This window comes from Saccharothrix sp. NPDC042600, assembly GCF_040647305.1.
Taxonomy (GTDB): Bacteria; Actinomycetota; Actinomycetes; order Mycobacteriales; family Pseudonocardiaceae; genus Actinosynnema; species Actinosynnema mutabilis.
In genome coordinates, this window is record NZ_JBEZBW010000049.1 from 1 (window position 1) to 55,702 (window position 55,702).

General features: G+C 72.2%; 56 protein-coding genes and 1 pseudogene (1 of these 57 cut by a window edge). 19 read left to right on the plus strand and 38 right to left on the minus strand.

Going from position 1 to position 55,702, the window contains the following annotated elements; translation table 11 throughout:
• Positions 1-105: 105 nt before the first annotated feature.
• From AB0A74_RS25810 to pqqA, 8 genes are all read right to left on the minus strand, one after another.
• A complete protein-coding gene (locus AB0A74_RS25810) occupies positions 106-1,737 on the minus strand; it encodes a DUF885 domain-containing protein (RefSeq protein ID WP_358253265.1) in 1,632 nt (543 codons plus the stop codon).
• 57 nt (positions 1,738-1,794) lie between these two features.
• Positions 1,795-2,442, minus strand: coding sequence for a response regulator transcription factor (locus AB0A74_RS25815; RefSeq protein ID WP_343932597.1), 648 nt, complete (start codon positions 2,440-2,442; stop codon positions 1,795-1,797).
• Complete coding sequence (locus AB0A74_RS25820) at positions 2,394-3,674, minus strand: sensor domain-containing protein (protein ID WP_358253266.1); 1,281 nt, start codon at positions 3,672-3,674, stop codon at positions 2,394-2,396. The genes AB0A74_RS25815 and AB0A74_RS25820 overlap by 49 nt, the downstream gene beginning before the upstream one ends.
• A gap of 88 nt (positions 3,675-3,762) precedes the next feature.
• Positions 3,763-4,638 (minus strand): pyrroloquinoline quinone biosynthesis protein PqqB, encoded by an 876-nt coding sequence (gene pqqB / locus AB0A74_RS25825; protein ID WP_358253268.1) that lies wholly within the window; start codon positions 4,636-4,638, stop codon positions 3,763-3,765.
• Positions 4,635-5,690, minus strand: coding sequence for a pyrroloquinoline quinone biosynthesis protein PqqE (gene pqqE / locus AB0A74_RS25830; protein WP_358253269.1), 1,056 nt, complete (start codon positions 5,688-5,690; stop codon positions 4,635-4,637). Before pqqE ends, pqqB begins: the two co-directional genes overlap by 4 nt.
• Positions 5,683-5,952 (minus strand): pyrroloquinoline quinone biosynthesis peptide chaperone PqqD, encoded by a 270-nt coding sequence (pqqD, locus tag AB0A74_RS25835; RefSeq protein WP_358253271.1) that lies wholly within the window; start codon positions 5,950-5,952, stop codon positions 5,683-5,685. The genes pqqE and pqqD overlap by 8 nt, the downstream gene beginning before the upstream one ends.
• Positions 5,949-6,644: a pyrroloquinoline-quinone synthase PqqC gene (pqqC, locus tag AB0A74_RS25840; protein ID WP_358253273.1), complete on the minus strand. Its 696-nt coding sequence runs from the start codon at positions 6,642-6,644 to the stop codon at positions 5,949-5,951. Before pqqC ends, pqqD begins: the two co-directional genes overlap by 4 nt.
• Positions 6,645-6,719: 75 nt before the next feature.
• Complete coding sequence (gene pqqA, locus AB0A74_RS25845; protein WP_309115668.1) at positions 6,720-6,812, minus strand: pyrroloquinoline quinone precursor peptide PqqA; 93 nt, start codon at positions 6,810-6,812, stop codon at positions 6,720-6,722.
• 212 nt (positions 6,813-7,024) lie between these two features.
• Here pqqA and AB0A74_RS25850 point away from each other — a divergent pair, with 212 nt between their 5' ends.
• The gene (locus AB0A74_RS25850) at positions 7,025-8,038 is read left to right on the plus strand and encodes a PQQ-dependent sugar dehydrogenase (RefSeq protein ID WP_358253275.1); all 1,014 of its coding nucleotides are present in this window, start codon (positions 7,025-7,027) and stop codon (positions 8,036-8,038) included.
• 4 nt (positions 8,039-8,042) lie between these two features.
• Here AB0A74_RS25850 and AB0A74_RS25855 read toward each other — a convergent pair whose 3' ends face one another.
• From AB0A74_RS25855 to AB0A74_RS25865, 3 genes are read right to left on the minus strand one after another with little or no spacing between them, the layout of a single operon-like run.
• Positions 8,043-9,197 (minus strand): polysaccharide deacetylase, encoded by a 1,155-nt coding sequence (locus AB0A74_RS25855; protein ID WP_358253277.1) that lies wholly within the window; start codon positions 9,195-9,197, stop codon positions 8,043-8,045.
• A 36-nt stretch (positions 9,198-9,233) separates the two neighbouring features.
• Positions 9,234-9,920: a class F sortase gene (locus AB0A74_RS25860; RefSeq protein ID WP_358253279.1), complete on the minus strand. Its 687-nt coding sequence runs from the start codon at positions 9,918-9,920 to the stop codon at positions 9,234-9,236.
• 28 nt (positions 9,921-9,948) lie between these two features.
• Positions 9,949-11,358, minus strand: coding sequence for a hypothetical protein (locus tag AB0A74_RS25865; protein ID WP_358253281.1), 1,410 nt, complete (start codon positions 11,356-11,358; stop codon positions 9,949-9,951).
• 237 nt (positions 11,359-11,595) lie between these two features.
• On the opposite strand from AB0A74_RS25865, the gene AB0A74_RS25870 reads away from it, so the two are divergent.
• Positions 11,596-12,396 (plus strand): Bax inhibitor-1/YccA family protein, encoded by an 801-nt coding sequence (locus AB0A74_RS25870; RefSeq protein ID WP_358253283.1) that lies wholly within the window; start codon positions 11,596-11,598, stop codon positions 12,394-12,396.
• Positions 12,397-13,172: 776 nt separating this feature from the next.
• On the opposite strand, the gene AB0A74_RS25875 is transcribed toward AB0A74_RS25870, so the two are convergent.
• The 3 genes from AB0A74_RS25875 to AB0A74_RS25885 all read right to left on the minus strand — a co-directional run bounded on the left by AB0A74_RS25875 (position 13,173) and on the right by AB0A74_RS25885 (position 15,500).
• Positions 13,173-13,391 carry a hypothetical protein gene (locus AB0A74_RS25875; protein WP_358253284.1) on the minus strand — a complete coding sequence of 73 codons (219 nt, stop codon included), beginning with the start codon at positions 13,389-13,391 and terminating at the stop codon, positions 13,173-13,175.
• A gap of 53 nt (positions 13,392-13,444) precedes the next feature.
• Positions 13,445-14,665 carry an acetyl-CoA C-acetyltransferase gene (locus tag AB0A74_RS25880; protein ID WP_358253286.1) on the minus strand — a complete coding sequence of 407 codons (1,221 nt, stop codon included), beginning with the start codon at positions 14,663-14,665 and terminating at the stop codon, positions 13,445-13,447.
• Positions 14,666-14,729: 64 nt separating this feature from the next.
• Positions 14,730-15,500: an SGNH/GDSL hydrolase family protein gene (locus AB0A74_RS25885; protein ID WP_358253288.1), complete on the minus strand. Its 771-nt coding sequence runs from the start codon at positions 15,498-15,500 to the stop codon at positions 14,730-14,732.
• A 128-nt stretch (positions 15,501-15,628) separates the two neighbouring features.
• Here AB0A74_RS25885 and AB0A74_RS25890 point away from each other — a divergent pair, with 128 nt between their 5' ends.
• The 3 genes from AB0A74_RS25890 (at position 15,629) to AB0A74_RS25900 (ending at position 19,458) form a co-directional block, all read left to right on the plus strand.
• On the plus strand, positions 15,629-16,999 hold the full coding sequence (locus AB0A74_RS25890; protein ID WP_358253290.1) for a cystathionine beta-synthase: 1,371 nt from the start codon (positions 15,629-15,631) through the stop codon (positions 16,997-16,999).
• Positions 17,000-17,104: 105 nt separating this feature from the next.
• The gene (locus AB0A74_RS25895) at positions 17,105-18,220 is read left to right on the plus strand and encodes an RDD family protein (RefSeq protein ID WP_358253291.1); all 1,116 of its coding nucleotides are present in this window, start codon (positions 17,105-17,107) and stop codon (positions 18,218-18,220) included.
• An 80-nt stretch (positions 18,221-18,300) separates the two neighbouring features.
• Entirely contained in the window at positions 18,301-19,458 is a 1,158-nt protein-coding gene (locus AB0A74_RS25900; protein ID WP_358253293.1) for a cystathionine gamma-synthase, read from the plus strand.
• 129 nt (positions 19,459-19,587) lie between these two features.
• On the opposite strand, the gene AB0A74_RS25905 is transcribed toward AB0A74_RS25900, so the two are convergent.
• Positions 19,588-19,857 (minus strand): DUF2277 domain-containing protein, encoded by a 270-nt coding sequence (locus AB0A74_RS25905; RefSeq protein ID WP_358253295.1) that lies wholly within the window; start codon positions 19,855-19,857, stop codon positions 19,588-19,590.
• Between the two features lie 50 nt (positions 19,858-19,907).
• Between AB0A74_RS25905 and AB0A74_RS25910 the strand changes: the two genes are divergently transcribed.
• A complete protein-coding gene (locus AB0A74_RS25910) occupies positions 19,908-20,738 on the plus strand; it encodes a hypothetical protein (protein WP_358253297.1) in 831 nt (276 codons plus the stop codon).
• A gap of 136 nt (positions 20,739-20,874) precedes the next feature.
• On the opposite strand, the gene AB0A74_RS25915 is transcribed toward AB0A74_RS25910, so the two are convergent.
• Entirely contained in the window at positions 20,875-21,105 is a 231-nt protein-coding gene (locus AB0A74_RS25915; protein WP_358253299.1) for a hypothetical protein, read from the minus strand.
• A 138-nt stretch (positions 21,106-21,243) separates the two neighbouring features.
• Positions 21,244-22,425: a 4-hydroxyphenylpyruvate dioxygenase gene (gene hppD, locus AB0A74_RS25920; RefSeq protein WP_358253301.1), complete on the minus strand. Its 1,182-nt coding sequence runs from the start codon at positions 22,423-22,425 to the stop codon at positions 21,244-21,246.
• A gap of 75 nt (positions 22,426-22,500) precedes the next feature.
• Here hppD and AB0A74_RS25925 point away from each other — a divergent pair, with 75 nt between their 5' ends.
• A complete protein-coding gene (locus AB0A74_RS25925) occupies positions 22,501-22,995 on the plus strand; it encodes an Lrp/AsnC family transcriptional regulator (RefSeq protein ID WP_343932575.1) in 495 nt (164 codons plus the stop codon).
• Between the two features lie 166 nt (positions 22,996-23,161).
• Here the strand turns inward: AB0A74_RS25925 and greA are convergent, their stop codons facing one another.
• Positions 23,162-23,656, minus strand: a complete 495-nt coding sequence (gene greA / locus AB0A74_RS25930; protein ID WP_309115651.1) for a transcription elongation factor GreA — start codon at positions 23,654-23,656, stop codon at positions 23,162-23,164.
• A 185-nt stretch (positions 23,657-23,841) separates the two neighbouring features.
• A complete protein-coding gene (locus tag AB0A74_RS25935; RefSeq protein ID WP_358253303.1) occupies positions 23,842-24,252 on the minus strand; it encodes a DUF4307 domain-containing protein in 411 nt (136 codons plus the stop codon).
• A gap of 112 nt (positions 24,253-24,364) precedes the next feature.
• On the opposite strand from AB0A74_RS25935, the gene mca reads away from it, so the two are divergent.
• Both mca and AB0A74_RS25945 read left to right on the plus strand, forming a co-directional pair.
• On the plus strand, positions 24,365-25,249 hold the full coding sequence (gene mca, locus AB0A74_RS25940) for a mycothiol conjugate amidase Mca (protein ID WP_358253305.1): 885 nt from the start codon (positions 24,365-24,367) through the stop codon (positions 25,247-25,249).
• Positions 25,250-25,278: 29 nt separating this feature from the next.
• Entirely contained in the window at positions 25,279-25,503 is a 225-nt protein-coding gene (locus tag AB0A74_RS25945; protein WP_358253357.1) for a hypothetical protein, read from the plus strand.
• Between the two features lie 51 nt (positions 25,504-25,554).
• On the opposite strand, the pseudogene AB0A74_RS25950 reads toward AB0A74_RS25945, so the two are convergent.
• Positions 25,555-26,286: pseudogene (locus AB0A74_RS25950) on the minus strand (metallophosphoesterase); the annotation flags it as partial.
• 66 nt (positions 26,287-26,352) lie between these two features.
• Here AB0A74_RS25950 and AB0A74_RS25955 point away from each other — a divergent pair.
• Positions 26,353-28,320 carry a thioredoxin domain-containing protein gene (locus AB0A74_RS25955; RefSeq protein WP_358253307.1) on the plus strand — a complete coding sequence of 656 codons (1,968 nt, stop codon included), beginning with the start codon at positions 26,353-26,355 and terminating at the stop codon, positions 28,318-28,320.
• Positions 28,321-28,409: 89 nt separating this feature from the next.
• A complete protein-coding gene (locus AB0A74_RS25960; protein ID WP_358253309.1) occupies positions 28,410-28,961 on the plus strand; it encodes a hypothetical protein in 552 nt (183 codons plus the stop codon).
• Positions 28,962-29,060: 99 nt separating this feature from the next.
• Here AB0A74_RS25960 and AB0A74_RS25965 read toward each other — a convergent pair whose 3' ends face one another.
• Positions 29,061-29,738 (minus strand): hemolysin III family protein, encoded by a 678-nt coding sequence (locus tag AB0A74_RS25965; RefSeq protein WP_343932571.1) that lies wholly within the window; start codon positions 29,736-29,738, stop codon positions 29,061-29,063.
• Positions 29,739-29,820: 82 nt separating this feature from the next.
• Between AB0A74_RS25965 and AB0A74_RS25970 the strand changes: the two genes are divergently transcribed.
• A complete protein-coding gene (locus AB0A74_RS25970; protein WP_358253311.1) occupies positions 29,821-30,600 on the plus strand; it encodes an isoprenyl transferase in 780 nt (259 codons plus the stop codon).
• 49 nt (positions 30,601-30,649) lie between these two features.
• Here AB0A74_RS25970 and AB0A74_RS25975 read toward each other — a convergent pair whose 3' ends face one another.
• The 4 genes from AB0A74_RS25975 to AB0A74_RS25990 all read right to left on the minus strand — a co-directional run bounded on the left by AB0A74_RS25975 (position 30,650) and on the right by AB0A74_RS25990 (position 32,420).
• Positions 30,650-30,961 carry a hypothetical protein gene (locus AB0A74_RS25975; RefSeq protein WP_358253313.1) on the minus strand — a complete coding sequence of 104 codons (312 nt, stop codon included), beginning with the start codon at positions 30,959-30,961 and terminating at the stop codon, positions 30,650-30,652.
• A 184-nt stretch (positions 30,962-31,145) separates the two neighbouring features.
• Positions 31,146-31,430, minus strand: a complete 285-nt coding sequence (locus AB0A74_RS25980) for a hypothetical protein (RefSeq protein WP_358253315.1) — start codon at positions 31,428-31,430, stop codon at positions 31,146-31,148.
• A gap of 218 nt (positions 31,431-31,648) precedes the next feature.
• Positions 31,649-32,002 carry a hypothetical protein gene (locus AB0A74_RS25985; protein ID WP_358253316.1) on the minus strand — a complete coding sequence of 118 codons (354 nt, stop codon included), beginning with the start codon at positions 32,000-32,002 and terminating at the stop codon, positions 31,649-31,651.
• A 163-nt stretch (positions 32,003-32,165) separates the two neighbouring features.
• Complete coding sequence (locus AB0A74_RS25990; RefSeq protein ID WP_358253318.1) at positions 32,166-32,420, minus strand: hypothetical protein; 255 nt, start codon at positions 32,418-32,420, stop codon at positions 32,166-32,168.
• Positions 32,421-32,650: 230 nt separating this feature from the next.
• Here AB0A74_RS25990 and AB0A74_RS25995 point away from each other — a divergent pair, with 230 nt between their 5' ends.
• Both AB0A74_RS25995 and AB0A74_RS26000 read left to right on the plus strand, forming a co-directional pair.
• Positions 32,651-33,889: a DUF885 domain-containing protein gene (locus tag AB0A74_RS25995; protein WP_358253319.1), complete on the plus strand. Its 1,239-nt coding sequence runs from the start codon at positions 32,651-32,653 to the stop codon at positions 33,887-33,889.
• A gap of 449 nt (positions 33,890-34,338) precedes the next feature.
• Entirely contained in the window at positions 34,339-35,628 is a 1,290-nt protein-coding gene (locus AB0A74_RS26000) for a PhoH family protein (protein WP_358253321.1), read from the plus strand.
• A 263-nt stretch (positions 35,629-35,891) separates the two neighbouring features.
• Here the strand turns inward: AB0A74_RS26000 and AB0A74_RS26005 are convergent, their stop codons facing one another.
• The 5 genes from AB0A74_RS26005 to AB0A74_RS26025 form a co-directional block, all read right to left on the minus strand.
• A complete protein-coding gene (locus AB0A74_RS26005; protein ID WP_358253322.1) occupies positions 35,892-36,665 on the minus strand; it encodes an ABC transporter permease in 774 nt (257 codons plus the stop codon).
• Positions 36,662-37,621 (minus strand): ABC transporter ATP-binding protein, encoded by a 960-nt coding sequence (locus AB0A74_RS26010; protein WP_358253324.1) that lies wholly within the window; start codon positions 37,619-37,621, stop codon positions 36,662-36,664. The genes AB0A74_RS26005 and AB0A74_RS26010 overlap by 4 nt, the downstream gene beginning before the upstream one ends.
• A gap of 55 nt (positions 37,622-37,676) precedes the next feature.
• A complete protein-coding gene (locus AB0A74_RS26015) occupies positions 37,677-39,116 on the minus strand; it encodes a GuaB1 family IMP dehydrogenase-related protein (protein WP_358253326.1) in 1,440 nt (479 codons plus the stop codon).
• A 255-nt stretch (positions 39,117-39,371) separates the two neighbouring features.
• The gene (locus AB0A74_RS26020; RefSeq protein WP_358253327.1) at positions 39,372-40,889 is read right to left on the minus strand and encodes an ATP-dependent DNA ligase; all 1,518 of its coding nucleotides are present in this window, start codon (positions 40,887-40,889) and stop codon (positions 39,372-39,374) included.
• Between the two features lie 47 nt (positions 40,890-40,936).
• A complete protein-coding gene (locus tag AB0A74_RS26025) occupies positions 40,937-42,310 on the minus strand; it encodes a PLP-dependent aminotransferase family protein (RefSeq protein WP_358253329.1) in 1,374 nt (457 codons plus the stop codon).
• 47 nt (positions 42,311-42,357) lie between these two features.
• Between AB0A74_RS26025 and AB0A74_RS26030 the strand changes: the two genes are divergently transcribed.
• Complete coding sequence (locus AB0A74_RS26030) at positions 42,358-43,353, plus strand: DMT family transporter (RefSeq protein ID WP_358253331.1); 996 nt, start codon at positions 42,358-42,360, stop codon at positions 43,351-43,353.
• Between the two features lie 63 nt (positions 43,354-43,416).
• On the opposite strand, the gene AB0A74_RS26035 is transcribed toward AB0A74_RS26030, so the two are convergent.
• Positions 43,417-44,808, minus strand: coding sequence for a class II fumarate hydratase (locus AB0A74_RS26035; RefSeq protein WP_358253332.1), 1,392 nt, complete (start codon positions 44,806-44,808; stop codon positions 43,417-43,419).
• Positions 44,809-44,887: 79 nt separating this feature from the next.
• On the opposite strand from AB0A74_RS26035, the gene AB0A74_RS26040 reads away from it, so the two are divergent.
• Positions 44,888-45,859: an NAD(P)/FAD-dependent oxidoreductase gene (locus tag AB0A74_RS26040; RefSeq protein WP_358253334.1), complete on the plus strand. Its 972-nt coding sequence runs from the start codon at positions 44,888-44,890 to the stop codon at positions 45,857-45,859.
• On the opposite strand, the gene AB0A74_RS26045 is transcribed toward AB0A74_RS26040, so the two are convergent.
• The 6 genes from AB0A74_RS26045 to AB0A74_RS26070 all read right to left on the minus strand — a co-directional run bounded on the left by AB0A74_RS26045 (position 45,860) and on the right by AB0A74_RS26070 (position 52,540).
• Positions 45,860-46,291, minus strand: coding sequence for a L,D-transpeptidase (locus AB0A74_RS26045; protein ID WP_358253336.1), 432 nt, complete (start codon positions 46,289-46,291; stop codon positions 45,860-45,862). It abuts the gene before it with no gap.
• 55 nt (positions 46,292-46,346) lie between these two features.
• Entirely contained in the window at positions 46,347-46,922 is a 576-nt protein-coding gene (locus AB0A74_RS26050) for a L,D-transpeptidase (protein ID WP_358253337.1), read from the minus strand.
• A gap of 137 nt (positions 46,923-47,059) precedes the next feature.
• The gene (locus tag AB0A74_RS26055; protein WP_358253359.1) at positions 47,060-47,827 is read right to left on the minus strand and encodes a serine protease; all 768 of its coding nucleotides are present in this window, start codon (positions 47,825-47,827) and stop codon (positions 47,060-47,062) included.
• A 152-nt stretch (positions 47,828-47,979) separates the two neighbouring features.
• Positions 47,980-48,384 carry a VOC family protein gene (locus AB0A74_RS26060; protein WP_358253339.1) on the minus strand — a complete coding sequence of 135 codons (405 nt, stop codon included), beginning with the start codon at positions 48,382-48,384 and terminating at the stop codon, positions 47,980-47,982.
• Complete coding sequence (locus tag AB0A74_RS26065) at positions 48,381-51,401, minus strand: SMC family ATPase (RefSeq protein ID WP_358253341.1); 3,021 nt, start codon at positions 51,399-51,401, stop codon at positions 48,381-48,383. The genes AB0A74_RS26060 and AB0A74_RS26065 overlap by 4 nt, the downstream gene beginning before the upstream one ends.
• Positions 51,398-52,540, minus strand: a complete 1,143-nt coding sequence (locus AB0A74_RS26070) for an exonuclease SbcCD subunit D (RefSeq protein WP_358253343.1) — start codon at positions 52,538-52,540, stop codon at positions 51,398-51,400. The genes AB0A74_RS26065 and AB0A74_RS26070 overlap by 4 nt, the downstream gene beginning before the upstream one ends.
• 99 nt (positions 52,541-52,639) lie before the next feature.
• Between AB0A74_RS26070 and AB0A74_RS26075 the strand changes: the two genes are divergently transcribed.
• Together AB0A74_RS26075 and AB0A74_RS26080 are read left to right on the plus strand one after the other, a co-directional pair.
• The gene (locus AB0A74_RS26075) at positions 52,640-53,575 is read left to right on the plus strand and encodes a DNA recombination protein RmuC (protein WP_309116825.1); all 936 of its coding nucleotides are present in this window, start codon (positions 52,640-52,642) and stop codon (positions 53,573-53,575) included.
• 39 nt (positions 53,576-53,614) lie between these two features.
• Positions 53,615-54,343, plus strand: a complete 729-nt coding sequence (locus AB0A74_RS26080; protein WP_358253345.1) for a DUF6542 domain-containing protein — start codon at positions 53,615-53,617, stop codon at positions 54,341-54,343.
• A gap of 318 nt (positions 54,344-54,661) precedes the next feature.
• Here AB0A74_RS26080 and AB0A74_RS26085 read toward each other — a convergent pair whose 3' ends face one another.
• Entirely contained in the window at positions 54,662-55,606 is a 945-nt protein-coding gene (locus AB0A74_RS26085) for a 4-hydroxy-3-methylbut-2-enyl diphosphate reductase (protein WP_358253347.1), read from the minus strand.
• Between the two features lie 64 nt (positions 55,607-55,670).
• Here AB0A74_RS26085 and AB0A74_RS26090 point away from each other — a divergent pair, with 64 nt between their 5' ends.
• On the plus strand, positions 55,671-55,702 hold the 5' end (the start) of the coding sequence (locus tag AB0A74_RS26090) for a lipid droplet-associated protein (RefSeq protein ID WP_358253349.1). The gene runs 517 nt beyond the window's last position; 32 of the gene's 549 nt are visible here — the first part of the coding sequence; its start codon is at positions 55,671-55,673; the stop codon falls past the right edge of the window.

The window sequence follows — 55,702 nt, forward strand, 5'->3', positions numbered from 1 at the left end:
GCCCGCCGTGCCCGGCCCGGGTCCGCCCGGCCGGCGCCCGCCGAGCCTGGCCCGGGTCCGCCCGGCCGGCCGCCAACCGCGACCGGCCGAGCGGGCCCACCGGGCTCAGAGCTGCGCCGTCACCCAACCCCGCACGACCTCGTCCAGCACGGCCAACGGCAGCGGCCCGCCGCCCAGCACCAGGTCGTGGAACGCGCGGATGTCGAAGCGGTCGCCCAGGGACTCCTCCGCCGCCGCCCGGATCCGCTGGATCTCCAACCGCCCCACCATGTACGACAGCGCCTGCCCCGGCGCCGCGATGTACCGGTCCACCTCCGACTCGATCTCCACGGCCGCCAGCGGCGTGTTCTCGGTCAGGTACGCCACCGCCTGCTCCCGGCTCCACCCGTGCGCGTGCAGCCCCGTGTCCACGACCAGCCGGCCGGCGCGCATCGAGTCCATCGCCAGCATCCCCAGTCGCGCCACGTCGTCCGAGTACAAGCCCATCTCGTCGGCCAGCCGCTCGCAGTACAGGCCCCAGCCCTCCAGGTAGCCGGTCACCGTCGCGACCCGGCGCAGCATCGGCAGGTCGGTCAGCTCCTGCGCCAGCACGATCTTGAAGTGGTGCCCCGGCACGGCCTCGTGGAAGGCGATGGCCTCCGCCTGGTACCGGAACCGCTCCTGCACCCGGTAGGTGTTGGCGTAGTACGTCCCCGGCCGACCGCCGTCCATCGACGGCGGCGCGTAGAAGGCCGTCGGCGCGCCCGGCGCGTCCACCTCGGGCACCGGCTCGACCAGGCACCGCTTCGACGGGATGCGGCCGAACCACGCCGGCGCCGCCTCCTCCGCCCGGACCACGGCCGCGCGCGCCGCCTCGATCAGCTCCTCCTCCGAACCCCACCGCAGGGCCGGGTCGGTGCGCATCCGCTCGAACACCTCGGCCACGTCCCGCGTCCCGAACACCCGCGACCCGACCTCGGCGTACTCCCGCGCCAGCGCCGCCATCAGCTCCAAGCCGGTCTGGTGCAGCTCCTTCGGCGTGCGCTGCGTGCTGGTCTGCACCCGCGCCAACCCCGCGTACACGGCCTCGCCGTCGGGCAGCCAGCACAGGCCCACCTTGTCCAGCGGGCGACCCTCCAACCCCGCGACCACGTCCCGGTACGCCGCGAACGCGGGCCGCACCTCGGCCTCGATCAGCTCGTCGCGCGCGGCGTTGAACTCGGCGCTGCCGCTCACCCGCGCGAACGCGTCCTCCGGCGCGGTCAGGTAGCGGTCCAGGTAGTCCACCGCCGCGTCCCGCAGGTGCGCGACCGGGGTGCGCCCGGCCGCCGCGCCGGCCACGTGCCGCTCGCCGACCACCCGCAGGAACGCCGGGACCGCCGCCAGCCGCCGCAGGTAGTCCTGCTCCTGCTCGGGCGTCTTCACCACGGACATCGGCATGACGTTGAGGACCTCGCCCGCCGCCGAGAAGAACGACGGGCTGATCGTGTACTCGACCGACCGCGCGTCGAGCAGGTCCACCGTCGCCTCGGCCTGCTGCACGACGACCGCCCGGGTCACCGGGTCGTCGTCGCCGGGCAGGGCCCGCGCGCGGGCGGCGATGTCCGCGGCCTTGGCCCGTGCGGACCCCTCGGCCGCGGGCGTGTGGTCGGTGAGCAGGTGGTCGTAACCGGGCAGTCCGAACACGGTCGCGCCCAAGGGAGACAGGCGGGACATCAGGTCGAGCAGTTCTTCGGCGAGAGTGGCTGTCGTGTCCACGGTGAGCCCCCCGGGCGTCGGTTGGGAATGCAACTTGGTACTTAGCCTAAATAACGACTAGAGCCGGTCCAAATAGGCGAGCACGGCCAGCACCCGCCGGTTGTCGTCCTCGGACAACGGCAGCCCCAGCTTGCCGAAGATGTTGGCGATGTGTTTGCCGACGGCTTTCTCCGTGACGAACAGCCGCGCGGCGATCGCCGCGTTGGACCGGCCTTCCGCCATCAGCCCCAGCACTTCCCGTTCGCGCGGGGTGAGCGTGGCCAGCGGGCGGTCGCGGTCGCCGCGGGTGAGCAACTGGGAGATGACCTCCGGGTCCATCGCGGTGCCGCCGGCCGCCACGCGCCGGATCGCGTCCACGAACTGCCGGACGTCCGACACCCGGTCCTTGAGCAGGTAGCCGACGCCACCCGCCCGGTCGGACAGCAGTTCGCGCGCGTAGAGCTGCTCGACGTACTGGGACAGCACGAGCACCGGCAGCCCCGGCACCCGCTTGCGCGCCTCGATCGCCGCGCGCAGCCCCTCGTCGGTGAACGTCGGCGGCAGGCGCACGTCGACCACCGCCACGTCCGGGCGGTGGTCGACGAGGGCCTTGAGCAGGGCGGGACCGGAGTCGACCGCCTCCACGACGTCGAAGTCGTAGGCCTGGAGCAGTCGGATCAGGCCGTCCCTGAGGAGGACGAGGTCTTCTCCGAGGACAACGCGCACGGCAGCTCCATGGTGACGATCGTGGGCCCGCCCATCGGGCTCGCGATGCCGAGTGTGCCGTCAAACGCGCCCAGCCTGCGCTCGATTCCGCGCAGTCCGCCGCCGTCGGTCGCCTCCGCGCCGCCGTGCCCGTTGTCGCCGATCATCAGCGCGAGCCGGCCGCCCTCGTGCCGGACCCGCACCCACGCGCTGGTCGCGCCGCTGTGCTTGGCCACGTTGGTCAGCGTCTCGGCGACCGCGAAGTACGCCGCCGACTCCACCGGCGCCTCGGGCCGGCCGGGCAGCACGACGTCCACCTCCACCGGCAACGGGTGCGCCAGGGCCAGCGCCTTCAACGCGCCCTCCAGGCCGCGGTCGGCCAGCACCGGCGGGTGGATGCCGCGCACCAGGTCCCGCAGCTCCGCCAGCGCCTGCGAGGACGACTGGCGCGCCTCGGCCAGCAGGTCCCGCGCGGCCCGCGGGTCGCGCTGGAGCAGCTCCTCGGCCATGCCCAGGCTCATGCCCAGCGCCACCAGCCGCGCCTGCGCCCCGTCGTGCAGGTCCCGCTCGATCCGGCGCAGCTCGGCGGCCTGCGCGTCCACCGTGTCCGCGCGCGAGTCGGCCAGCTCCCGCACCCGGTGGGTCAGCGCCTCGGTGGCGCTGGGCGCGAGCATCCACCGCACGAACAGGGCGTGCACCCGCACGATCCGCTCGGTGCCCCACCACGCGAGGAGCAGGTAGAGCGCGCCCAGCAACGGGGCGAGGAACCAGCCGCCGGGGTCGTTCGGGCTCAACCCGTTGGGCTCCAGGTCGGTGCCGCCCGCGAGCCAGATGAACGGGGTGAGCAGCCCCAGGACGCCGCCCAGCCACAGCGCCGCCGGCAGGACGCCGCAGAGCACGCCCATGACCGCGTTGAGCGGCAGGAAACCCATGTCCCGCCACGTCGCGGGGTCGGTGGCGATCGTGCGGACCCGCGTCATCGGCCCCCGGTTGGCGGGCTTGCGGTAGGGCAGCGCGATCGGCTCGCCCAGCACCTTCCCGGCCCACCAGCGGTGCACGGTGGTGTACTTGCGCGCCAGCGCCGTGAACAGCAGCAGCATCGGCACGCCGACCGTCACCAGGATCAGCGGGTAGGTGTAGAGCTGGAGCGGGATCAGCGGGAGGCCGATCAGGCACAGCGGCACCCGCGCCAGGGCGAGCCCGGCGGTCCGAAGCCGCGAGGCCACTCCGCGCACGAGGTCGTGGTCCGTCATGCCGTCGATTCTGGCTTGCGCGCGGGCCGAAAGCGGTGGGTTTAACCCCCCGATCGACCCGCGCCCCAGCCCGCCGGGGCCGGTCGGCTCAGACCTCGATCACCGCCCCGTCCGGCAGCACCTCCACGCCCGCCTCGCGCAGCTTCGCGTGTTCCGCCGACTCCGGGTCGAGCACCGGGTTGGTGTTGTTCAAGTGCGTGTAGACCCGCCGCACGTGCGGGTGCCTGCGCAGCTCCGGCAGGGTGTGCGTGATCGGCAGGTGGCCCATCGCCGACTGGCCCCCCGCCCGGCCCGTCGCCGCGCCCATCTCCGACGGCGCGTAGAACGTCCCGTCCAGCAGCGCCACGTCCGCCTCCGCCACCAGGTCGTCGAACCCCAGCGGCCAGCCGGCCAGGCACGGCGCGTACAGGACGATGCCGCCGGTCCGCGGGTCGTGCAGCCGGTAGGCCACCACCCAGTGACCCTCCACAGTGGACTCGGCCGCGTACCTCGGCCGCTTGCCGCTCACCGGGAACGCCGTCACCTCCAGCCCGCCGTCGAGCACGAAGGTCTGCTCCGGCTCGACCTGCCGCCACCGCCACTCGGCGTACCGGTCCAGCACCGCTCGCGTCTCGCCCAGCGCGTGCAGCACGGTCGCGGGCGCGTGGACGCGCAGGCCCGCCGCGCCGCGCAGCGTCAGCAGGCCCAGGGTGTGGTCGAGTTCCGCGTCGGTGAGCAGGACGCCGCGCAGCGGGGTGTCGCGCGGGCCGGGGCCGGGGTGCAGGCACGGTGTCGCCGCGAGCTGGACCCGCAGGTCCGGCGACGCGTTGAGCAGCCACCACGACACCCCGTCGCCGCTGACCGCCAGGCCGTCCTGGGTGCGCGGCGACAGCTCACCGCGCCGCACCCCCGCGCACGGGCCGCACGCGCAGTTCCACTGCGGCACACCGCCACCCGCGGCCGTGCCGAGCAGGACCACCTTCACCGGGCCACCTCCCGGGCCACCAGGGCGTCCACCGCGGGCCGCCGCAGGACCTCCTCCACCACCCCGCGGTGCGGCGAGAGCGAGCACACCGGGTCGGTGTTCGCGGCGTTCCCGGTCAACTGGAAAGCCTGGCACCGGCATCCGCCGAAGTCCACCTCCCGCCGCGGGCAGCCGCGGCACGGCTCACCCATCCAGTCGAACCCGCGAAAGGCGTTGAACGACACCGAATCCCACCAGATGTCCCGCAACGACGACACTCGCACGTTCTCGATGCCCAACCCCTCGATCACCGTCGCCGCCGGGCACGGCAGGACGTCCCCGTTCGGCGCCACGGTCAGCTGCCGCGCGCCCCACCCGTGCATGCACGGCTTGGGGTGCGCCTCGTGGTAGTCCGCGATCACGTACACGATCTCCATGCCGGACCGGTCCTTCGCCGCGCGCACGACCGAATCCGCTTGTCTCAATTGGCTTTCCGTCGGCAGCAGCGCCGCCTGGTTGCGCAACGCCCAGCCGTAGTACTGCGTGTTGGCCAGCTCCAACCGGTCCGCGCCCATCTCCTCGGCCAGGGCGATGATGTCGGCCACGTGGTCGAGGTTAAGCCGGTGCAGCACCACGTTCACCGTCAGCGGCAGCCCGGCGTCCCGCACTGCCCGCGCGGCCGTGAGCTTGGGCGCGAAGCCCTTCACGCCCGCGATGCGGTCCGCGTTGGCCGGGTCGGCGTCCTGGACGGAGAGCTGCACGTGGTCCACGACCAGCTCCGCCAGCCGTGCCGCGGTCAGGCCCAGCCCGCTGGTCACCAGGTTGACGTAGGCCCCCAGCCCGCTCGCGTGCGCGGCCAGCTCGGGTAAGTCCCGGCGCGCCAACGGTTCCCCGCCGGACAGGTGGAACTGGAGCACGCCCAGCTCCCGCGCCTGGTCGAAGACGTCCCGCCACTCGGCGGTGGACAGCTCCGCCTCGCGCCGCACCAGCTCCAGCGGGTTGGAGCAGTAGCCGCAGCGCAGCGGGCAGCGGTGGGTCAGCTCGGCGAGCAGCCCGAACGGCGGTTCAGCCATCGGTCACCACCACCCTGCGCGCGGCCAGGCGCGTGACCAGCTCGGCCACGTCGTCCACGCGCACGCCGTCGAAGTCCTCGGCCAGCTTCTCCGCCATCTGCGCGATGGTGGTGCGGCCGTCGCACATGCCCACGACCGCGGCGGCGGTCTCGTTGAGCACCAGCACGCCCTCCGGGAACAGCACGACGTGGCTGTCCCGGGTCTGGTCGTAAGCCGTCTTCACGCCCTTGCCCAACCTCGGCGTGGTGTAGAGGTCGCTCATGGTCTCGTCCCCGAGTAGTAGTCGACGGTGTCGAGGATCGCCCGCAGCACGTCGCACTTGAAGGCCAAGGCGGCCACCGCCGCCTCCTGCCGCTCGCGGGTCGCGCAGTTGCGCACGACCAGGTCCAAAGTGGACCGACCTTCTCCCGAGATCACCTTGAGCCGCGCGGTGAAGTAGGCGAAACCCTCTTCGGCGATCCAGGGGTACCGCGCCCGCATGTCCGCCAACCGCCGGGCCATCAGGCCGCGGGAGAACATCTCGGTCAGCCCCGACGCCACCGCCTCCACCCACGGTTTGGTGCGGGCGAAGGTGACGTAGGCGTCCACGGCGAACCGCACGCCCGGCAGCACGTGCCGCTCGTCGAGCACCTCGTCCCGGGACAGCCCCAACGCCTCGGCCATGCGCAGCCAGTCCTCCGCGCCGCCCTCGCCGGGCTTGGTGCCGTCGTGCCAGACGATCCGCTCGCGCCACTGCCGCCGCACGTCCGGGTCCGGGCAGTTGGCGAGGATCGCGGCGTCCTTGCGCGGGATGCAGCGCTGGTAGTACCACCGGTTCGCCGCCCACGACCGCAGCTCGTCCTTGGTGAGGGAGCCCGCGTGCAGGCGCAGGTGGAAGGGGTGGGTGTCCCAGTAGCGGGTGGACAGCCCGCGCAGCCGCGCGGTGAACTCCTCGGCCGACCACGGCTCGGTCATGCGCGCTCCCAAGGGGTTTCGCGAACACGGCGGCGTGACTCCGGTGGCGGCACCCGGAGCCACGGTGGCGGGTGGTCAGCTCCTGGCCGCGTACGCGGTGACTTCCATCGGGGTGTCGACGTCGACGAAGTCGGGCTTGACCCACGTGCGCTTCGGTTCGGTCTGCATGGCGCGTCTCCTCGCACTCGTCGTGAGGACGCGGCGGCGGAGTCCCACGGTAGAGCGTCCGGAGCGCCTCGCGCTAGATCGTAAGGAGCGTTGCCCAACCGGCAAGTGGATCAGTCCTCCGATGAATGTTGCCGGTCTCGACCGGGTGTGGTTGCATCGGGGGAACCGCCGAGTTCCGCCGCCGAGCCAGTGCGGACTACGGAGGAGCGCACATGCGTGCTCGTCTAGGTGCGGTGCTGTCCATCGCCGCTCTCGTCGCCGCGGTCGGCCCCGCGCACGCCGAGCCGACGGCCGCCGCCGTGCGGACCGTCGCGACCGGCCAGGCCGTCCCGTGGGACATCGAGTTCCTGCCCGACGGCAGCGGCATCTTCACCGAACGCGACACCAAGAGGATCAAGAAGATCACCGGGACGACGGTGACCACCGTGCACACGGTCGCCGAAGCCGTCCCCGGCGGCGAGGGCGGCCTGATGGGCCTGGCCGTGTCGCCGACGTTCGCCACCGACAACACCGTCTACGTCTACTACACCGCCGCGTCGGACAACCGGATCGCCCGCGTGCGCCTGGGCGGCGCGGTCGAACCGATCGTCACCGGCATCCCCAAGGCGCGCATCCACAACGGCGGCGGCCTGGAGTTCGGCCCCGACGGCCACCTGTGGGCCACCACCGGCGACGCGGGCGTCACCGGCAACGCCCAGAACGTGAACTCGTTGGGCGGCAAGGTCCTGCGGTTCACCACGACCGGCGCCGCCGCGCCCGGCAACCCGTTCAACAGCCGCGTCTACACGCTCGGCCACCGCAACCCGCAGGGCATCACGTGGGCGGGCGGCCGGGCGTACGCGACCGAGTTCGGCCAGAACCGCACCGACGAGCTGAACTGGATCCAGGCCGGCAAGAACTACGGGTGGCCCACGTGCGAGGGCGCCTGCGGGGACAGCCGGTTCGTGGACCCGGTGAAGACCTGGTCCACCTCCCAGGCCGGCCCCACCGGCATCGGCTTCTACAAGGACGCCCTCTACCTGGGCGCGGTGACCGGCCGGCGGGTGTGGAAGATCCCGGTCGCGGGCACCACCCTCGGCACGCCGGTCGCGCTGTTCACCGGCTACGGCCGCATCCGGGCGGTCGCCCCCGCCCCGGACGGCACGCTCTGGCTGGGCACCTCCAACCGAGACGGCCGTGGGACCCCTGCCACCACGGACGACCGAATCCTCAGCACGGACGGGTGATCACCTAGTTGCGTGCGGGAGGCATCCGACGGAGTTGGTCCAGCACGACCGGGTCCTGCAGCTGCATCCACTGGACGACCTCGGTGTAGGTGGCGCACACCGTCTCCTCCCGCACGCACACCTCCTCCATGAACTTCTCCACCGCGGCGCTGAACGCCCCGCCCGCCCAGTCGTTGAAGTGGTTGCCCACCACCATCGGCGCCCGGTTCCCGTTGAACGCCGCCTGGTACACCGACCGGTACGTGTCCAGCACCACCTGGGTGAACTCGCCCGGCGGGCCCGGGTCGTCCTTCGCCCCGTTCAGCGCGTACCAGAGGTTGAAGTCCATCATCACGACCTGCCGGCCCAGCGCCGGCACGCGCACCTCCGGCATCGGGAACTCCCACATCCCGTTCCGCACCGACGGCCACACCACGCCCAGGCTCACGTGGCTCGTGTCGTAGACCAGCCCGTGGCCCCGCATCGCCGGGAACGCCTGCCCCCAGTCACCCTCCAGGCACGGCGTCCGGCCGCCCTTCACCGCCGCCGGGTCCAGCTTGAAGCCCTGCGCGCGGGCCTTCTCGACCACGGCGAAGAACTGGTCCAGCTCCCGGTTCCACTCGTCGGTGGTCCACTTCCCGACGCTCGGCTCGTCACCCTGGCAGTAGTGGCCGTTGTAGTGGGTGCCGATCTCGTGCCCGGCGTCGATGGCGTCGTTGAGGTACCTGATCCGCGCGGCCACGTCCTCGCGCGTGCCGCCGAAACCGATGGAGGAGTACCCCGGGCGGTGGCCGGGACCGGTGTAGGAGGCGCCCTCCGCGTCCGGGATCAGGTACACACCTGACAGCAAGCCGGTGACGTGGGCGTTGACCCGGCGCGCCAGCGGCATGACCCGGTCCCAGTGGGCCTTGGACGCGGCGCCGTCGAAGGAGAACAGCACGAACTGCGGGGGCTTCTCGCCCGGCTGCACCTTCCGCATCCACTTCGGCGGCGTGGCGGGCGCGGGCACGGTCGGCGTCGGGCCGGTCGACGTCGCCTGCTGGCGCGGGGCGATCGGCAGCGGCGAGGCCAGGACGCCCGGGTCGCTGCCCGGCTCCTCCTCGCGCGCGCCCAGCACGGCCAGCACGGTCAAGGTCAGCGCGAGCGCCACCGCGGTCGTGACGAAACCCCTGCGTTTCACACCCTCAAGACGACTCTGGGTATCCGGTGGTTGCTCCTACGTGACCGGCTTCGCCACGACGACCTGGTTCTCCTCGTACCCCTGCGCGCCGCCGACCCACCGTCCGCCGCAGGTCACGAGCACCAGCCGGTGCCCGCCGCGCGGCCCGAACAGCTCGACGGCACGCGTCGGCAGTTCGTCTTTCCGCACGGTGTGCACCTCGCTGACGGCGTACTTGTAAACGTTGCCCGCCGTGTCCACGACCGTGACCTCCCGGCCCGGCGCGGACCGCCACAGCTCGTCGAACGGCCCGGTGACGCCCTTCCAGTTCACGTGCCCGGCCAGCACGGTCGCGCCCTCGGCGGCCCCGAGGTCCACGCCCCACCAGGTCGCCTCGCCGACGCCCTCGGGCACGGGCAGTTCGCCGTTCGCCGTGACCTCCTCGCGCACGAGCGTCGCCAACCCGCCCTCGGGCAGCCGGACCGTGCCGGGGGCCTGCGCCGGGGGAGCGGGCGGCGGCTCGGCCGGGGGCGGCGTCGTCGGCGACGCGGGCGGGTTGGCCCCGCCGGGCAACCCCGCGAGGTCCACGCCGCGCCCGCCGTTCAGGCTGTCGCCGAGCGGGTGCGGCACGACCGGGTCACCCGGTACGGCGACACCCGCCACGACCTCGGGCGCGGGGGTGGACACCAGCGCGAGACCGGCGAGCAGGCACGCCACCACCGCGCCGGTCAGGAACGCCCTCACGCGACCGGACCTCTCACGACCGGGCCCGTCACGACCGGGCGGCCACCAGGCGTCGCCGCACGATCCAGCCGAGCAGCCCGCCGGCGATCAGCACGCCGCCGCCGAACGCGACCAGCGCGCCGGTGTTCAACTCGGTGGTGAACGCGGCCTTGGCCGTCACGCCGCCGCCCTCGGACCCGGCGTGGATGGTGATCGGCACGACGGGCCGGTCCGGCTTGTTCGCCAACGCGAGCGCAAGCGTTTGCCCCGCTTCGACCTTCCCACAGGCCTTGGGGGGCGCGTTCGGGTCGAAGAACTCCTGGTAGCCCTTGGCCGCGGCCACCTCGACCACGCAGACCTCCTGCGGGGTGCGCAGGTCGGGCACGGTCGCGGTGCCGTCCTCGCCCGTCTGGAGGACCAGCGGCTTGCCGTCCGGGCCGGTCACGCCCGCGTCGTCCTGCTTGAGCGCGGGGGACGTGCCGTCGGCGGCGGTGATCCGCACGGCGGTGCCCGCGATCGCCTTGCCGGTCTCGGCGTCGGTCTTGGCGACCTTCACCGCGCCGGGCGCGGTCTTGGCCTTGGTCGAGGCCTGCGCGGTCAGCTTCTTCTCGCCGCCGGTGGTGACGATGCGCTGCATGTTCTCCCGGCCGGCCGGGATGTGGACCTTCGGCTTGTCCGCCGGGCTGTCCAGCTTGACCACCACGGACGGGTTGGGGCCGGTCGGCACGACGTTCACGGTCAGGGGACCACCGTCGAGCGCGGTCTTCAACTCGGCGGTCGCCAGCCCGTTCTCCAACGTGGCGTCGACCACCTCGACCGTCACCGGGACGCCGCCGACCATCGCGCCGTCGGGCTTGGACACGTCGACCTTCCAGGCGTCGGGCGTGCCGATCACCTGCTCCTCGGCGGGCGCGGTGACCTGGGCCGTCCACGGGCCGCGGTTGGTCTCGGCGTCCTTGCGCATCCGGTCCGCGGTCTCGCGGGCGCTCTGCGGCAGGTTGTCGTAGTGGAAGGCCTCGTTGTAGGCGATGGTGCGGTAGTCGCTGGTCGGGCTGAGCGACAGGCCGCCGTGCTCGAACGAGGTCCACGAGTGCAGGAGGTGCGCCAGCGCCGCCGACTCGTCCGGCGAGTTGGTGGTCGAGTAGCGCAGGAGCAGGTAGGAGATGTTGGCCGCGACCTCCGGGGCGAGCGGGACGCCCGCCTTGGTCTTCAGCTCGTCACCCTCCTGGTACTCCACGCTGCTGTCCGGCGCGAGGTAGGAGTAGGAGACGCACCACACCTGCTTGCCCTGCCAGATGTAGGAGCCGAGCCAGTCGGTGGTGCCGGGCTTGCCCGCGTACCCCTGGGCCGGTGTGTGGTGGCCGATACCCTCCTGGACCTGCGCGCCCGACGTTCCGGGCACGGCGAGCAAGGCCACACCGGCCGCGAGCACCGCGCCGGTGAGTCGTCTCCACCCCATGTCTGAACCTGGCCCCTTCGGGTGCGTCGTCCGGCGTACTTGTGCCGGAGTGAGCCTTACGTCTCGTTGGTTTGACGGACAAGCCGCCAGCGGGGTGGGACGGCGACTACGCTCCGCAGCGTGGGCTGTGGATTCGAGATCGACAGCCCGGGTAAAGTCGCTTTTACCGACGGGAACCGATCGACTCGTGTGGTCGTTGAACCCCGTGACGGCGTCGAAACGCCACAGGAGGACGAGGTGCGTACCACCAGCAACCCCGCGTTCCGCAACCTGCCGACCGGCGGCGGTTACGGGAGCTACGCAGGCTTCGGCCAGCAACAGCAGTACGGCACCGAGCCGTACGGCTACCAGGCGCCGCCGACCACCGGCGAGCGCCCCATCACGATCGACGACGTGGTCACCAAGACCGCGATCACCCTGGCCACCACCCTGGTCGTCGGCCTGGTCGCGGCCTGGCTGGTGCTGACCAAGGTCGTCGGCCCCTACGCCCTGGTCATCCCGGGCCTGCTCGTGGGCCTCGTGGTGTCCCTGGTCATCATCTTCAAGCGCACCCCGAGCGCGCCGCTGGTCATGACCTACGCGGTGGCGGAGGGTGTGTTCCTCGGCGCCCTCACCGGCGTGTTCGAGGCGTTCTTCCCCGGCATCGCGTGGCAGGCGATCCTCGGCACGTTCGGCGTGTTCGGCGCGATGCTCGTGGTCTACAAGACCGGTGCGATCCGCGTCACCCCGCGCCTGACCAAGTGGATCATCGGCGCGACGGTCGGCGTGGTCGTGCTCATGCTCGGCAACCTGCTCCTCGGCCTGTTCGGCGTCAACTCGGGCCTGCGCGACGGCGGCACCCTGGCGATCGTCTTCAGCCTCGTGGTGATCGGCATCGCGGCGTTCAACTTCCTCCTCGACTTCGAGGCGGCGAACGAGATGATCCGCTCGGGCGTGCCGGCGAAGTGGGCCTGGTGGGCGGCGTTCGGCCTGATGACCACCCTGGTGTGGCTCTACCTGGAAATCCTCCGCCTGCTGTCCTACCTGCAGCGCGACTGACATCCAGTAGCAGAACGACGAAGGGCGCCCGGCTCCAGCCGGGCGCCCTTCGCCTTTCAAGGAAAGCAACACCCCCAGCCGCATGCTCAGCCGCGCGCAGCGCCGGCTCTTCGCCGCGCTCCGCGCGGCAGTGCATTCATGCACAAACCGAGGGCTTCGTGTCCCCCACCGTATGGCCTGCCCGAAGGGCTACCACACTTTGCCGGGGTCGGGCCAAAAAGTTTTGCGAGGAACGAGCAAAAGTTTTTCGACCGACCCCGGGAAAGTGTGGTTGGCTCCGCCAGGCCATGCGGTGGGGGACACGACGCCCGTCACCCCCATTGGCGGCCTCCAGGCCGCCCTTGTCTTGAGAGCGCGCCAGCGCGTCCGCTTGAGAGCGAAGCGTTCACCAGCGCGCAGCGCTCACGAGCGCGCAGCGCTCACCAGCGCGAAGCGCGTCTGAGCTTGCGAGCGCGGAGCGCGTTGCGTGAAGCGCACGAAAAGCGTAAAAGAGCCTCGCCGGCGGGCAGGCCGCCAAAGATGACACAAAAGCAAAAGAAAAAGCGGGGGCTTCTTGCTCGTGTCATCTCCGTATGGCCTGGCGGAGCCAACCACAGATTTCCGGGGTTGCCGCTAAAATTTTGCTCGTTCCTCACAAAATTTCGGCCGCAACCCCGAAAATCTGTGGTAGCCCTTCGGGCAGGCCATACGGAGATGACACAAGCAAGAAGCCCGAGTTGGGTCGTGCCGTGCGGCAGCCCCAAGAAGGCGCTGCGCGCCCTCTCTTGGCGTTGGTTTTAGTCGCGCCAGGTGGAGGCTCGGCGGTCCTCGGTGGGCATCTCCGAGCCGACCTTGATCAAGCAGGACATGCAGAGGGCGCCCTGTGTGTCCCGGATGAGCTTGTCCGGTGGCACCGAGTGCGTGCAGGCGGCTTCGAAGTAGGCCTCCGATGCCTGCACCGGTGAAAAGGCGTGGCACAGCGAGTCGTACCCGCTGTGCCACCACACGTACGTCATGGCCCCGACCTCCTACCAACAGGGACGGGTCGGGGCCGGAAGTGTGACGCGTGTCAGCTCAGGCGCTCGATGACCATCGCCATGCCCTGGCCGCCGCCGACGCACATGGTCTCCAGGCCGAACTGCTTGTCGTGGAACTGCAGCGAGTTGATCAGGGTCGTCGTGATCCGCGCGCCGGTCATGCCGAACGGGTGGCCGACCGCGATCGCGCCGCCGTTGACGTTCAGCTTGTCCAGGTCGATGCCCAGCTCCCGGTAGGACGGGATGACCTGCGCGGCGAACGCCTCGTTGATCTCCACCAGGTCGATGTCCCCGATCGACAGCCCGGCCAGTGCCAGGGCGCGCTTGGACGCCTCGACCGGGCCCAGGCCCATGATCTCGGGGGACAGGCCCGAGACACCCGTGGAGACGACCCGCGCCAGCGGCGTGATGCCCAGCTCACGGGCCTTCGTGTCGCTCATGATCACCAGCGCCGCCGCGCCGTCGTTCAACGGGCAGCAGTTGCCGGCCGTCACGCGGCCGTCGGGGCGGAAGACCGGCTTGAGGCCCGCGACACCCTCGTAGGTGACACCCGGTCGGGGACCGTCGTCGGTGGACACGACCGTGCCGTCCGGCAGGGTGATCGGGGTGATCTCGCGCGCCCAGAAGCCGTTGGCGATGGCCTTCTCCGCCAGGTTCTGCGACCGGACGCCGAAGTGGTCCATCTCCTCGCGGGACACGCCCTTGGCCAGGGCCAGGTTCTCGGCCGTCTGGCCCATCGAGATGTAGATGTCGGGCAGCTCGCCGCGGGTGCGCGGGTCCACCCACTCCGCCGCGCCGTTCTCCGCCACCGACTTCGTCCGGGCCTCGGCGTCGGCGAACACCGGGTTGTGGGTGCCCGGCCAGCTGTCCGACGAGCCGCGCGCGAACGACGACACGGTCTCCACGCCGGCGCTGATGAACACGTCACCCTCGCCCGCCTTGATGGCGTGCAGCGCCATGCGCGTGGTCTGCACGCTGGACGCGCAGTAGCGGGTCACGGTGGTGCCGGGCAGGTGGTCGAAGCCCGCGAGCACGGACACGACCCGGCCCATGTTGTAGCCCTGCTCGCCGCCGGGTAGGCCGCAGCCCAGCATCAGGTCGTCGATCTCGGTCGGGTCCAGCTGCGGCACCTTGGCCAGCGCCGCCTTGAGGACCTGCACGGTCAGGTCGTCCGCCCGGACGTCCTTGAGCGAACCCTTGCCCGCACGCCCGATGGGCGACCGGGCTGCGGAGACGATCACGGCCTCAGGCATTACGGAACTCCTTTGTTTCGCCGCAGAGATGCCTTGAAGCCTAGTTAACGCCTGTTCAGCCCGGCTACCACTCGTGACGCAGGACGCCGACCAGCGGGGCCAGCAGGATCGATGCAGCCGCCTCGTACCCCGCCGCGCTCGGGTGGAACCGGTCCCGGCTGAAGAAGTCGCCCCGCCGCGCCACGAACTCGCGCGCCAGCAGGTCGCCCATCGCCACCGGCACGCCGCCCGCCGCCAGCACCTCGCGCCGCTGCGCCCGCGCCAGCCGCAGGCTCCACTCGCGCGCCACCGACCGCAGCGGCTGCGCGATCGGCTGGATCGACCCCAGGTCCGGGCACGTCGCCACGACCACGCCGACCCCCGCCGCCCGCAGCCGCCGCACCTCGACGCCCAGGAGGGCGGCCGACACGGCGACCGGCATCCGGGTCGTCACGTCGTTCGCCCCGATCACCACCAGGCACAGCCGCGGCGGGTCGGCCACCACCCGGTCCACCTGGGCCGGCAGGTCGCGCGTGGTGGACCCGCTGATCGCGTAGGTCTCCAGCCGCACCGGCCGGTCCAACTCCTCCGCCAACCCGGTCGCCAGCAGCACCCCGGGCAGCTCGGCCGGGTCGTCCACCCCCAGCCCGGCGGCCATCGAGTCGCCCACTACGGCGAACCGCACCGGCTTCGCGTCGCCGCTCCCGTACACGCCGTCGGCGCGCGGCGGCGGCGCGTCCGGCACGCCGATGACCACCCGCGCCCGCCGCGACTGCCGCGTGAACAGGCCGTACGCCAGTCCTGTCACGCTACCCACCGCGCCCAGCACCACCGCCAGGAACCGCCACCACCGCACGGACACCACCCCCTGGGGACAATCGTCCACAAAGCCGCGCGGATTACCCGCCAAACGCCGCGGCTCGCGCGTCACCCGGCAGCGGTTACGCTGCGCAAGTCATCTCGCGTTGTGGGAAGGGACTAGCGGTGGAGTACGTCGAGAGCGTCGTGGACCTGGTCGGCAACACGCCGCTCGTGAAGCTGAACAAGGTCGCCGAGGGGCTCAAGCCGCTCGTCCTGGCCAAGGTCGAGTACCTGAACCCCGGCGGCAGCGTGAAGGACCGGATCGCCCTGCGCATGGTGGAGGCCGCCGAACGCTCCGGCGCGCTCAAGCCGGGCGGGACGATCGTCGAGCCCACGTCGGGCAACACCGGCGTCGGCCTCGCGCTGGTGGCCCAGCAGAAGGGCTACAAGTGCGTCTTCGTCTGCCCGGACAAGGTCAGCGTGGACAAGCGCAACGTGCTCAAGGCCTACGGCGCCGAGGTCGTGGTGTGCCCGACCGCGGTCGCGCCGGAGCACCCGGACTCCTACTACAACGTGTCCGACCGCCTGGTCCGCGAGATCCCCGGCGCCTGGAAGCCCAACCAGTACGCCAACCCGGAGAACCCGGCCAGCCACTACCACGGCACCGGCCCCGAGCTCTGGCGGCAGACCGAGGGCAGGATCACCCACTTCGTCGCCGGCGTCGGCACCGGCGGCACCATCTCGGGCACCGGCAAGTACCTCAAGGAGATCTCCGAGGGCCGCGTGAAGGTCGTCGGCGCGGACCCGGAGGGCTCGGTCTACTCCGGCGGCACCGGCCGGCCGTACCTGGTCGAGGGCGTCGGCGAGGACTTCTGGCCGGACGCGTACGACCGCAACGTGTGCGACGAGATCGTGGCGGTCTCGGACAAGGACTCCTTCGACCTCACCCGTCGCCTGGCCCGGGAAGAGGGCCTGCTGGTCGGCGGCTCGTGCGGCATGGCGGTCGCGGCGGCGCTGCGCGTCGCGGAGGGCCTGACCGAGGACGACGTGGTCGTGGTGCTCCTGCCCGACGGCGGTCGCGGCTACCTGTCCAGCGTGTTCAACGACAAGTGGATGGCGCAGTACGGCTTCCTGTCGCCCGACACGTCCGGCGCGACCGTCGGCGACGTGCTGCGGCGCAAGGACGGCACCATGCCCGACCTGGTGCACGGCCACCCGAACGAGACGGTCGCCGAGGCCGTGGCGATCATGCGCGAGTACGGCGTCTCCCAGATGCCCGTGGTCAACGCCGAGCCGCCGGTGATGGCGGCCGAGGTGGCGGGCGCGGTCAACGAGCGCGACCTGCTCGACGCCCTGTTCACCGGGAAGGCCCAGCTCACCGACCGCCTCGACGCGCACATGTCGGTGAAGCTGCCCACCATCGGGTCCGGCGAGTCGATCAGCGCCGCGATGCAGGCGTTGTCGGCCGCCGACGGCGCGCTGGTGCTCGACGACGGCAAGCCCGCCGGCGTGGTCACCCGGCAGGACATCCTGGGCTTCCTCGCCGGGCGATAGCAACGACACGTTCACCGGTTGCCGGTGGCCGACGCGGGCGCATCCGCTAGCGTTGGCCACCGACTCATACGCCTACGGCCCACGCCAAGGGGGTTGGAAACTCCGATGAACGCTCCTCAGCCGCCAGGGAACCAGCAATTCGGCGGTCAACACCAGCAGGAGCAGGGGCAGGGTGCCCAGCCCCCGAACGCCGACGCGACCCAGGTCGTGCCGAGCGGCGGCTCGTCCCCTGCGTTCCCGCCCCCGGAGGCCACCCAGGTGGTGCCCTCGTCCGGCCCGCAGCAGGCGGTGAACCCGGACGCCACGCAGGTCGTGCCGCCGAGCGCGACCCAGCAGCCGCCGTCGGCGTCGGGCGGTTTCCCGGCGCAGCAGCCGCCGGCGTCCGGCGGGTTCCCGGCCCAGCAGCCCAACCCGTACGGGCAGCCCCAGCAGCCGGCCCAGTACGGCCAGCCCCAGCAGCCGCCGGCCTACGGCCAGCCGCCGCAGTCCAACCCGTACGGCCAGCCCCAGGCGAACCCGTACGGCCAGCCGCCGCAGTCCAACCCCTACGGCCAGCCGCAGGCCAACCCGTACGGCCAGCCGCAGCAGGCGAACCCCTACGGCCAGCCCCAGCAGCAGGCGTGGGGCGCGCAGCCCGGCTACGGCCAGGCCGCCGCGTACGGCGCGCCGCCCACCGGCTACGCCGAGTGGGGCTCCCGCGCGGTCGGCGCGCTGATCGACTACGGCGCCCCCGGCCTCGTGGTCGGCATCCTGGTCGGCATCGGCTCCGCCACCGGCGACCCGACGCTGGCCTTCCTGCTCGCCGGCGTGGGCTACCTGGCGCTGCTCGGCTTCATGATCTACAACTCCTGGTACCTGGCGGGCACCACCGGCCAGTCGCTGGGCAAGAAGGTCGCGAAGATCAAGCTGCTCAAGGAAGAGACGATGCAGCCGATCGGCTTCGGCAACGCGTTCGTCCGCCACCTGTGCCACTTCGTCGACTCGCTGCCCTGCTACGCGGGCTGGTTCGCGCCGCTGTGGGAGGTCAAGAAGCAGACGTGGGCCGACAAGATCCTCGGCACCATCGTCGTGAACGCGCCCGACACCGGCATGCCCGGCGGCGGGTACCCGGGCCAGCAGTCCTACGGCCAGCCCCAGAACCCGTACGGCCAGCAGCAGCAGAACCCCTACGGTCAGCCGCAGCAGAACCCGTACGGCCAGCAGCCGCCGCAGCAGTGGTGAGCTAGCAGGTCCCTCGACACCGCCCGTTGGCCGATTAGGCCAGCGGGCGGTGTTTTTTCACCCGGTCGTACCCTTGTGACATGACGGACTTCGCCCCCTACGGTTTCGCGACCAGGGCAATCCACGCGGGCCAGGAACCGGACCCGACGACCGGCTCGGTCATCGTCCCGATCCACGCCACCTCCACCTACGCCCAGGACGGCGTCGGCGGCCTGCGCGGCGGCTTCGAGTACTCGCGGACCGGCAACCCCACCCGCGCGGCGCTCGAAGAGTGCATGGCGGCGCTGGAAGGCGGTCGCCACGGCCGCGCCTTCGCGTCCGGCATGGCCGCCACCGACACGGCGCTGCGCGCGATGTGCCGGCCGGGCGACCACGTCGTCATCCCGAACGACGCCTACGGCGGCACGTTCCGCCTGATCGACAAGGTGCTCAGCCAGTGGGGCGTCGAGCACACCCCCGTGCCGCTGTCCGACGTGGACGCGGTGCGCGCGGCGGTGCGCCCGAACACCAAGGTGATCTGGGTCGAGACGCCCACCAACCCGCTGCTCAACATCGCCGACATCGCCCTGCTCGCGCAGGTCGCGCACTCGGCGGGCGCGCGGCTGGTGGTGGACAACACCTTCGCCTCGCCCTACCTGCAGAGCCCGCTCGCGCTGGGCGCGGACGTGGTGCTGCACTCGACCACCAAGTACGTGGGCGGCCACTCCGACGTCGTCGGCGGCATCCTGGTGACCTCGGACGACGAGCTGGACGCGGCGTTCGGCTTCCTCCAGAACGGCGCGGGCGCGGTGCCCGGCCCGTTCGACGCGTGGCTGACGCTGCGCGGCATCAAGACGCTCGAAGTGCGCATGGAGAAGCACTCCGACAACGCCGAACTGGTCGTGCAGGCCCTCCTGCGCCACCCGCGCGTGACGTCCGTGCTCTACCCGGGCCTGCCCGAGCACCCCGGCCACGAGGTCGCGGCGAAGCAGATGAAGCGCTTCGGCGGCATGATCTCGTTCACCGTGGAGGGCGGCGAGGCGGCGGCGCTGGAGGTCTGCTCGCGCACCAAGCTGTTCACGCTGGCCGAGTCGCTGGGCGGCGTCGAGTCGCTGATCGAGCACCCGGGCAAGATGACCCACGCCAGCACCGCCGGCTCGATGCTGGAGGTGCCGGCCGACCTGGTCCGCGTGTCCGTGGGCATCGAGTCCGGCGAGGACCTGGTGACCGACCTGGTCACCGCCTTGGACGGTGTTTGATCGCGCCGCCTCCGGCGTCGCGGCGAGGCCGCCTGAAAGTCGGCTCATCCCGCCGCTCCTCCCGACGATCGAAGAGCGTGATCGTCGGGAGGAGCGGCGCGACAAGCCGACGCGGCCTCGCGTGCCTGATCAGGTGCCGTAGCGGGCGGCGGCGCGTTCCTTCGCCTTGGCGGCTTCCACCTCGCGGTCGCGCGGCGGGGCCTTGGTGACCAGGGATTCGAGCAGGACCCTGGTCGCCTCGGCCACCGCCTCGACCGCGGCGTCGAAGGCCTCCTGGTTCGCCGCGGACGGGCGGGTCGATCCGCTGACCTTGCGCACGTACTGGACGGCGGCGGCGTGGATCTCGTCCTCGGTGGCGGGCGGCTCGAAGTTGTGCAGCACCCGGATGTTCCGACACATGCGTCCACTATCGCGGAAATCCGGTTGGCCCCGCATGGTTGTCTGGGCACGTGCCCGAGCCCAACCGCCCGTTCCGCTGGGACCTGGTGCGTCCCGACCACCTCGGGTCGCTGCCCGCCGACCCGCCCGACCTCTGGTACGTGGACGACCTGGTCGAGTGCGCGGGCCAGGTCCTCGCGCGCTGCGCCGACAGCGACCTGTACTTCGTCGGCCGGTCCGCGGACAGCGTGTTCGACCTGCTCAGCGGGGCCCTGGAGCACACGTCGTGGCGCGACCGCCTGCACCAGGTGCCGCTGTCGGTGTACGGCTCCTACCGGGTCTCCGGCGACGAACTGCCCCAGCTGCGCGCGAACCTCACCGCGCTGGGCGTCTCACCGCACGCCCTGGCCACCGGCCGGCCGACCGCGTTCGTCGACCTGGTCTGCGAGGGCAGCACGTACACGAACCTCTACCACCTGCTGCGCGACTGGATCGAGGGCGACCGGGTCGCCTGGGACGTCGTGCGCCGCCGCCTGCGGTTCATCGGCATCACCCGCCGCGACAAGACCAGCCCGAAGACGTGGCGCTGGCACCAGCACGCGCCCTGGACCGCCGAGCTGCCCGCGAGCGCGATCCGCAACGTGTCCCTGGACTGGGGCGTGTGGGGCTGGTTCGGCAACTCCCAACCCAAGCTGACCAGGTCGTTCAAGTCCACGCTGTGGTCCGACGAGTCGGTCGCCCAGCCCCGTCACGACGAGCGGACCCGTGTCGCGCTCGCCGAAGCGCTGGCCGTGGTGGAGGCCGGACGGCAGCGTCGAGCACAACTGGCGGCCGTGCTGTGCGAGGAACCGGCGATCCGCGAACCATGGCTGCGGACGCTGGTGAACGAACTCAAGGCTTGACCCGTGAGGCCGCCGTCGGCTTGTCGGGTCGCCTTTGTCGACGATCGCGCTTTTTGATCGGCGGGAAAGGCGGCGTGACGAGCCGACTTCTGGGCGGCCGAGCCGCGCGCCGGAGGCGCGCCATTGAACACAGCGTTCAGGGCTTGACGTCGTACCGGGCGTTCTCGACCTTCGGCACCGCCGGCAGGTCGTGCCCGTCCACGCAGCCGCCCTCGTAGCGAACGACGCCGTCGTGCTCGACGAACCGGCCCGTCTCGGCGCAGCCCGCGTGCGCCACGGTGAAGAACGCCGCACCGGTCAGCGCCACGGCCGTGGCCACCGCGCCGACGAGCGGCAGCACCGCGGTGACGCGTCCCGCGAGTGCCATGCCACCTCCCCAGGTGAAATCCGTGCAAACCCCCGCACCGAGGGTACCGGTCCGGCGGCGTCCCGAGTGCCCCTCTCAGGGTTCCCACAGGAAAGGGCCGGCCCGCTGGTGGCGGACCGGCCCTTCACGCGCGATTCGTCAGAGGTTGCCCCGACGCTCCTGCTCGCGCTCGATGGCCTCGAACAGGGCCTTGAAGTTGCCCTTGCCGAAGCCGAGCGAGCCGTGGCGCTCGATCAGCTCGTAGAAGACGGTCGGCCGGTCGCCGATCGGCTTCGTGAAGATCTGCAGCAGGTAGCCGTCCTCGTCGCGGTCGACCAGGATGCGGTGCTCCTTGAGCACCTCGATCGGCACGCGCACCTCGCCGATGCGGGCCCGGAGCTCCGGGTCGTCGTAGTACGAGTCCGGGGTCTCCAGGAACTCGACGCCGGCCGCGCGCATGGCGGTCAGCGTGGCGACGATGTCGTTGGTGGCGAGCGCGATGTGCTGCACGCCCGCGCCCGAGTAGAACTCCAGGTACTCGTCGATCTGCGACTTGCGCTTGGCGATCGCCGGCTCGTTCAGCGGGAACTTCACCCGGTGGTTGCCGTTGGACACCACCTTGCTCATGAGCGCCGAGTAGTCGGTGGCGATGTCGTCGCCGATGAACTCCGCCATGTTCACGAAGCCCATGACGCGGTTGTACCACTCGACCCAGTAGTCCATCTTGCCGAGTTCGACGTTGCCCACGCAGTGGTCCACCGCCTGGAACAGCCGCTTCGGCGCGCCCTCGGGTCGGACGACGGTGCTCTCCTTGGCCACGTAGCCCGGCAGGTACGGACCGGTGTAGCGGGACCGGTCGACCAGCGTGTGGCGGGTCTCGCCGTAGGTCGCGATGGCGGCGATGCGCACCACGCCGTGCTCGTCCTCGATGTCGTGGGGCTCTTCAAGGACCGTGGCGCCCTGGCTGCGGGCGTGTTCGACGCACTTGTCGACGTCGGCGACCTCCAGTGCGAGGTCCACGACACCGTCACCGTGCTTGCGGTGGTGGTCGAGCAGCGGGCTGTCCGGCTGGACCCCGCCCTTGATCACGAACCGCGCCGAACCGGACTTGAGCACGAAGGACTTGTGGTCCCGCTGCCCCGTCTCGGGCCCGGCGTACGCGACGAGCTGCATCCCGAAGGCGACCTGGTAGAACCACGCGGTCTGGGTCGCGTTGCCGACCACGAAGACCACGGCGTCCATGGAGCGCACGGGGAACGGATCGCGCGTCCCGTCGTAGTCGACCAGACCCACGAGTTGGCGGAGCTGGTCGTAGCTCACGTCGTCAAGCTGCTGCGTCATGCCTCACAGCATGTGCGGCGCTGGGCAGGGTGAGCAACAGTCTCGTTTTTCGCTGTGCAAGTTGTACTGTGGATTATGGTTTCCGACGGGCAAGCTGAACACTCTGACCAGGCCGTGGACGCGTTGGACGCGCGCCTGCTGCTGCTGCTCACCGACGAGCCGAGACTGGGGGTGCTGGAGTGCTCCCGGCGGCTGGGCGTCGCGCGGGGGACGGTGCAGGCGCGGCTGGACAGGTTGGTCGCGCGCGGGGTGCTGACGGGGTTCCCGCCGGCGCTGGACCTGGCCGCGATGGGGTACGGGCTGACGGCGTTCGCGGTCCTGGAGATCGAACAGGGCCGGCGGCAACAGGTGTCGGACGGGCTGGCGGCGATCAACGAGGTGTGCGAGGTGCACGCGACCACCGGACAGGGTGATCTTTTCGTCCGGATGGTGGCGCGGTCGAACGCCGACCTGCAACGGGTGATCGACGAGGTGGTGGACGTGCCGGGGGTGCAGCGGTTGTCGACGTCGATCGCGCTGTCCACGCCCGTGCCGCCACGGGTCCGGCCGTTGCTGGAGCGGGTGCTGTAGGCGCCGGACCCGCGCCGCCGTCACCTCGAAGCCCCACCACCGGCTCGCCCCCCGCCGCCGGCTCGCCCCCCCACCACCGGCTCGCACCGCCGCCGGCTCCCATCCCCGCACAGCAAGAGGGGCGGCCACCTCGCCTCGGTGGCCGCCCCTGGCTGTGTCCGTGGGATCAGGCCGCGTACGGCACCGCCTTGATCAGCGTCACCTTCATGGTGCTGCCGTTGGGCAGCTCGTACTCCCGCGTCTCGCCTTCCTTGGCGCCGTTGAGCGCCTTGCCCAGCGGCGAGGACGGGGAGTAGACCTCCAGGGAGCCGTGGGCGCCTTCCTCGCGCGTGGCCAGCAGGAAGTCCTCGGTCTCGTCGTCGCCTTCGTAACGCACGGTGAGGACCATGCCGGGGGCGGCCACACCGGAGACGGTGGGCGCCTCGCCGACCTTCGCGACGCGCAGCAGCTCCTGGAGCTGCCGGATGCGGGCCTCCTGCTTGCCCTGCTCCTCGCGGGCGGCGTGGTAGCCGCCGTTCTCGCGGAGGTCGCCCTCCTCGCGGCGCGCGTTGATCTCCGCGGCGATGACCGGGCGATTCTCGATCATCTCGTCCAGCTCAGCCTTGAGCCGGTCGTAGGCCTCCTGGGTCAGCCAGGTCACCTCAGTGTCGCTCACGGTCACCAACTCCTCGTCTTGCTCCGGCCCACGGCGTGGGCTGGCAGTTCCCGGACGCACGCGCCCGGAACGGAAAAACACGGCCCGCGTCGGGGCCGTGCTGAAAGGCCAGAGTAACACGCCTACAACGTTCAGCGACGGTGTTTTGTTCCGGATCGGGCCGCTAAACCCGCAGATCACCCGCTTGGCCGCTACCTCGTGGACAGGTAGGGCGGAACCTGGTAGGAGCAGCCGAACACCTCGCCGGTCGTCGCTTCTTTCGACGTCCGGAGCACCGTCGTGGGATAGACCCGGGTGTCACCCGGCGGGACGAGCACCTCGCGCCGCCCGGCCTCGTCGCCGTCCTCGGACCGCGCTCGGACGATGCACACGACGGCCTGCTCGGGCGTCTCCCGAACCACCTCGAACGTGATCTCCACCGACCCGGCGTCCAGCACCCGGAACGCGGTCTGCTTCGCCTCGACCGGCTTGGTCCCGAGGTTGCGGTACCCGACCCAGGCCACCACGGCCCCGACCAGCACGGCGACCACGGGCAGTGACCAACGGGCCCACGTCGGCAGGGTGCGGCGGGGTTTGCCGTACCGGCCTTCCGGGAGTGCCACCTGCCGAACCTTTCCTGCCCGTGGGGAACAATGGTCCGCGACCACCGCGTTGAGTGTCGCAGGGGCCGGGGCGGCCCCGTCCGGCAGGGCCCGAGGGAGGACCACCACCGTCATGGTTGAGAAGCTGCGCCTGATGGCGGTGCACGCGCACCCCGACGACGAGTCGAGCAAGGGTGCCGCGACGATGGCGCGCTACGTCGCCGAGGGGCACGAGGTCATGGTGGTGACCTGCACCGGTGGCGAGGCGGGGAGCATCCTGAACCCCAAGCTCGCCGACCGGCCGGACGTCCTGGAGAACATGGGCGAGGTCCGCCGCGCGGAGATGGCGCGCGCCGCCGAGATCCTCGGCGTCCAGCACCGCTGGCTGGGCTTCGTCGACTCCGGCCTGCCCGAGGGCGACCCGCTGCCGCCGCTGCCGGAGGGCTGCTTCGCCCTGACGCCGCTGGAGGAGTCCGTCCCGCCGCTGGTGGCGGTCATCCGCGAGTTCCGCCCGCACGTGATCGTCACCTACGACGAGAACGGCGGCTACCCGCACCCCGACCACATCCGCTGCCACGAGGTGTCCGTCGCGGCCTGGGACGCGGCCGGCGACCCGGACAGGTACCCCGAGGCCGGCGAGCCGTGGCAGCCGCTGAAGCTGTACTACTCGCACGGCTTCTCCCGCGCCAAGCTGCTCGCCTTCCACGAGGCGCTGATCGAGCAGGGCCAGGAGTCCCCGTACGCGGAGTGGCTGGCCGGCTGGGACGCCGACCGGCCCGACGTGATCGAACGCGTCACCACCCGCGTCGAGTGCGCCGAGTACTTCCCGGTCCGCGACGAGGCCCTCAAGGCCCACGCGACCCAGATCGACCCCGACAGCCGCTGGTTCGCCGTGCCGCTGGAGATGCAGCGCGCCGTGTGGCCCACCGAGGAGTACGAACTGGCGCGCTCGCTGGTCGACAGCACGTTGCCCGAGGACGACCTGTTCGCGGGCGTGAGGGAAAAGGTGACGGCGTGAACCCGGTCCCCTGGGACCAGACGACGGCGATGGTGCTGGTGCAGCCCTCGACCACCAAGGACCCCGGCGGTCAGCAAGAGGACTTCGGCAAGTCCTCCCCGCTGGGCCTGCTGATCCTGGTGCTGTTCTTCATCGCGGTGTTCTTCCTGGTCCGTTCGATGAACAAGCACCTGCGCAAGCTGCCGGCGTCCTTCGACCCGCCCGGGGACGCCTCCCCGGCGGACGCGCCGAAGAAGGCCGAGAAGGACGACTAGGGACCGGAGCGGCCCGACGGGGCGGACCACCCGAGCCGCGGCTCAGCGCGGGTACCACACCCGCCGGGCCGGGACGGACACCAGGTCGCGCTCCGGCCAGCGCACCGCCGTCAACGCCCCGCCGAACGCGCACCCCGTGTCCAGGCACAGGGTCCTGTTGACCCACACCGGTTCCTCGACCGGCGTGTGTCCATACAGGACGGTCGCGGTGCCGCTGTACTCCTCGAACCACGGGTGCCGCACCGGGAACCCGCGCGCGTCGAGCGCCCCCGTGCTCTGCCCCCACACGGCCAGCGCGCGGGACTTGGCCGACTCGACCCCGTGGTAGCGCTCGGGCAGGCCCGCGTGCGCCACGACCAGGTCGCCGCCGTCCAGGACGTAGTGCGGCACCAGCGCGTCGAGGAACTCCAGCACCTCCGCGCGGAACTCCGCGCTCTCCCGCGCGAGCTGCGCCAGCGACTTCTCCAGGCCGTGCACGACCGTCACGTCCCGGCCCCGCAACGCCCGCGCCAGCTTGTCGTCGTGGTTGCCGCGCACGCACAGGGCCGCGCCCTCCCGCACCATGCCCATCACCAGCCGCAGCACGCCGGGCGTGTCCGGCCCGCGGTCCACCAGGTCGCCGACGAACACCGCCGTCCGGCCGTCGGGGTGGGCGGCCCCGTCGTCGGCGACCTCGTAGCCCAGCTCCCGCAGGAGGTGCACCAGCTCGACGCGGCAGCCGTGGACGTCCCCCACCACGTCGAACGGGCCGGTCAGGTGCCGCAGGTCGTGGGGTAGGCGCTCGGTGGTCTCCACCTGCCCAGTGTGATCGAACCGGTCCGCGCGCCGCGTGGGAATTACTGTGGACGCATGACGAACCGGCTCGCGTCCTCGACCAGCCCGTACCTGCTCCAGCACGCCGAGAACCCGGTGGACTGGCACGAGTGGTCGCCGGAGGCGTTCGCGGAGGCGCGCGAGCGGGACGTGCCGGTGCTGCTGTCGGTCGGGTACGCGGCCTGCCACTGGTGCCACGTGATGGCCCACGAGTCGTTCGAGGACGAGGTCACCGCCGAGTACATGAACGCGCACTTCGTCAACGTCAAGGTGGACCGCGAGGAGCGCCCCGACGTGGACGCGGTCTACATGGCGGTGACGCAGGCGCTCAGCGGGCACGGCGGGTGGCCGATGACCGTCTTCCTGACCCCGGACGGGGAGCCGTTCTACGCCGGCACCTACTACCCGCCCGCGCCGGGGCGCGGCATGCCGTCGTTCCGGCAGGTGCTGGAGGCGATCGACCACGCGTGGCGCGAGCAGGGCGCGGAGGTGCGCGAGTCGGCGGCGAGCATCGTGTCCCAGTTGGCGTTCAAACCCCTTCCGCAGTCCACTGTGGACTCCGAGGTGCTGTCCGGCGCGGTGGTGTCGCTGCTCGGGCACTTCGACCGGGCGAACGGCGGGTTCGGCGGCGCGCCGAAGTTCCCGCCGTCGATGGTGCTGGAGTTCCTGCTGCGCCACCACGAGCGGACCGGGTCGGTGGAGGCGTTGTCCATGGCGCGGGCGACGTGCGACGCGATGGCCGCGGGCGGGTTGTACGACCAGTTGGCGGGCGGGTTCGCCCGGTACAGCGTGGACGCCGAGTGGGTCGTGCCGCACTTCGAGAAGATGTTGTACGACAACGCTTTGCTGCTGCGCGTCTACACCCACCTGAGCCGGCGCGACCCGTCGCCGCGGTACGCGCGGGTGGTGCGCGAGACCGCCGAGTTCCTGCTGCGCACCCTGGCCACGCCGGAGGGCGGGTTCGCCGCGTCGCTGGACGCCGACACCGAGGGCGTCGAGGGCCTGACCTACGTGTGGACGCCCGCGCAGCTCGCCGAGGTGCTCGGGCCGGTCGAGGGCGCGCGGGCCGCCGTGCTGTACGGCGTGACCGAGGAGGGGACGTTCGAGCACGGCGCGTCCACGCTGCGGATGCTCGGCGACCCGGTGCCGGAGATCGCCGCCGCGCTGCTGGAGGCGCGGGAGCGGCGTCCGCAGCCGGGCCTGGACGACAAGGTCGTGACGGCGTGGAACGGGCTCGCGATCACCGCGCTGGCCGAGGCGGGCTCGGTGTTCGGCGAGCCGCGCTGGGTCGAGGCGGCGGTGCGGGCGGCGTCGTTGCTGCTGGACCTGCACGTGGTCGACGGGCGGTTGCTGCGGACGTCCCGGGGTGGTGTGGCGGGCACGGCGGCGGGCGTGCTGGAGGACTACGGCTGCTTCGCCGACGGCCTGCTGGCGCTGCACCAGGCGACCGGGGAGGCGCGGTGGCTGACCGCCGCGTGCTCGTTGCTGGACTCGGCGCTGGCGCGGTTCGCGGGGTCGGAGCCGGGCGTCTACTACGACACCGCGGACGACGCCGAGGCGTTGGTGCAGCGACCGTCGGACCCGTCGGACAACGCGAGCCCGTCCGGGGCGTCGTCGTTGGCGTCGGCGCTGGTCACGGCGTCGGTGCTGGGTGCGCCCCGGGCGGCGGAGTACCGGGCGGCGGCCGAGGCGGCGGTGGCGCGGGCCGGGTTGCTGGCGGCGCGGGAGCCGAGGTTCGCGGGGCACTGGCTGTCCGTGGCGGAGGCGTTGGAGCACGGGCCGGTGCAGGTGGCGGTCGTCGGCGGTGACCCGGCGCTGGTGGCGACGGCGTGGCGCGGCGTGCACGGCGGCGGCGTGGTGGTCGCGGGCGACCCGGACTCCGCGCCGTTGCTGGCGGACCGGCCGTTGGTCGACGGCGGCCCGGCGGCCTACGTGTGCCGCGGCTACGTCTGCGACCGCCCCGTCACCACCGTTGACGACCTGGCCGCGGCCCTTCACCGGTAGGGCTTCACCGGTAGCGAACCACCGTTGTGTTGGCCCGTTACCGGCGTAGCGTCGATTGCACTGTAATCGTGTAATCAAGGTGGTGCGTGATGCGACGAGGTTGGGGTTCGCGCTGGCAGCAGACCGAGCAGCCGCCGGCGGACGACGCGGCGGCCTGGTTCGCGGGACGGCTCCCGGACGGCTGGTTCACCGAGGCGCCGACCGTGACGGTGGACCGCGAGGAGATCCTGGTGGTGGGCACGCTCCCGCCGCTGACCGGCGAGTTCGCCGACGAGGCCGAGCGGGCGGCGGCGGAGTCGGGCCGGATCAGCCGGTTCCGCGAGCAGACCCGCGAGGAACGCATCGAGATCGCCCGCCAGGCCGAGCACCGCTACCGCCGCAAGGTGGCGTGGGGCGCGCGGCTGGGCGGGACGGAGGAGCTGTTCACGACCCTGTCCGTGCCGGTGATGACCCGGCTGCGCCAGCCGGAACGGCAGGTCCTGGACACCCTGGTGGCGGCGGGCGTGGCCCGGTCCCGGTCGGAAGCCCTGGCCTGGGCGGTCCGCCTCGTCGGGCAGCACGCGGACACGTGGCTGACCGAGTTGCGCGAGGCGATGTCCCGCGTGGACGACCTGCGCGCCCAGGGGCCGGACCTGGCGTGACGCCGCGGTGCGCCCGGTCGCCGGCGGAAGTGTGCCGACTGGAGTCCGTGCCGGGCGCGGACCGGCGCCGCCGGAGGCGGAGTGGCCCGCGCCCGACCGCTACGAGTAGATCGCGAACCAGATCGCGATGTAGTGGCAGAGCGCCGCCAGCACCGTCGCCGCGTGGAAGAACTCGTGGTAGCCGAAGACGTTCGGCCACGGGTTGGGCCAGCGCGACGCGTAGAAGACCGCGCCGACCGTGTAGAGGAGGCCGCCGGCCAGCAGCAGGACCAGCGCGGCCACGCCCACGTGGTGCAGGAGGTCCGGCAGGACGAAGACCGCCACCCAGCCCAGGGCGATGTAGATCGGGACGCCCAGCCAGCGCGGCGCGTGCGGCCAGGCCAGCTTCAGGGTCACGCCGCCCAGCGCGCCCAGCCACACGACGGCCAGCACGACGTTGCCCGTCGCCGGTTCCATCGCCAGCAGGGCGAACGGCGTGTACGTGCCCGCGATGAACACGAAGATCATCGAGTGGTCGAGGCGCTTCATCCACGTCCGCGCCTTCACGCTGGTCCAGTTGACCCGGTGGTACAGGGCGCTCACGCCGAACAGGCCGACGACGGTCGCGCCGTAGACGGAGGTCGCCAGCGCCGCCTTCGCGGAGACGGTGGCGGCGGCCAGGGCGATCAGGGTGGCGCCCGTCGCGACGGACACCACGAAGGACCAGAAGTGCAGCCAACCGCGCAGGCGCGGGCGCAGTGCCGGTGCCGGCGGCTCGGGGATCGTCGACGTCGTCACCCGCCCGAGGTTACGGGACCGTAGGGGGGCAGGCCGGCGGGCGACGGCGTGACCGCCCCCACCCGGCGTACGCTCTTCCAGCGTGGGTCTTCGCGAACGGGTCAAGAACGTCCTCCTCAAGGGTTACGAGTACCGGCTCAACCGGTGGCTGGACGGGAAGCAACGGCCCCGGCACGTCGGAGTCGTCCTCGACGGGAACCGGCGCTGGGCGAAGGAGGCCGGCTTCACCGACGTCGTCCACGGCCACCGCGTCGGCGCGCGCAAGATCCTCGAACTGCTCAACTGGTGCCGCGAGGCCGAGGTCGAGGTGGTGACCCTGTGGATGCTGTCCACGGACAACCTCAACCGGCCGATCGAGGAGCTCGGGCCGCTGCTGGACATCATCGGCGACATCGTGGACGAGATCGCCGAGCCCGGTAACCCGTGGCGCGTCCGGCACGTCGGCGCCCTGGACCTGCTGCCCACCGAGACCGCGGCACGCCTGTCCGCCGCGTCCCTGCGCACCCGCGACCGCACCGGCCTGGAGGTCAACGTCGCGGTCGGGTACGGCGGGCGGCAGGAGATCGCGGACGCGGTGCGCAAGCTGCTGCAGAAGCACGCCGAGTCGGGCGGGACGATCGAGGAGCTGGCGGAGGTCCTGGACGTGGACCACATCGCGGAGCACCTCTACACCTCCGGGCAGCCGGACCCGGACCTGCTGATCCGGACGTCGGGGGAGCAGCGGCTGTCGGGGTTCATGCTGTGGCAGTCGGCGCACTCGGAGTTCTGGTTCTGCGAGGCCTACTGGCCGGAGTTCCGCCGCACGGACTTCCTGCGCGCGCTCCGCGACTACGCCCTGCGCCACCGCCGCTTCGGCGGCTGAACGCGAAAGGGGGCGTCCCGTGGGACGCCCCCTCGAACTCTCGGCTGGATCAGCCGTTCTCGCCGTAGAAGTTGGCGTCGTCGCCGTCGACGACGCCGCCGGCGGCGCAGTTGTCGATGAAGTACGGCGAGTTGATCGGCACCGCGGCGCCGAGGACGCCCACGTTGTTGCCGCACACACCGGCCACGACGTTCAGGTTGTTGCCGTTGACCGCGGACAGCAACCCGCCGTTGTTGAACTGGGGACCGCTGTTGCCGCCCTCCTCCCAGCCGCCGGGGACTCCGGTGGTGGCGAACGCGGGCGAACCCAGCAGCATGAAGCCGGCCGCGATGCCGGCGATGGCGCTTGCCTTCTTCAGCACGTCAGGTCTCCTTAGGTAATGGTCCGAATGGGCGAAAGCTATCGAAGATCTCGCCCGGTGGCGCGCTCGATAACACCATCGTGTGAAGAGGTGCGTGGCGCGCTCGCGAGTTGTCGAGAAACACCAGGGGCGCCACCGGAATGGGTACCGGTCAGCGCCCCTGGCGGGTTCGGTGCGATGACTGTCAGTCGCCGTCGTTCTCGCCGTAGAAGTTCACGTCGTCGCCGTCGACGATGCCGCCGGCGGCGCAGTTGTCGATGAAGTACGGCGAGTTGATCGGCACCGCGGCACCGAGGACACCCACGTTGTTACCGCACACGCCCACGACCGCGTTGACGTTGTTGCCGTTCAAAGCGCTCACGAGCGGGGCGCTGTTCCACTGGAAGCCTTCGCCGGCGGCGAACGCGGGGGAACCGAGCATCAAGAGGCCCGCCGCGACGCCGACGACAGCGCCTGCCTTCTTCAGCACTTGAATCTCCTTCGTGTCGGGATTTCCCCCGAACCTTCCGGAGTCTTCGGGGATCTCCGGACGCTGGGGTCCTCAAGGTGAAAAGTTACGCGAACAACAGTCCGTCCGAGTGCTGGCGACACCATCGTGTGACGCGGCTTCGTGATCTATCGCCTGTTCCGGTTATTTCCGGCGCGGCTGATCGGTCACGAACGGTCGATCGTGGTAAAACCCGACGATCAGTGGTGGTCCCAGTGGTGGTCGCCGTGGTGGTGGTGGTGGTGGTCCCCGTCCTCCACCTCGATCTCGGCCTCGGTGTTCTCGCAGTTGTAGCTGTCGATCGGCACGACCGGGATCTCGACGTTGACGAGCTGGACGACCTCGATGTTGCAGACGTTGATCTGGTCGAGGATCTCCGAGTCGTCGATGTTCACCAGACCCACCTGGTCGGTGTGGTCGATGTCGTCGATGTCGCGGGCGCTGCCGACCACGCGGTCGACGTCGTCGGAACCCGGCTCACCCGCGAACGCGGGGGAAGCCATGAGCAGCATTCCGGCGGTGATCGCGGCGAGAGCGCCAACCTTCTTCAGCATGCAACTACTCCCTAGGTGTTTTATCGTTCCGACGACGGACACGTCGTGGATGGTGGTGATGCGCAGATGGCCGAACGGGTCGGAAAGGGCGGGGCACGAAGCTCGCCGCCGCCACCCCTTCCGACGCGCGTGCGACGCTACGAATGGTCCCGCGTCGAGGAGATCAGTCCTCGACCTCGACCTCGACCTCGGTGTTGTCGCAGTTGTAGCTGCTGATCGGAACGATCGGCAGCTCGACGTTGACGAGCTGGACGACCTCGATGTTGCAGACGTTGAGCTGCTCGACGATGTCGGTTTCCTCGAGGTTCACCAGACCGACCTGCTCGGTCACGTCGATGTCGTCGTCCGCGAACGCCGGGGAGCCGATGGCCAACAGAGCCGCCGTGATCGCGGTCGCCGCCGCTGCCTTCTTGAACACGCGAATTCTCCTTGAGGTGTAACGTCCGAAGAGTTCGGAAGCACGCGGGAGATGTTGTGGTGCGGCTTCCGGGTGTGGACCTTACCCATGTGTGTCTCGCCGGAGCCACCAACGCCATACTTTTGAGCGAATCTTGGACGCTGTTTCGCTCTATCGCGTGAATTCCGCGGAATACCGGTTTTGAGCCGGTCGGCGGTCGTTGTTCCTGGTTGACGTAGGCTCCCGCACCTATGGACGCCGGAGAGCTGGTGCGGGAGTACCTCCTGCTCGGGCTGCGCCTCGACCGGCTCCACCCGGGTCTGGTCGACTCCTACACGGGCGACCGGGCCCTGCGCCGGGCCGTGGCCGACGAGCCGCGCCCGCACCCCGCCACGCTCGCCGGGCACGCGGCCCTGCTGCGCCGCGAGCTGCCCGGCACCGACCTCGCGCCGGACCGCAAGCGCTTCCTCGACGCCCACCTGACCGCCGTCGAGTGCACCGCCCGCAAGCTCGCCGGCGTGCGGGTGCCGTTCGTGGAGGAGGTCCGCGCCTACTTCCAGGTCGAGGTCCGCCCCGGCGACGAGGACACCTACCGCCGCGCCCACGCCCTGCTGGACGAGGCCCTGCCCGGCGGCGGGTCCCTGGCCGGGCGGCTGGCCGACCACCGCGCCGCCGACGAGGTTCCGCCGCGCCGGCTCAAGGGCGCGGTGCACGCCCTGTCCAGCGCCCTGCGCGACCTGGTCCGCGAGCGGTTCGCGCTGCCGCCGCGGGAGGTCGTCGAGTACGAGGTCGTCGGCGACAAGCCGTGGAGCGGGTTCAACTACTACCTGGGCGACTTCCGGTCCAGGGTCGCGATCAACGCCGACCTCGGCCACCGCATGTCCAACCTGCCGCACCTGGTCGCGCACGAGTCCTACCCCGGCCACCACACCGAGCACTGCCGCAAGGAGATCGGCCTGGTCGGCAAGCGCGGCCACCTGGAGCAGGGCATCTTCCTGATCAACACGCCCCAGTGCCTGATGGCCGAGGGCATGGCCGAGCTGGGCCTGCACGCCGTGGTCGGGCCCGGCTGGGGTCGCTGGACCGCCGACATCCTGCGCGACCTGGGCCTGCGCATGGACGGTGACCAGGCCGAACGGGTCGAGGCGGCGGCGGCCGGGCTGCTCACCGTGCGACAGGACGCGGCGCTGATGCTGCACGACCGGCGCGCGTCCCAGGACGAGGTGGTGGCCCACCTGCGCCGCTGGCTGCTGGTGCCGGAACGGCGGGCGCGGCACATGGTCCGCTTCCTCGCCGACCCGCTGTGGCGGGCCTACACGACCACCTACGTCGAGGGCGCCCGGCTGGTGCGGGCGTGGCTGGACCTGCGTCCGGCTGGTGAGACGCTGGCTGAGAGGTACCTGAGACTTCTGGACGAGCCGATGGTGCCCGCGACGCTGCGGCGCGACCTGCGCGACGGGCTGCCGTGGCTGCCGCGCGACGCTTCGTGACCGTCGCTGGGAGGAGTGGTGTACCCACGCTGAGCTGCGTGGACGACGCCGCGTTGCCGGTGCGTGACGGCCGGTTGCCGCAATCGGCGTGATCTTTCCGCTGTTTTGCGGCCACGTGACGAATTGGCGAATCACCTGTGTGGCTGCCTGCAAGATGGGTACTTCCGCAGGTAACTTCCGAATTGGCGGGCCGCGACCACTGCGGGCCGCGCAGGGAGGCTCCGATCGTGGCTGCAGCGAGCGCGAGGGGGCCGGCACCCGGCCCTCGTGGGCGGTGCGCCTGAACGGCGTGTCGTCCGATCGGGGTGGTGCCTGGCCCAGCGAGGAGCGGACGCGGGTGCCGCGTTCGTGAAGGAGTTGCCGTGAACGCACGACGACCCGCGAGCCGTTCCTCAGGCTCATCGCGCAGCACGTCCCGGCGCCGAGGTGCGCCGACCTCCCATACCTACGTGGTGGACACGTCCGTCCTGCTGTCCGACCCGCTGTCCATGACCCGCTTCGCGGAGCACCAGGTGGTGCTGCCGCTGGTGGTCATCAGCGAGCTGGAGGGCAAGCGGCACCACCCGGAGCTGGGCTGGTTCGCCCGGGAAGCGCTGCGCCTGCTCGACGACCTGCGGCTGCGCCACGGCCGGCTGGACCACCCGGTCCCGATCGGCGACGTGGGCGGCACGCTGCGCGTCGAGCTGAACCACTCCGACCCGGAGGTGCTGCCCGCGGGTTTCCGCACGGACTCCAACGACGCCCGCATCCTGGCCTGCGCGCTCAACCTCGCGGCCGAGGGCGAGCAGGTCACCCTCGTCACCAAGGACATGCCGCTGCGGGTGAAGGCCGGCGCGGTGGGCCTGGCGGCCGAGGAGTACCGCGCCCACGACGTGACCCTGTCCGGTTACACCGGTATGTCCGATGTGGACGTGGACCAGTCGGTCGTCGACGCGCTCTACCGGGACGGCGCGATCGACCCGACCGAGCACGACATCGCCCACGTCGCGGAACTGCCGTGCCACAGCGGGTTGCGCATGCTCGCCGGCACGTCCAGCGCCCTGGGGAGGGTGACGCCGGACAAGCGGGTCCGGCTGGTGCGCGGCGACCGGGAGGCGTTCGGGCTGCACGGCCGGTCCGCCGAGCAGCGCGTGGCCCTGGACCTGCTGCTGGACACCGAGGTCGGCATCGTCTCGCTGGGCGGACGAGCCGGCACCGGCAAGTCGGCGCTCGCGCTGTGCGCGGGCCTGGAGGCGGTCATGGAACGCCGCCAGCACCGCAAGGTCGTCGTGTTCCGCCCGCTGTACGCGGTGGGCGGGCAGGAGCTCGGCTATCTGCCGGGTTCCGAGAGCGAGAAGATGCAGCCGTGGGCGCAGGCGGTGTTCGACACGCTCGGCGCCCTGGTCAGCCAGGACGTGGTGGAGGAGGTCATGGACCGCGGCATGCTGGAGGTCCTGCCCCTGACCCACATCCGCGGCCGGTCGCTGCACGACTCGTTCGTGATCGTGGACGAGGCGCAGTCGCTGGAGCGCAACGTGCTGCTGACGGTGCTGTCCCGGCTGGGCGCCAACTCGCGGGTGGTGCTGACGCACGACGTGGCGCAGCGCGACAACCTGCGCGTGGGGCGGCACGACGGCGTGGCGGCGGTGATCGAGAAGTTGAAGGGCCACCCGCTGTTCGCGCACGTGACGCTGACGCGGTCGGAGCGCTCGCCGATCGCGGCCCTGGTGACCGAGATGCTGGAGGACTACAACTCCTGACGGTGCGCTGAAGAGGGCTCCTCGCTGCGGCGGGGAGCCCTTTTCGCTGCTCCGGGCTGCTGTGGGTGACGCGCGGCCTGGGTCGGGCGGCGGTGAGGTGGGCGGTGGGGTGGGCGGCGCGGCGGCGCGGCGGTGGGGTGGGCGGCGCGGTGGTGGGGTGGGTGGCGCGGTGGTGTCGCTTGTGGTGCGTGGCGCGGCCTCCGGCCCCCGTCTCGATCGTCTCACGCGGGTACGACACCGGCGCGGGCAGTGCGGCGGGTCGGTCAGTCCAGGGCGCGGCGGAGGAAGCCCTTGATGCCGAGTGCGCCGAAGGTCGCGATCGACACCACCAGCACCACCAGGCAGGTCCACAGCGGGATGTGGGGGACGTCCGGCGCGAGGACCGCCCGCGTCCCCTCGCTGACGTAGGTCAACGGGTTCAGCGCGCACACCACCTGGAACCACCGCAGCCCGTCCAGCTCCCGCCACGGGAACTGCGCCGAGCCGGTGAACAGCAACGGCGTCAGGATGACCGCGAACATCACCGTGATGTGCCGCGGCGACACCGACGTGCCGATCACCATGCCGACCGCCGCGCCCGCCAGCGACCCCAGCACGACCACCAGCAACGCCACCGGCAGCCCGGACGCCGGCCACGTCACGTCCAGCATCAGGAACCCGATCGGCACCATCAGCACCGCCGCCAGCAACCCGCGCAACGCCCCGAACACCATCTTCTCCACCGCCACCAGCGGGATCGGGATGGGCGCGAGCAGCCGGTCCTCGATCTCGCGGGTCCACGAGAAGTCCAGGACCAGGGGCAGGGTCGTGTTCTGCAGCGCGCCCAGGAAGCCGTTCATCGCGACGATCCCGGGCAGCAGCACCGCGGCGAAGTCGCCCTGCACGAAACCGATGTCGCCCAGCACCTTGGCGAAGATGAACAGGATGAAGAACGGCTGGATGATCACCTGCGCCAGGAAGCTCGGCAGCTCCCGGCCGGTGACGAAGACGTCCCGCCACAGCAGGGCCGCGAACGTCCGGGTGGCGGTCGTCGTCATCGCAGGTCCCGTCCGGTCAGGTGGATGAACACGTCCTCCAGGCTCGGCGTGCCGATCGCGAGGTCCGTGACGGCGCAGTCGAGGCGTTCCAGCGTCCGCAGCACGTCGGGCAGCGCGGCGGCCGGGGTGACGTCGGTGAACAGCCGGAACAGGCCGGCTTCGGCGACGTGCTCGACGCGCTGCACGCCGGGCAGGGCGAGCAGCGCGTGGTGGACCGGCTCGGGACCGGTGCCGTTCAGGCTCACCGTGACGCTCAGGGTCGTGCTGCCGGGCAGGGTCGCGGTGAGCGCGTCGGGGGTGTCGAGGGTGAGCAGCTTGCCGTGGTCCACGATGCCGACGCGGTCGCACAGCTTGTGCGCCTCGTCCATGTCGTGCGTGGTCAGCACGACCGTCACGCCGTCCGCGTGCAGCGCCGCCACGCGGTCGTGCACGAACAGCCTCGCCTGCGGGTCGAGACCGGTCGACGGCTCGTCGAGGAACAGCACGCGGGGGCGGTGCATCAGGGCGCGGGCGATCATCAACCGCTGCGCCTGACCGCCGGACAACGTGTCCACCAGCGCCCCGGCGTGGTCCTGGAGCCCCATCCGCTCCAGGACCTCGTCGGCCAGCCGGCGTCGCTCGGCGCGTCCCATGCCGTGGTAGGCGGCGTGGAACAGCAGGTTCTGCCGGACGTTCAACGCCCGGTCCAGGTTGTTGCGCTGCGGGACCACGGCCAGCAGTTGACGCGCCCGCTGCGGGTCGCGGACGACGTCCACGCCCTCCACCAGGGCGATGCCGGACGTCGGCCGCACCCTGGTGGTCAGGACGCCCACCGTCGTGGTCTTGCCCGCGCCGTTGGGCCCGAGCAGGCCGAAGACCTCGCCGCGGCGGACCGTGAAGCTCAGCCCGTCCACGGCGGGGGCACGACCGGCTTTGTAGACCTTCACCAGGTCCGACACCGCGACGGCAACGTCCACAGGGGTCAGCGTAAGCCGGTCACCGGCCGGCGCGGGCGGTGAACCGCCGCCGGCCTCACCAGCCGGCGGGCAGCGGGCGGCCCTCGGCGAACCCGGCGGCGGACTGGATGCCCAGCGTCGCGCGCTCGTGGAACTCCTCCATGGTCGACGCGCCCGCGTAGGTGCACGCCGACCGCACGCCCGCCGTGATCGAGTCCAGCAGGTCCTCGACGCCGGGGCGGGTCGGGTCCAGCCGCATCCGCGACGTGGAGATGCCCTCCTCGAACAGGCCCTTCTTGGCCCGCTCGAACGCGTTGTCGGTGCGGGTCCGCGCGCTGACGGCCCGCTTGGACGCCATGCCGAACGACTCCTTGTAGAGCCGGCCCTGCTCGTCGCGGTGCAGGTCGCCGGGGGACTCGTAGGTGCCCGCGAACCACGACCCGACCATCGCCGCGCTGGCGCCGGCGGCCAGGGCGAGGGCGACGTCGCGCGGGTGCCGCACACCGCCGTCCGCCCAGACGTGCTTGCCCAGCGCCCGCGCCTGCGCCGCGCACTCGGCGACGGCGGAGAACTGCGGCCGGCCGACGCCGGTCATCATGCGCGTGGTGCACATCGCGCCCGGCCCGACACCGACCTTGACGACGTCCGCGCCGGCCTCCACCAGGTCCCGCACGCCCTCGGCGGTCACGACGTTGCCGGCGACCACGGGCACGGTCGGCGAGGTGTCGCGGACGGCCTTGAGCGCGGAGATCATCTTCTCCTGGTGCCCGTGCGCGGTGTCCACGACCAGCGTGTCCACCCCGGCCTTGAGCAGGGCTTCGGCCTTGGCGCGGACGTCGCCGTTGACCCCGATCGCGGCGGCGACCCGCAACCGGCCCTCGGCGTCCACGGCCGGTGTGTAGACCTCGGCGCGCAACGCCCCGAGCCCGGTCATGATGCCGCGCAGGCGACCGTCGCCGTCCACGCCGAGCGCGACCCGGTGCGGGTCGTCCCCGAGCCGGTCGAACACGTCCCGCGGCGGCGTGTCCAGGGCGAGGGACACCACGCGGTGGTCGGCGACGTCGTGCAGGCGGGTGAAGCGGTCCACGCCGGTGCAGGCGGCCTCGTCCACGACACCCAGCGGCCGGCCGTCCTCGTCCACCACGACGACCGCGTTGTGGGCGCGCTTGTGGATGAGGTTGAGGGCGTCGGCCACCGAGTCGCCGGGCGCGAGCGTGAGCGGCGTGTCCCACACGGGGTGCCGCTCCTTCACCCAGGAGACGATCTCGGCGACGGCGTCGGGGGCGACGTCCTGCGGCAGCACCACCAGCCCGCCCCGCCGGGCCACCGTCTCGGCCATCCGGCGGCCGGCCACGGCGGTCATGTTGGCGACGACGACCGGGATCGTGGCCCCGGTGCCGTCGGAGGTCGAAAGGTCCACGCCGAACCGCGACTCGACGGCCGAGCGGCTGGGGACCAGGAAGACGTCGTCGTACGTCAGGTCGTAGCTGGGCGCATGCCCTTCGATGAATCGCACGAGACCTTGACACTACCCGTCTGGAGGCGGTTGTGCCCTTGGTCGGGACCTCCCAATCACAGGCGGTGGCACGGCGCTTCGGTTGTGCGATCCTCCAAGCGGACGAGCGCGGTCGGTGGCGGTCTGCCGTTCGGACGCGGCGGCTCGGGCGGATTCGGGTGCGTGCGACGGCTCCGGCGGCTCGGTGTGTCCGGCCGCGCCCCCGCGCCCCGTCCGCGGACCCGCCACTCGCCCGCGCTTCGCCCGTGCGAGCACTCAGGTGGGCAGGTCGGGTGGTGTCGTCGGTTTGGGGAGCAGGGCTCGGACCGCGTCGATCGTGTCCGCTTCCGCCGCGTCCTTGTCCGGCCGGTACCGCAGGACCCGTGCGAAGCGCAGCGCGACACCGCCCGGGTACCGCGGGCTCACCTGGACGCCGTCCAGTTCGATCTCGATCACCAGTTCCGGCCGCACGGTGACCACCCAGTCGGTCTTCTCCGTCGCCAGCGCCATCAGTTCGCGGGTCTGCCACGCCAGCAGTTCGTCGGTCAGCCCCTTGAACGTCTTGCCCACCATGATCGGCGGCCCGCCGTCCGGGTCGCGGGCGCCCAGGTGCAGGTTCGACAGCAGGCCCCGCCGCCGGCCGCTGCCCCACTCGACCCCGAGGACGACCAGGTCGAGCGTGTGGACCGGCTTCACCTTCTGCCACGACCGGCCCCGCCGGCCCGCCGCGTACACCGACTCCAGCGCCTTGACCATCACGCCCTCGTGCCCGGCGGACAGCGCGTTCGCCAGCACCGCCTCCGCCTGCTCCGCCGACGGCGACTCGACCCCGGGGATCACGTGCGCCCCCGCCACCCGCCGCAGCGCCGCCAGCCGCTCCGACAGCGGCGCGTCCAGCAGGTCCGCCCCGTCCAGGTGCAGGCAGTCGAAGAAGAACGGGCTCAGCAGCAGCTCCCGCTCGTCCTGCGCCCCGAACCGGCTCATCGTCTCCTGGAACGGCCTGGGCTTGCCGTCGTCGTTCAACGCCAGCGTCTCGCCGTCCAGCACCACCGATGTGCACGGCAGCCCCCGCACCAGCGCCACCAGCTCCGGCACCGTTCGAGTGATCTCTCGCAACGTCCGGGTGAAGATCCGCACCTCGTCACCCGACCGGTGGACCTGGATGCGTGCCCCGTCCAGCTTGTGCTCCACCACGCACGCCCCCAGCTCGGCCAACGCCGAGGGCAGCGACTCCGCGGGTGACGCCAGCATCGGCCGCACCGGGCGACCCAGCTCCAACCGGAAGTCGCCCAACGTGCCCGCCAGCGCCGCGAGGGCGGTGTCCGCCATGCTCCCCGACAGCATGAACGCCCGCCGCACGTCCTCGCCCGGCGCGTCGGCCGCCCGCGCGATCGCGTCGAGCATCACGCCCTCCAACGCGCCCTGCCGCAGCTCCCCGGTCAGCAACCGGCGCAGGAAGTCCTGCTCCTCGGCTGTCGCGCGCCCGAACAGCGAGGTCAACGCCTCCAGCCGCCGCTGCGCCGACCCCTTGCCCGAGATCGCCGCGTACGCCCCCAGCGCCGCGTCCACCTCCGCCACGGTCAGCCCCGGCTCCGCCGCGGGCGGCGGGGACACGTCGAGCACCGTGCGGTAGCCGGCCCCGATGCGCCCCTGGCTGGGCACGCCGACCAGGAACGACACGACCGCGGGCGTGGTCGTCCGCCGCAGCAGCTCGGCCAGGGCGGCGACCTTGGCCAGGCGCGACCGCGTGGCCGCCACGGCGGCGGACGTCTCGACTACCTCACTGAACAGCACGTTGACCATGGTGCACCGGGGGTACGACAAAAGCCGGTTGGAGCCGGCTAAGCGATCGCGCACATCTCCTGGACGGCCCGGCGCAACCGGTCCGGCGTGAGGGCCGCGTACCCCAGGACCAGGCCGGGGAACGTCGGCACCCGCGCGTACGCCGACAACGGCGGCGCGTTGATGCCCGCGTCGGCCAGGCGGCGGGACAGCGCCGTGTCGTCGGTGCCCTCGGGCAGCCGGAGGACGACGTGCAACCCGGCCGCGACGCCGATGGGGGTCCAGTCGGGCCGGACGCGGGCCAGCTCGTCCAGCAGCGCGTCGCGGCGGGCCCGGTAGAGCTGGCGCGTGCGGCGCAGGTGGCGGTCGTAGCCGCCGGTGCGCAGGAGCTGCGCGAACGCGGCCTGGTGGAGGGTCCCGCAGCCGAGGTCGTCCAGGCGCTTGCGTTCGACGACGGCCTCGCGCAGCGCGGGCGGCAGGACCAGCCAGCCCAGTCGCAGCGCCGGCGCGAGCACCTTGCTGGTGCTGCCCTGGTAGGCGACGTGCGCCGGGTCCAGCGCCTGCATCGCGCCGGTCGCCGGGCGGTCGTAGCGGTGTTCGGCGTCGTAGTCGTCCTCGATGACGACGGCGTCGCGCTCGCGGGCCCAGTCGAGCAGGGCGCGGCGGCGGTCGGGGTGCAGGACGACGCCGAGCGGGAACTGGTGCGCGGCGGTGACCAGGACCGCACGTGTGTCCACTGTGGACAGTGTGGACACGCGGATGCCCTTGTCGTCCACGGGGATCGGGTGCAGGGTCAGCCCGTGGGAGCGGAGCATGTCGGCCGCGCCGAAGTGGCTGGGCTCCTCGATGGCGACGCTCGTGTGCCCGGCGGCGCGCAGCACGCGGCCCATCAGCGAGATGCCTTGCGCCGCACCGTTCACGACCACGACGTCCGACGGGTGCGCGGCGACGGCGCGGACGCGGCCGAGGTAGTCGGCGAGTTCCTCGCGCAGCGGGGCGAAGCCGGCCGGGTCGGGGTAGCCCAGGTCGTCGGCGGTGAGGGCGTTCAACGCGGTCCGGTTGGCCTGGAGCCACTCGTCGCGCGGGAACGCGCTGAGCGCCGGCACGCCGGGACGCAGGTCGTAGCGCCACGGCGGCGGGTGCTCGGCGGTGGCGGGGAAGGTGTTGGGCCAGTCGCAGGCGGCGGTGACGGTGGTGCCCGAGCCGCGCTTGGCCTCCAGGTACCCCTCGCCGATGAGCTGGGTGTACGCCGAGGTGACCGTGCCGCGGGCGACGCCGAGCTGGTCGGCCAGGTCGCGGCTGGACGGCAGGCGGGTGCCCGGCTTGAGCCGGCCGTCGCGCACGGCGCGGCGCAGCTCGGACTCCACGGCCCGGCGGCCGGTGAGCCCGCCGGGGAGGAGCAGCTCGCGGAAAGTGGTCCAGTTGGTGGCCATCGAAGTGGAGCTTAAACGTGGACCACTCGTCGGTGAAGGTTGCCGACATGAACCGTGTGAGGGCCGGCGTCGCGTCCGGGGTGTCGAGTTCGGTGATCGTGGGGGCGTCGGTGCCGGTGACCGGGATGCTCCAGGGCTACCCGCTGTTGTCCGGGCAGGCGATGCGGTACGCGCTGGGCGGGGTCGTGCTGCTGGCGTGGATGCTGGCGCGGGGCGGTCGGCTGCCTCTGCCGCGCGGGCGGGACTGGCCGGCGCTGGGCGCGCTGGTGGGCCTGGGGATGCTCGGGTTCAACGCGTGCGTGCTCTACGCGCAGCGGTACGCCGAGCCGGGGTTCGTGGCGGCGGTGCTGGGGGCGAGTCCGCTGGTGTTGGCGCTGGTGGCGCCGTTGCTGTCGGGGCGGCGGCCGGCGCTCGGGGCGGTCGTGGGCGCGGTGTTCGTGGTGGGCGGTGTGGTGGTGCTGTCCGGCGGTGGGTCGTGGCGGGGGCCCGGGTTGGTGCTGGCGGTGCTGACGATGCTGGGGGAGGCGGCGTTCACGCTGTTCGCGGTGGGTGTGGTGCGGCGGATGGGCGGGGTGGCGGTGGCCACCTGGTGCTGCTTCCTGGCGGCGGGCGCGGGTGCGGTGCTGGGGACGTTCGTCGGCGGGTGGCAGGTGCCGACGGTGCGCGAGGGCGTGGCGCTGGTGGTGTTGGCGGTGCTGGTGACGGCCGTGGCGTTCGGGCTGTGGTACTTCGCGGTGGCGCAGCTGAGCGCGGACCGGGCCGGGGTGCTGATCGGGTTGATGCCGGTGGCGGGGCTGGTGGCGTCGGTGGTGCTGGGCGCGCAGGCGCTGACCGCGGTGGGGCTGGTGGGGGCGCTGGCGGTGGCGGCCGGGTGCGTGATCGGGCTGCGCCGCGGCGGGGCGGGAGCCGCGGCCGGGGCGGAGCGGGCTGGGCAGCGCTCGGACGGGCCGCGGCCGGCTGAGCGGCTCGCGGCCGGGCCGGCTGAGCAGCCCCCGACTTCAAGTCTGCCGGCGAGCACCGACATCGAGGCCGTGCGGAGCTGAGGGAGCGCTGAGGGTGTGGATCGGGAGGGCGGGCCAGGGGGCCGCCCTCCCGATGCGCGTGGGTCAGCCGCCGTTGGCCATGCGGAGGACGTCCAGGGCCTCGTCCAACTGGGCCTCGGTCAGCTTCGCCGGCACGTGGCCCCGCTCCAGCACCACCTCGCGGATGGTCTTGCGCTCCTTCAACGACTGCTTGGCGATCGACGCCGCCTCCTCGTACCCCAGGTAGCGGTTGAGCGGGGTCACGATGGACGGGGACGACTCCGCGTACTCGCGCATCCGGTCCGCCTGCGGTTCCGTCCCCGCCAGGACCTTGTCGGCCAGGAGGCGGGCCACGGCGGCGAGCAGGCGGGCCGACTCCAGGACGTTGCGGGCGATGACCGGGAGCATCACGTTGAGCTGGAAGTTGCCCTGCGCGCCCGCGAACGCCACCGCCGCGTCGTTGCCGATGACCTGGGCGACGACCATCATCGTCGCTTCGGGGATCACCGGGTTCACCTTGCCGGGCATGATCGACGACCCCGGCTGGAGGTCCGGCAGCGCCAGCTCGCCCAGCCCGGTTCGGGGTCCCGAACCCAGCCAGCGCAGGTCGTTGGCGATCTTGAACAGGCCGACGGCGGTCGCGCGCAGCTGGCCCGACGCCTCCACGACGCCGTCCTGGGTCGCCTGCGCCTCGAAGTGGTCGCGGGCCTCGGTCAGCGGCAGACCCGTCACCGCCGCCAGTTCCGCCGACACCGCCGCGCCGAAGCCCTCGGGCGCGTTCAGGCCGCTGCCGACGGCCGTGCCGCCGATGGGCAGCTCCGCCAACCGGGGCAGGCTCGCGGTGAGCCGTTCGACGCCGTAGCGGACCTGCGCCGCCCACGCGCCGGCCTCCTGGCCCAGGGTCACCGGCACGGCGTCCATCAGGTGCGTCCGGCCGGACTTCACCAGGCCGGACCACTCCGCGGCCTTGGCCTCCAACGTCTCCGCGAGGTGTTCCAGGGCCGGGACGACGTCCTTGGCCACCGCCTCCGTGGCGGCCACGCGCAGGGTCGTCGGGAACGTGTCGTTGGACGACTGCGACGCGTTGACGTGGTCGTTCGGGTGCACGTCCCGGCCCAGCGCGCGAGTCGCCAGGGTCGCGATGACCTCGTTGGCGTTCATGTTCGACGACGTCCCGGACCCGGTCTGGAAGACGTCGACCGGGAAGTGGGCGTCGTGCGCGCCCTCGGCGACCTCGTCGGCGGCCGCCGCAATCGCCCGCGCCACGTCGTCGGGCAGCACGCCCAGCCGCTCGTTCACCCGCGCGGCGGCGGCCTTGAGCAGGCCCAGCGCCCGGATCTGCGCCCGTTCCAGCCCCCGGCCGGAGATCGGGAAGTTCTCCACGGCGCGCTGGGTCTGCGCCCGCCACAGCGCGTCCGCGGGCACCCGGACCTCGCCCATGGTGTCGTGCTCGACGCGGTACTCCTGTTCAGCCATGACACCGAGTCTGGACCGGCTTGCCTTGCTTGGCCCGAGAAAGGTGGGCAGAGTGGGCTCGAACACCTATGGTCGAGTCATGGAGCTAGAGGTCGACCTGCTCATCGTCGGAGCCGGCCCCACGGGGCTCTTCGCCGCCTACTACGCGGGCTTCCGAGACCTGTCCGTCGCGCTGGTCGACTCCCTGCCGGAGGCGGGCGGCCAGATCACCGCGATGTACCCCGAGAAGATGATCTTCGACGTGGCCGGGTTCCCCGCCGTGCGCGGGCGCGAGCTGGTCACCGCCCTGGTCGCGCAGGCCGACCAGTGGAAGCCGACCCACCTGCTCGGCCGGCAGGCCCGCACGCTGTCCACTGTGGACGACCGGCTGGTGGTCGGGCTGGCCGACGGCGGCGTGGTCCGGGCCGGCGCGGTGCTGATCACGGCCGGCATCGGCGAGTTCAAGCCGCGCCCCCTGCCCGCCGGCGACGGCTGGCTGGACAAGGGCGTCGTGCACTTCGTGCCGACGCTGAACGTCCACACCGGACAGGACGTCGTGGTGGTCGGCGGCGGCGACTCGGCGTTCGACTGGGCGCTGGCCCTGCACCCCATCGCCAACAGCGTCACGCTGGTGCACCGCCGGGCGACCTTCCGCGCCCACCCGCCGACCGTGCGGCAGGTCCGCGACCTCGGCGTCGAGATCATCACCGACGCGGAGGTGCTCGAACTGCGCGGCGACGACCACGTGGCCGAGGTCGAGCTGGGCCTCAAGGGCGGCGACCGCAAGGTGCTGCCCGCGCAGACCGTCGTGGCCGCGCTCGGCTTCACCGCCGACCTCGGCCCCATCGAGTCGTGGGGCGTCGAGCTGGACCACCGGGCGATCGTCGTGGACACCACGATGCGCACCGCCCGGGACCGGGTCTACGCGGCGGGCGACGTCGCGCAGTACCCCGGGAAGGTGAAGCTCATCGCCACCGGCTTCGGGGAGGCGGCCACGGCGGTCAACAACATCGCCGTCGTCCTCAACCCCGACGCCCACCTGTTCCCGGGGCACTCCAGCAACGCGGGTTGATCAGGGCACGACCTGGACCTGCTCACCCACGAACAGGTTGTCGAAGAACGTCAGCGCGGCCTCGGGCGAGAGGTGCACGCAGCCGTGGGACAGCTCCGTCAGGCTGCCCTCGTGGAACGCGATCCCCGACTGGGTGAAGTACACCGAGTTCGGCATCGGCGCGTTGTAAGGGACGCTCCAGTCGTTCTTCACCTTGCGCAGCACGGAGAAAGTACCGACCGGTGTCTCGTACCCGGGGCGGCCGTGGGTCACCGGAACGGGTCCGTAACTCAGGTTGCCCTGGTAGATCAGCCACGCCTGGTTGGTGGACAGCTTCAGGCACGCACCGTCCCGGATGTCGCAGGGCGTGCCGGTCGAAGCGTTGGCGGGTGCCGCGAGGCCTGTCGTGAACGTCAGTGCCAGCGCGGCAGCCAAGGTGCCGAGCTTCCTCATGGCGAATCACTCCCTCACCCACTCGGCTACCCCGGGTGAGGGCCGGTTCAACCCGTCAGGCGACGACCTGCACCTGTTCACCCGAGTGGAGGCTGTTGAAGTACTTGATGGCGGCCTCCATGGACAGGTGGATGCAGCCGTGCGACTCCTCCGTCAGGCTGCCCTGGTGGAACGCGATCCCGTAGTCGGTGAAGTAGGTCGAGTACGGCATCGGCGCGTTGTTGTAGGGGCGGCTGACCTCGTCCTTCACCTTGTGGAGCACCGGGAAGTACCCGACCGGGGTCTCGTAACCGGGGCGACCGGAGGTGATCGGGACCGGCCCGTACTCCACCTTGCCGCCGCTGATCAGCCACGACTCGTTCGTGGACAGCCGGATGCACGCGCCCTCGGTGATGTCGCACGGCGTGCCCTCGACGGTGACCGGCGGGGGCGGCGGCGCCGGCTGCGGGGTCGGCGTCTCCGAGACGGTCGACGACGCGACCGCGGGCGGCGAGGAGGGCGTCGAGGACGACGGCGACGCCACGACCGACGACTGGTCCGAAGTGGACGGGGCCGCGGTCGGTTGACCGGTCCCGCACGCCGTCGTCACCGTCGCCAGGAAAGCGATTCCCACCAGTGCTGCCTTGCGCATCGCGCACCCCCAGGTTCGTTGCGGTACTTGCCCTGGAGACGCCACCCGGTGCCCGTGGGTTGCCACGCGGTTGTAACGAAACGGGAAGGGCCGCCCCGCGCGTGGCGGGACGGCCCTTCCGGTGCGTGCCTGACGGACTACACGGCACCCGCGTACTGGCTGATCCAGGAGCGGAACGCCGGGACGTCCATGTAGATCGACGGACCGGTCGCGCAGGTGGAGCTGTTGTTGCCCGCGCGGCTGGTGGCGCCGATGAGCTGCCACGTGCCGTTGACCGACTTGATCTGCGGGCCGCCCGAGTCGCCGTAGCAGGCGCCCGAGTTGCCGTTGGGGTTGCTCGTGCAGATCTCGTAGCTGCCGTAGATGCCGTAGCAGCTGCTGTCGGACACGATCGAGGTGTTCAGCTCCTGCAGCGTGATCGGCGCGCCGCCGCAACCACGCGGGGCGCAGGTCTGGCCCCAGCCGATGATCCGGGTGGCGGTGCCGACCGGACCCGAGGTGGACGCCACGGTGATCGGCGTCTGGCTCACGCTGGTGGCCAGGCGCACGAGCGCGATGTCGTAGCTCGGGTGGGTGACGATCTGGGCGCCCGACGCGACCGAGCCGCCACTGGTGCGGTTCGTCGTGCCGATGCGGGCCCGGATGGACGAGGCGGACCGGCCCTGGACGCAGTGCTTCGCCGTCACGACCCAGTTCGCCTTGATGAGCGAGCCACCGCAGAAGTGGCTGCCCGTGGTGCTCTGCAGGGACACCATGAACGAGTAGACCTGCGTGGCGTTCCCACCGCCGACGATGTACGGGGTCAGCTCGCCTTCGTCGGAGGGGGCCGCCGCCGCCCCACCCGCCGCCGCGAACGCCGCCCCGATCGCAACCGCGAAGGCGGTGAACAGGGTACGAACCTTCATCATTTCCTCTCCGTGCCCGGCGCAGGGATGCCGGGGGCACGGATCGGAAACTAGGGAGGGTGGCCGGATGATCACTACATCCGTTCGGCCGGTAACACCCCGTTGACCGTTGACAGCGGAACGTCAATGTCCGATATCCGGACACGCGACCGTCAGCGGGCCGCCTCCCGGGTGATCATGACGGGGTTGCCGTCCGGGTCGGCGATGAAGGCGATCCGCTCGCCCCAGGGCGTGTCCGAGGGCTCCAGCAGCACGGGGTGGCCGAGCCCGGCGAGTTCCGCCACCACCGAGTCCACGTCGTCGTGGTAGACGCACAGCTCGAACCGGTGACCCGAGCTGGGCCGTTGCGGCCGGCCGTGGACCCCCAGCCCGTCCGAGGCCACCTGCCCCAGCCCGAGCCGGGAGCCGTCCGGCAGGGACACCGCCACGAACACCGGGTCGCCCTCCTCGGGGAACCGGTAGTCCGGGGTGAAGCCCAGGGCGTCCCGGTAGAACGCCAGCGACCTGGGCAGGTCGTCGCACACCAGCATCGGGAACGCCGATCGGAACCCGCTCACGCCACCACCTCCAGCGACGAACCGCCGCGCGCCTTGCGCACCCGCAACCGGGTCGGGATGCGTTGCCGCAGCTCCTCCACGTGCGACACCAGGCCTACCACGCGACCGCCCGCGCGCAGCTCGTCCAGGATCGTCATCACCAGTTCGAGGGTGTCCGCGTCCAGCGTGCCGAAGCCCTCGTCGATGAACAGGGTGTCCAGCACCGCGCCGGCCGCCACCACGTCCGACAGGCCCAGCGCCAGCGCCAGGGACGCCAGGAACGACTCGCCGCCGGACAGGGTCTTGGTCGGGCGCTGGCGGCCGGAGTAGTCGTCCAGCACGTCCAGGCCCAGGCCGCCCCGGGTGCCGCGCGGGCCCGCCTCGACCGAGTGCACGAACCGGTAGCGGCCCTGGCTCATGCGTTCCAGGCGGGCGCTGGCGGCCACCGCCACCTCTTCCAGCCGGGCCGCCAGGACGTACGTGCGCAGGGTCATCTTCTTGGCGTTCTGCCCCTGGCCGTTGATCACGTCGGTCAGCGCGGACAGCTCCTCGTACTCGGCCTCGACCGGCTCCAGCTCGACCCGGGCGGCGGTCAACCGCTCGGCCAGCGCTTCGGCGCGCCGGGCGTCGCGGCGGGCGGCGGCCAGGGTCGAGGCGGCCCGTTCGGCCTCGGCGGTCGCCGCGCGGAACGCGGACTCGGCGCCGGCCAGGTCCACCTCGGTGTCCGGGTCCACGTCGGCCAGCTCGACCAGCACCGCCTCGGCGGTCACCCTGGCGTCCTCGACCTTGCGGATCCTGGCCTCCAGGGCCTCGACCGCGTCGTCCGGGCGCACGGCGGCCACGGCGTCGGCGACGTCCGCGAACCCGGCCTCGGCGGCCAGCCGCGACACCTCCACGCGCTGCTCGGCCAGGCGTTCGGCGCACTCGGCGACGGCGGTGCGGCGCTCGGCGAGGCCGGCCAGGGCGTCGGCCAGGTCGAGCAGGTGGGCGCGCCGGGCGGTGACGTCGGGGAAGTCGCCGCGCGCCGCGTCCAGGCGATCGGCGCGTTCCCGGACGGTCTCGGACAGCTCGACGTGCCGGGTGGTCAGCTCGGCGACCTCACGTTCCAGGGCGGTCCGGTCGGCGGTGGCGGCCTCGGCCCGGCGCTCCAGTTCGGACAGTGCGCGGGCGCGCTGATCGCGTTGCGCGGCAAGGGCTTCCACGGTCCGGTGCTCGGCGACGAGCGCGTCCGGGTCCTGGTCGCCGACGACCTCGCGCAGCGCCGCCAGCCGGTTCTCCGCTTCCTGGGACGCCTTCTCGGCCGCGGCCCGGCGGTCGGCGGCGACCTGCTCGGTGTCGGCGGCCCGGTCCTCGTCGGCCCCGGTGACGGCGTTGAGCATCGGCGCGGCGGGCGTCGGGTGCTCCTTCGAACCGCACACCGGGCACGCGCGGCCGGCGCGCAGGGCGGCGGCGAGTTCGACGGCCATGCCGTCCAGGCGCTGCTTGCGGACCTGGAGCAGGACGTCCCGCGCCTTCTGGTGGGCGTCCACGGCGACCCGACGGGCGTCGTCGGCCGCGCGCAGGGCGCGTTCGGCGACCGGGATCTCCTTCGCGGCCGACGCTTTCGCGGCGACCACGTCGAGCCGGGCGGCGGCCAGCGCGGCCTGGTCGACCTCGGCCCGCGCGACGGCGAGCCGGTCGGGCACCTCGGCCAACGCGGCGACGAGCTGCGCCAACCGCCGGTCGGCGGCCCGCGCCCGCTCCTCCAACCCGACGAGCCGCCGCCGATCCTCCCGCTGCCGCTGCGCCTCCTCGGCCAACCGCGTGAGCCCCCCGGCCTCCTCCCGGAACCGCTCACCCTCCGCCCGCAACTCCGCCGCGCCGACTTTGTCGGTACCCGGTGGGACAATGGAACCGGGGGCCGGAGGCCGCGCCCCGCCCGCGCCAGCCCCGCCCGCGCCAGCCCCGCCCGCGCCAGCCCCGCCCGCGCCGAGCCCACCCGCGCCGGGCCCACCTACACCCGCGTAGCCCAACTCCAGGAGCGCGCGAGCGGCGGCCGACTCCTGGGCCTCCGCCGACGCCAGGGCCCGTTCCAGCCGCGCCACCGCGTCCCTCGCCGGCACCACGACCGAAGCCCGCCGCGCCGCGTCCCGCTCGCGCACCCACGCCACCCGGTGCGGCTCGATCTCCGCGCACCGCGCCAACGCGTCCCGCGCGCCGCGCACCCGCGACACCCGCGCCGCCAGCTCGTCCGCCCGCCGCCACGCCGCCTCGGCCGCCGACCGCGCGGCGGCCGTCTCCGCGGCCCGCGCCGCGGCCTCGCGCTCCGCCTCCGCCAGCCGCTTCACCAGCGAGCTGAGCCACTCGGGGTCGCCGCCGTCCTCCGGCACGTCCTCCCGCGCGACCTCCGCCACCCGCTGCACCAGGTCCCGACTGGCCAGCCGCAGCCGCTCCAGCTCACGCCCGCGCTCCACCCGCCGGTCCCGGAACCACCGCTCGACGTCCACGAACCGCTCGGTCCCGAACAGCCGCTCCAGCAGCTTCTCCCGCTCGGCGGTGTCGGCGCGCAGGAACTTCGCGAACTCGCCCTGCGGCAGCAGCACCACCTGGAAGAACTGCTCGGCGGTCATCCCGAGCAGGCTCTCCACCTCGCGCGCGACCTCGTCCACGCGGCTGTGGCCCTCGCCCTCCCAGCCGCTGATCCAGGTCAGCGACGCCTTCGCGTTCTGCCGGGTGAACCCGTCGCCGCGCTTCTTCGGCCGGTCGTACTCGGGGCTGCGCACCACCCGGAACCGCCGCCCCCGCACGGTCAGCTCCAGCGCGACCTCGGTCACCGTGTCCCGGTCGGCGTAGTCGCAGCGCAGCCGCTTCGCCTCGTTGCGCGCCCCCGGCACCCGGCCGAACAGCGCGAACGCCACCGCGTCCAGCAACGTCGTCTTGCCCGCGCCGGTGTCACCGTGCAGGAGGAACAGGCCGTCCGCGCCGAGCAGGTCGAAGTCGACCTCCTCCCGACCCGCGTACGGGCCGAACGCGGTCACCTCCAGCCGGTGCAGCTTCACGACGCCTCCTCGCGCGCCGCCGCGGCGATCGCCTCCCGCAGCAACGACAGCTCCCGCTCGTTGGGCGGCTCACCCCGCACGTCCTCCAGGAAGCAGCACCCGATCTCCTCGTCGCTGCGCCCCCGGATCCGCTCGGCGAACCGCAGCTCGCCGGTCCGCCCGCCCTCGGGCCGCCACTCCACGTGCACCGCGTGCGGGAACCGGGCCCGCAACCGGCGCAACGAGTCCAGCGGGCGCACGGCGTCGGTCAGCACCGCGGACACGAAGTGGTCCTCCACGGCCGTGTGGACGGGGTCGGCCAGCAAGTCCTCGATCGCGCCGGTCAAGGTCGAGAGCCGCCGCGGCACGGGCAGCGTCCGCCGCTCCACGCCCGCGAGCCCCGACCCGTCCACCTCGACCAGCCACACCGACTTGACCTGCTGCGACTCCGAGAACGAGTACGCCATCGGGCTGCCCGAGTAGCGCAGGCCGTCGGCGAGGGTCTGTTGCCCGTGCAGGTGCCCGAGCGCCACGTAGTCCACGCCGGCGAACACCCCGGCCGGCACGTCCTGCACGCCGCCGACCGCGATGGTCCGCTCCGACTCGCACGGCTCCCCGCCGGTCACGAACGCGTGCGCGAGCACCACCGACCGGGCGCCCGGGCGTCCGGCGAGGTCCGCGCGGACCCGGCGCATCGCCTCGGTCAGCACCGCCTCGTGCCCCTTGCCCTCGACGCCCAGCGCGTGCCGCGCGGTCTCCGGCTCCAGGAACGGGATGCCGTACACGGCGACCGGCCCGTCCGCGTCGCCGAACAGCACCGGCTCGTGCAGGTCGGCGACCCGCGTGCGCAGGTGCAGCCCGCCCGCCGCGGCGAACCCGCCGAACAGGCCCAGGCGCGCCGCGGAGTCGTGGTTGCCGGGGGTGACGACGACCTGCGCGCCGGCCGCGCGGAGGCGTTCCAGCACGCGCGTGCACACGGCGATCGCCTCGGCGTTGGGCACGGCCCGGTCGAACAGGTCGCCGGAGACCAGCACGACGTCCACCCGCTCGTCGGACACGAGGTCGGCCAGCCCGCCCAGCACGGCTTCCTGCTCGACGAGCAGGTCGCGGCCGTGGAACGTCCGACCCACGTGCCAGTCGGACGTGTGGAGCAACCTCATGGGCCGCCACGCTAGGGGCGCGCGCCGGCCGGCCCCGACAACCGACTCGGCGTGTCGCTCGAACGTGTGATCGGGTCGACGTGCGCGATGATCGGAGCCATGACAGCGGTCCTCACGACGGCGGCGGTGGTCGTCGCGCTCCTGCTCGCCGGTGCGCTCGTGTTCGTGTGGCGGCTCTACCAGGACGGCATCCGGCGCACGGACGCCGCGCTGGCCGCCGTGCAGAAGGAACGGGAGCGGGGTGACGCGACCTACCTGGCGCTCCAGCGCTACGAAGTGGCGTTCTCGTCCGTGAGCGGGCGCGGTGAGCTGGGCGAGCGCGTGCTGGTCGAGACGGCGCGGGCGCTGGGGCTGCGCGAGGGCGTGCACTTCCGGCTCCAGGTGGACGTCGCCGGCGGCGGCTCGGTGCGCCCCGACCTGGTGCTGGAGGTCGGCGGCGGCCGGCAGGTGCCGGTGGACGCGAAGATGAGCATGGCCACGTGGGCGGAGGCGGTGGAGACCGACGACCCGTCCGAGCGGGCCGACGCGCTGCGCGTGCACGTGCGCAACATCCGGGCGCGGGCGGCGGAGCTGGCCGGCAAGGGCTACCAGCGGTGGGCGGACGCGATCTACGGGACGGTCATGTTCGTGCCCAACGACGGGGCCGTGGTGGCGGCCCTGGACACCGACCCCGAGCTGCTGCGCTGGCTGCTGGACCGGCGGGTGTTCCTGTGCGGGCCGACCGGGTTCGCGGTCATCGCCTCGGCGGCGCTGTTCGCGGTGACCGACCGGGCGCTGGCCGACGACGTGGAGCAGGTGCGGGCGCAGGCGTCGTCCGCGCACCGGGCGGCGGACGCGGCCATCGACGCGGTGAACCTGTCCAGCACGCACCTGCAGCGGTTCCTGTCGGCGCGGCGGCGCGAGTTGGACGCGTTGGAGGGGTTCCGGGCGGCGGTCGAACCGTTGACGGCCGCGTCGTCGAGCCCCAAGCCCGTTGCGGTCGTACGGCGGTCTGAAGAGGGCGTCAGTGCACCCTTGGAGGCTCGGGAGGCGTAATAGAGTGTGTTGGCACTGCGAGCCGAACGAGGAGTTGGCGTGACCGCTGCAACGCGCGAGCCGGAGGACGAGGAGCTGGACGCCGTCCGCTGGAACGACCGCGCCCTCTTCGGCTCCTTCCGGGGTCTGCCCTGGTGGGCGGCGGTGCTCATCACGTTCGTGCTGGCCATCGTCGGCACCTACATCGACGTGACGACGTCCACGGCGAAGTCCGTGGGCTGGGTGTTCGCCATCACGTTCTTCGTGGGCGCGGTGGGCGCGGTGGTGTTCGTGGAGCGCCGGTCGATGTTCGGGCCGGTCGTGCAGCCGCCGCTGGTGCTGGCGATCGTGGTGCCGCTGATCGTGGTGTTCACGTCGGGCGTGCCGTCGGGCGGGTTGGCGGCGATCGGGCTGGGGCTGGGCAAGCCGTTGATCGACGGGTTCCCGGCGATGGCGATCACGACCCTGTGCACGGTGCTGATCGGCATCCTGCGCGTCTCGACGCAGAAGGACCCGAACCGCCTGACCAAGGAGGAGAAGCGCGAGCTGAAGCGCCGCGACCCCGCCGAGGACCGCCCCAAGCGCCGCGAGCCCGCCCCGACCTCCGCTCCCGACGAGGACCGCCCGCGCCGCAAGAAGCCCGCCGCCACCTCGGACGAGCCGCGCCCGAAGCGCCCACGCCCCGCAGGCGAGGGCCGCCCGGCCACCGACCGCCCACGCCGCCCCCGCGACCCGTCCAAGGGCGACCGCCCGGCACAGCGCAAGCCCCGCCCGCGCACCGACGACTGACCACACGCGGCACCCCGACAGCGCCCACTCGCGCGCGAGACCCGGCTCGGCTCGGCGTGCGCGGATGGCTCGGCGTGTTCCTCGACGGGCCGCTTGACCTGCGGTTTCTCCAGGTCGTTCGGTTTGGGCGCGGCCTCCGGCCCCCGAGTCCATGATCGCACGCGGGTACGACAATCCCGGGCGTGGATCGCACGCGGGTACGACAATCCCGGGTGTGGAACGCACGCGGGTAGGCCGATCCCGGGCGTGAACGACGACCGCCCCGGCACGGGCGGGTAGCCGGCCGGGGCGGGTGCTGTCGAACCCGTGGTCGGGTCGCTAGCGGACCATGTCCTTGCGGAGTTCGCGGGGCAGGGCGAAGGCGATCTTCTCGTTCGCCGTCGTGATCTCCTCGACCTCGCCGTAGCCGTGGCCGGCCAGGAACTCCAGCAGCTCCATCACCAGGATGTCCGGCACGGACGCGCCGCTGGTCACACCGACCGTGGTCACGCCCTCCAGCCACGCCGGGTCCACCTCGGAGGCGTAGTCCACCAGGTACGAGGCCTTGGCGCCGGCCTGCAACGCCACCTCGACCAGGCGCACCGAGTTGGACGAGTTCTTCGAGCCCACGACCAGCACCAGCTCGCACTGCGGGGCCATCGTCTTCACCGCGGTCTGGCGGTTGGACGTGGCGTAGCAGATGTCGTCCGACGGCGGTTCCTGCAGGTCCGGGAAGCGCTCCTTGAGCTGCCGCACGCGCACCATCGTCTCGTCCACCGACAGCGTGGTCTGCGACAGCCACACCACCTTGGACGGGTCGCGCACGGTCACCTTGTCCACGTCCTCGGCCGTGTCCACGAGCTGGATGTGGTCGGGCGCCTCGCCGGACGTGCCCTCGACCTCCTCGTGGCCCTCGTGGCCGATCAGCAGGATGTCGTAGTCCTCCCGCGCGAACCGCTTGGCCTCGTTGTGGACCTTGGTCACCAGCGGGCAGGTGGCGTCGATCGTGCGCAGGCCCCGCTCGGCCGCCTCGGAGTGCACCGCGGGCGACACGCCGTGCGCGGAGAACACCACGAGCGCGCCCTCGGGGACCTCGTCGGTCTCGTTGACGAAGATCGCGCCGCGCCGCGACAGGGTCTCCACGACGTGCTTGTTGTGGACGATCTCCTTGCGCACGTACACCGGCGCGCCGTACTGCTCCAGCGCCTTCTCGACGGTGACGACCGCGCGGTCCACGCCTGCGCAGTAGCCGCGCGGCTTGGCCAGGAGCACTCGCTTGTCCATGCCACCAGGGTACGGGCGCGTCGGAGCTAGGCATCCTCAGGGAGACTGCGGCAGGCTAGACGCCATGAAGCCACTGCCGCTGCCGGTCCGCCTCGC

What these genes read in the sequence shown, in the direction of transcription:
- hppD (WP_358253301.1), bottom strand. Translation starts at nt 22,425, where the DNA reads ATGACGCAGCAGCTTGACGACGTGAGCTACGACCAGCTCCGCCAACTC.
- AB0A74_RS25985 (WP_358253316.1), bottom strand. Translation starts at nt 32,002, where the DNA reads ATGCTGAAGAAGGTTGGCGCTCTCGCCGCGATCACCGCCGGAATGCTG.
- AB0A74_RS25955 (WP_358253307.1), top strand. Translation starts at nt 26,353, where the DNA reads ATGACGAACCGGCTCGCGTCCTCGACCAGCCCGTACCTGCTCCAGCAC.
- pqqD (WP_358253271.1), bottom strand. Translation starts at nt 5,952, where the DNA reads ATGAGCGACCTCTACACCACGCCGAGGTTGGGCAAGGGCGTGAAGACG.
- AB0A74_RS26050 (WP_358253337.1), bottom strand. Translation starts at nt 46,922, where the DNA reads ATGCGCAAGGCAGCACTGGTGGGAATCGCTTTCCTGGCGACGGTGACG.
- AB0A74_RS25995 (WP_358253319.1), top strand. Translation starts at nt 32,651, where the DNA reads ATGGACGCCGGAGAGCTGGTGCGGGAGTACCTCCTGCTCGGGCTGCGC.
- AB0A74_RS26045 (WP_358253336.1), bottom strand. Translation starts at nt 46,291, where the DNA reads ATGAGGAAGCTCGGCACCTTGGCTGCCGCGCTGGCACTGACGTTCACG.
- AB0A74_RS25865 (WP_358253281.1), bottom strand. Translation starts at nt 11,358, where the DNA reads ATGGGGTGGAGACGACTCACCGGCGCGGTGCTCGCGGCCGGTGTGGCC.
- AB0A74_RS25850 (WP_358253275.1), top strand. Translation starts at nt 7,025, where the DNA reads ATGCGTGCTCGTCTAGGTGCGGTGCTGTCCATCGCCGCTCTCGTCGCC.
- AB0A74_RS26040 (WP_358253334.1), top strand. Translation starts at nt 44,888, where the DNA reads ATGGAGCTAGAGGTCGACCTGCTCATCGTCGGAGCCGGCCCCACGGGG.
- AB0A74_RS26025 (WP_358253329.1), bottom strand. Translation starts at nt 42,310, where the DNA reads ATGGCCACCAACTGGACCACTTTCCGCGAGCTGCTCCTCCCCGGCGGG.
- AB0A74_RS25925 (WP_343932575.1), top strand. Translation starts at nt 22,501, where the DNA reads ATGGTTTCCGACGGGCAAGCTGAACACTCTGACCAGGCCGTGGACGCG.
- AB0A74_RS25900 (WP_358253293.1), top strand. Translation starts at nt 18,301, where the DNA reads ATGACGGACTTCGCCCCCTACGGTTTCGCGACCAGGGCAATCCACGCG.
- AB0A74_RS26075 (WP_309116825.1), top strand. Translation starts at nt 52,640, where the DNA reads ATGACAGCGGTCCTCACGACGGCGGCGGTGGTCGTCGCGCTCCTGCTC.
- AB0A74_RS25960 (WP_358253309.1), top strand. Translation starts at nt 28,410, where the DNA reads ATGCGACGAGGTTGGGGTTCGCGCTGGCAGCAGACCGAGCAGCCGCCG.
- AB0A74_RS26055 (WP_358253359.1), bottom strand. Translation starts at nt 47,827, where the DNA reads ATGAAGGTTCGTACCCTGTTCACCGCCTTCGCGGTTGCGATCGGGGCG.
- AB0A74_RS25880 (WP_358253286.1), bottom strand. Translation starts at nt 14,665, where the DNA reads ATGCCTGAGGCCGTGATCGTCTCCGCAGCCCGGTCGCCCATCGGGCGT.
- AB0A74_RS25915 (WP_358253299.1), bottom strand. Translation starts at nt 21,105, where the DNA reads ATGGCACTCGCGGGACGCGTCACCGCGGTGCTGCCGCTCGTCGGCGCG.
- pqqA (WP_309115668.1), bottom strand. Translation starts at nt 6,812, where the DNA reads ATGCAGACCGAACCGAAGCGCACGTGGGTCAAGCCCGACTTCGTCGAC.
- AB0A74_RS26030 (WP_358253331.1), top strand. Translation starts at nt 42,358, where the DNA reads ATGAACCGTGTGAGGGCCGGCGTCGCGTCCGGGGTGTCGAGTTCGGTG.
- AB0A74_RS25905 (WP_358253295.1), bottom strand. Translation starts at nt 19,857, where the DNA reads ATGTGTCGGAACATCCGGGTGCTGCACAACTTCGAGCCGCCCGCCACC.
- pqqE (WP_358253269.1), bottom strand. Translation starts at nt 5,690, where the DNA reads ATGGCTGAACCGCCGTTCGGGCTGCTCGCCGAGCTGACCCACCGCTGC.
- pqqC (WP_358253273.1), bottom strand. Translation starts at nt 6,644, where the DNA reads ATGACCGAGCCGTGGTCGGCCGAGGAGTTCACCGCGCGGCTGCGCGGG.
- AB0A74_RS26070 (WP_358253343.1), bottom strand. Translation starts at nt 52,540, where the DNA reads ATGAGGTTGCTCCACACGTCCGACTGGCACGTGGGTCGGACGTTCCAC.
- AB0A74_RS25875 (WP_358253284.1), bottom strand. Translation starts at nt 13,391, where the DNA reads ATGACGTACGTGTGGTGGCACAGCGGGTACGACTCGCTGTGCCACGCC.
- AB0A74_RS25895 (WP_358253291.1), top strand. Translation starts at nt 17,105, where the DNA reads ATGAACGCTCCTCAGCCGCCAGGGAACCAGCAATTCGGCGGTCAACAC.
- AB0A74_RS26035 (WP_358253332.1), bottom strand. Translation starts at nt 44,808, where the DNA reads ATGGCTGAACAGGAGTACCGCGTCGAGCACGACACCATGGGCGAGGTC.
- AB0A74_RS25945 (WP_358253357.1), top strand. Translation starts at nt 25,279, where the DNA reads ATGGTGCTGGTGCAGCCCTCGACCACCAAGGACCCCGGCGGTCAGCAA.
- AB0A74_RS26005 (WP_358253322.1), bottom strand. Translation starts at nt 36,665, where the DNA reads ATGACGACGACCGCCACCCGGACGTTCGCGGCCCTGCTGTGGCGGGAC.
- AB0A74_RS25820 (WP_358253266.1), bottom strand. Translation starts at nt 3,674, where the DNA reads ATGACGGACCACGACCTCGTGCGCGGAGTGGCCTCGCGGCTTCGGACC.
- mca (WP_358253305.1), top strand. Translation starts at nt 24,365, where the DNA reads ATGGTTGAGAAGCTGCGCCTGATGGCGGTGCACGCGCACCCCGACGAC.
- AB0A74_RS26085 (WP_358253347.1), bottom strand. Translation starts at nt 55,606, where the DNA reads ATGGACAAGCGAGTGCTCCTGGCCAAGCCGCGCGGCTACTGCGCAGGC.